The sequence below is a fragment of the Rickettsia australis str. Phillips genome, from assembly GCF_000273745.1.
Taxonomy (GTDB): domain Bacteria; phylum Pseudomonadota; class Alphaproteobacteria; order Rickettsiales; family Rickettsiaceae; genus Rickettsia; species Rickettsia australis.
This window is the reverse complement of record NZ_AKVZ01000032.1, coordinates 1-57,671: the sequence shown is the minus strand read 5'-3', so window position 1 is coordinate 57,671 and position 57,671 is coordinate 1. Positions and strand designations below refer to the sequence as shown.

Sequence of the window (57,671 nt, the reverse complement as noted above, 5' to 3'; positions counted from 1 at the left end):
ATTTCTCTAAAAAGGATATTTCTATTTCGCTAAGAGGTGAAATATAATGACCGCTGATTAATTTTAAAAATTCTAAAATAAAGGCTTGCGATTTTTCTGTATCATCTACTAAAAATGGATTGATAATTTGTTTGTCTGGTTCTAACCATTTGCCTTCTATTGATTCAATAAAAATTTTAGAATCATTATTATTAGAGATATAAATGATTGTTGGATCGTATTTAGTCGATTCTGATATTAGAAAGTTCAATAATACAGTTTTGCCGGTTTTTTCCGTACCAAAGATGCAAGTATTACCTTTATTTGTTTTATCATGAAAATTCATGAAATATGGAGTACCTTTCTCGGTTCGCAGTAAAGTTATAGCCTTACCCCAAGGATTATATTGATTACCGAGTGTAGTATTATGAAGAGCGGTAAGAGAAGCAATATATTCTACGGGTAATGGTGACATTCTACGGATAAAGGCAAAATTAGCAGGTAATTGCGACCAAAATATTTGTTCAATATTAAGATCTTCTTTTACATGAATAATACCAAGTTTAAAAAGTTCGGTTGATGCTTTAGCTACAGCTGCATCTAGTTTATTTTCATCTTCTTCTATAACGGCAATTGAAATTTGCTGATTACAAAATTGCAAATCTAAATTAGCTGCATCAAGCTTATTAATCCCTTTATGATTAAGTAAAATTGAGTCATTAGTAATTTTTAGAATATAATCTTGACCACACAATTTGGATATTACTTGTTTTTTGCTAACAAAGTAAAATATTTCAGTTATTATTAATTCAATCGGTAATTGTAAAAATTTATCCAGTGTATTAGAAGGAGTTTCTTGATATTCTTTTATAGATAGTAAAGAAGCAAATTTGTTCTTTTCCTTATAATCCGTAACTACCATTTTATCGCCGCTAATTGTATAAATACTTCTACCTAGTGCATCGGATAAATCTATTATAGGTACCAAACAATCATTATTATTAAGGTTAGCTATTCGATTATATAAAAATAAAGGATTAGAAAAAACATTATCATTTTCAAATATTATACCAAGTTTCTCAGCACCGAATTCGTTTAAATCGTTTAAAATATTATTAGTGATATTTTCTAGTTTTTGAAAAGCTGAATCTAAGTAGTTATTTTCAAAATCAGTAATTAATTTATTAGATAAAGAATTTATTAAAGAGTTAAAATTTTTGATGTCAACTTTAGCAGAATCATGTACTATAGATATATATAAAGTATTAACGAATTTATCATTCCAATGGTTTTTTCTTTGCCATAGTGCATGAATATTTGCTGGTAATAATTTTTTGTAAGGAGTGGAATCATCTAAATTTTGTTTTTCTCTTATTGTATGTAGCCAAAAAGCAAAATCATAATCGGTTATATTCTTTTTTATAGAAACTCTAACCATTTCACGTAAATTTTGTATGTTATCGCTTATTTTCTCTGAATTAATGCCGTGTATTTTTATAATTTGTAGTAATTTACCATCTTTGGTAAGTAAAGTATTTTCATTATAATGACATGCTATAGGTATAAAATTAGGAGCATTATAATTATATATATCTTTGTCAAATTTTCGTAAATCACTAAACACAAATAACCTGAATTTAAATTATCGTTTTGTATACTGTGTCACCCTGTGGCTTGACCACGGTATCCAGCAAAAAACTTACAATACTAATTTTTAGTATTATAAACTGGATCCCGTGGTCACAAGCCACGGGGTGACAACGAAAAAATCAACCCACACGCAACCGCATCTTCTACCATACAGAGCCAATTTTTCAAATTATTTAAGATATACTCGAATAAATGAATAGTAAGTAGGCAAGTATATCACAAAACTTTACCTTATTATTTACATTTAATAAACAATTATTCACTATATGTAGTGATTTTTTGTAACCCTCCCATGTAATTTATTAAAACATCAGGTATAGTTATTGAGCCATCTTCATTTTGATAATTTTCAAGTATTGCAACCATAGTTCTTCCTATAGGTAATCCTGAAGCATTTAAAGTATGGACTAAGGTAGTTTCGTTACTGCCGAATTCCTTATATCTTGCTTTCATTCTACGTGCTTGAAAATCCCCACAATTAGAACAGCTAGCAATTTCACGATATTGCTTTTGTCCCGGAAGCCACACTTCTATATCATAGGTTTTTTTTGCCGCAAATCCCATATCTCCGGTGCACAGTAACATAACACGATAAGGAAGATTCAGTTTTTGTAAAATAGTCTCTGATGCATTAGTTATATATTCATGCTCATTTTTTGATTCTTCCGGAGTAGTAATAGATACTAGCTCAACTTTACCGAACTGATGTAATCTAATCATACCTTTTGTATCTCTACCGCTACTACCTGCTTCTGATCTAAAGCACGGGGTGTAAGCAACATAACGCATCGGTAATTTTTCCCTTGGTATAATAGTATCGGCGACTATATTTACTAAAGGTACTTCGGCGGTTGGAATTAGTCTGTAACCATTTGTTGTTGCAAAAGACTCTTCAGTAAATTTAGGTAGTTGTCCTGAATTATACATAGCATTATCTCGAACTAATACTGGAGGCGATATCTCAAAGAAGTTAAACTCCTTAGTATGCACATCAATCATAAAGTTAATTAAAGCACGTTCTAACTTTGCTAAATCACCTTTTAACGTTACAAATCTAGCCCCAGAAATTTTAGCAGTTTGTTCAAAATCCATTAAATTTAATTTTGTACCTAGTTCAAAATGCTGTTTATTTAAAGTATTTGGATTTGTCTCTCCGTAAGTACGAACTAATTTATTCATACTTTCATCTATTCCGTAAGGTACTTCTTCGTCCGGAATATTAGGAAGCATATTTAATAGCTCATTTAATTCGTTATTATTATTTAGATCCTGTTCAAGTTCTTCCAATTTCTCATTTATATGTTTGACATCTCTTTGTAGCCCTTCAAACTCTTCGCCGCTTTTAGAGGCCATATTACCTAAAATTTTTGATTTTACCTTACGTGCATGCTGAAATTCTTGAATTAAACTCGTAATTTTTCTTTTCTCTTCGTCGAGCATAGCAATTTTACTAGACATAGGTTCAATAAATCTTTGGCTAAGCTTTTCATTGAATAATTCTTGATTTTCTCTAATCCATTTGATATTTAACATTTAGTGTCCTCGATTTTTCTATAAAATTACATATCATTATTGAAGTTTCATATAATAAAAGTAGCGGTATTGCAAGAGCAAACTGGCTTAAAATGTCAGGAGGCGTTAATATTCCTGCAATAATAAAGTTAATTACCACGGCAATGCGTCTTTTTTGCTTAAGTGTTTGTACCTTAACTATTTTGAGTATATTTAATATTATTATCACAATCGGCAGTTGAAAAGCAACTCCAAAAGCAATAATTAAATGAATAACTAAATTTAGATACTCGCTAATTCTTGCTTCTAAAACTATCGGTACTATCATATCACGTTTTTCAAAACTAAGAAAAAAATTCCAAGCTTTTGGCATTACAAAGTAAAAAACAAAAATACTACCACACCAAAATAAAATAGGCGACATAAAAAGAATAAAAGCGATAATTTTTTTTTCATGGTGATATAACCCTGGGTTGATAAATAAATAACACTCCAAAGCAATTATAGGTATAATAATAGTAAAAGCAGTAAAAGCTGCAAGTTTAATATAGGTAAAAAATGCTTCTGTAAGCCCTGTATAAATTATATTGCGTACCGTATCACCGCTTAGCTTAGCAAGCGGTTTTAATAAAAAACTATAAATATAGTCGCTAAAATAATAGCAAATAGCAAATATAATTATAAAAGCAGTAAATATTCTAAGCAGTCTTATTTTTAATTCTAATAAATGTTCTTGAAAACTATATAATTTCATAAAAATTCTGACTCTTCATTGCGCAGAAGTATATATATATCAATATTATAAACCTTTTTTAATAATTGTCATATCTTTTTAGAAATATTCACAAAGTCTAGTTTCTTTTTATATATTTTATAAAATATCGGTATAAATAACATGCTAAACAGAGTATTACCTAAAAAGAATACAGACCAAGTAAGATATTTTGCACAAATACCGCCAAGGCTAGCTAGAATAATACGGCTAAGAGAGCTAAAAGATGCAAGAATAGAATATTGTGTGGCAACAAATTCGCTATTACAAAGACTAGCAAAATAGATAGAGATAATAGTTCCTGCAAAGCCTGCACAAAAATTTTGTACTGTAACGGTTATGATAAATGTCCTTATATCATAGCCGATGGTCGCAAGAATCATAAACATAAGAGGTGACAATAATTGAATAACTCCACCAATTAAGACACTATGAAATATACCTATTTTTGTAGCTAAAACTCCGCCTAAAGTTCCTCCGACTATCATGATTAGTAACCCGTAAGCTTTGTAAATAACGGCAATTTCATGAGTAGTAAAACTTAAATCTATAAATAAAGGCGAACTCATAGCCATCGGTATGGAATCTGCAGCTTTATATAAAAAGACAAACAATATAATTAGCAATAAATATTGTTGTTCATTTTTTAAAGATATAATACTTTTTTTAATAACTTCAAAATATTGTTTTAATCCTATTAAATTATTAGCCGTATGACGTTTTTCTTTAGGTTTCGGTTCTTTGATACATAAGATTACTATAGGTCCAACTATAGTAATGAATAAAGCAAATTTATATACTGTATTCCAGCCGAAAATAATTGATGAATATAAAGCACCGACGCTGCCAAGTAACATACCTAAACGAAACCCTATGCTACTAAAGGTAAAAGCCATTGAAAGCTCTTCTTTAGATATAGGTCTCTCAATTCTATATGCGTCAAGTACAATATCTTGCGTAGAACTGCAGAATGAAATAATAAATAAGATAATTGCAGTAATATATAAGTTATTACAAGGGCGTATGTTTAAGAACCCCGTCATCGCTAGGATTAAAAATATCTGTGATACCAATGCCCAGCCACGCCTGTGACCGAATTTAGAACATAAAAAAGGTATAGAGTATTTATCTATAAAAGGTGACCATATGACCTTTAAGCAATACGGAAAAGCAGCTAGTGATATCGAACCTATTATATCAGTGGTGTATTTTGCTTCGGATAATTGGTATGGAACCGTGAAAAAAATTAAATTAAACGTAAGACCGGAAATTAAGCCTAAAAGTAAAATACCGATTAAATATAATTTTTTGTACACAGAGTATAACTATTTATAGTTCATTGTTAAGGAGTAAGGGGCTACTTTGGAAAATATTTTACCGACTACTGGTATTTTAGTTACAATAGTACTGATTAAGAAAAATGAAGGAATAACATTTCCTTTAACCGTAATTAATTGCTGCTTGGTATCAATATTACCTTTCATAGTAAAATCAAAGAATGGTCCATGTGCTTCCGTATCGAAAATTGTAATTATATTTCCTCTATAATTAAATTTACCGGTCATATCTTCAAATAAAATATTTTTATTATTAGTTATTGAACTAAGAAAACCGGGCAACGAAACAAAGGAAACAAGCCGTGTTAAAAAAGGAGTATCGACTACCGTAAAATGTTTTATAGAAAATTTGCCGTCTAATATCGGCACTATTTCCCCTTTTTTTACTTCATATCTTTTTGTATTTAAGTTGATGTTAATCTGACCGTTTTGCATAGTGGTATACATTCCGAGTCCCTGAAGCAATGCTCCGGCATTATCGGATTCAATTAGCCATTGTTCAAAAGTTTCTTTAGCGGTAAGCGACATCTTAACTTTTTTATTATCAATATTAGCATTTAGAAAACCGGAGAAACACCGCACTTTATCACATTTAATTGCTAAATCAAGATTACCTAGAATGATATTATTCTTTAAAATTATTTTTGATATATTAGTTTTTAAATTAATATTACGTGTAGAATCTCCCTCTTTTTCTAAAAACTGCATCATATTAGCATTTGATAAATCTAATCCGCTTCCATAAAGTTCCGTATTAAGATTATGGTTATCTATGATTATTTTTCCTTTTAAATCCGTATGATTATGTTTAACAGAGGCTAGATTAATATTATAAATATTTTCCTTAATTAAGGCATTACCGTTAATTTTTAGATTATCCTGCCCTGAAAGGTTAAATTCAATATTGCTATCCAAATTTTTATCATTTAATTTAGTATATAAATATAAATTAGCTTTTTTATGTAATTTTTTATGAATAGATACTTTATCTATATAAAATTCTAAATTATCAAGATTAGAATTAACGGTAATAAAACTCTCATTATTATGCTGTTTTTTATACTCAAAATTTAAAACGGTGCTGCCTGAAATTAATTTCAATACTCCAAATCTTTGATTATTTGCCGTAATATTACTGTTTATTTTAAGTAAACACTCATTATTTTTATCTGATATATCATGATCATAAGTAAAGCTGCTTGTATAATTATTAATTTTACCTTTACCGCTAATATTTAATTTATTATCTTTAAAACTACCTTTGGCTTCACCGTTTTGTAATAGGATATTATTGTCTAAGGTGTTAAAAGAGATATTTGTTAATGTCGACAAAACATTATAGCTATTAGGGATATTTGGGCTAATAGGCATTATTAGCTCTATTATTGAATTTGCTGTTCCTTTAATTTGTTTAAGATCAATATTTTGAGCTTTAATATTTTGATATGCATCATTTGGAACAAAGGCAATTAAGTCGTTAATTTCACCTTTAGCAGTAGCATTAAAAACAAATTGCGATTTATCCGGTCCTTCCCATTTGAAAGTCATAATACCGTCTGAAACAACACTTTTACCGCTATATGCTTCATTAATTAGAAATTTTATTTCTGGCCCTGAAATGATTATATTAGTATCAACTTTAGTCAAAGGCGGTAAATCTGTATGATATTTATATTCAAAATTCGAGATATGTAAATTTGCTTTTAAATTATCTTCTACTAAAATATTTTTTTTAAAAATTTTTTATCTAATTTAATATTTAATTCTCCGTTTTGGATGTAACCTTGTTTTATATGTTCTCGTAAATATGAGATTATAGGATTATCCGGAATAATTTTTTCGACTGTTTGATAAATTATTAAAGGCATATTTGCGGCAGCTGCACTTGCATCAATATTTTTATCGGTTATTATACCGTTTAGTGATAAAAACGCTTGGTCCCCAAATGTGAGTTTGCAATTAACGATCTTTGGATTATCTTTAGAATAGGCGGTTTTATATGAGCATAAAGCATTTCCTAGAGGTAAGTCTGCTCCTTGCTCATCCGTTAAGATATCACTTTTTATTGAAGCTAGCCGTATGTCGGTTAGGGAATCTTGTTTAATTATATTTAATGAATAATCACCGGTTGTTGAAGTATTTATAATCTCTTCATCGTTATTTGAGATTATAGAAATTTTATCAATATTAAAATTAGCCTCTATTAACGAATTAGAGAAGAAATTTTTGAAATTAAAGAAAAGATTAAAATCGTTAATTTCTCCTCTAGCATTATCTATAAGACTTAAGGAAATTTTATCTATGGATAATCGGTTTTCTTTAAATTCTAAATGATGTAGTACAGCCTTTATATCATTTTTACTTAAATAAAATTCAATTATTTTTTTCAAAGGTTCATTTAAGAGTCCTTTATTTGCACTATAAACAGTTAGAGTTATAGCCAAAGATAATGAAATTAGAATTATAAAAATACTAATAAAGGTTTTTTTAATAAAATTCATTTGAGCTTGTAAATCTATTGAAATATGATAAAAGCTTTATATACTCGATGAACTTCAAAAATTGGCTACGTCATCCTACAAGTACTGCACGTATTAAGTATACGCTCCATTCCTCGTCTTGTGGATTTCTTGCTCTTTTTGAAGTTGATCTTCGTCTATACTACTCTTCATTTATTTGAGGTATAAACTTGGAATATAACGTATAATTTAAAAATTTAATATAAAAATCACAAAAAATTATGAATATTACATTTGTCGGTAGCGGATATGTGGGATTAGTCTCAGGTATTATTATGAGCTATTTAGGCCATAATGTTATTTGTCTTGATAATGATGCGGTGAAAATATCCAAATTAAATAAGCAAATATTGCCGATTTATGAAGCTAAGCTTGATGAATATCTTAAGCAAGCTTTAGAAACTAATAGGTTAAAATTTACAAATATTTATAATAATGAACTTCAAAATGCCGAGGCAATATTTATTACGGTTGGTACGCCTTCAAAAGAGTCGGGAGAAGCAGATTTAAAATATGTCTATGATGCTATTAATAAAGTTTCTAAGCATATAAATAAAGATTGTTTAATAGTCATAAAATCTACTGTTCCGCCTGGTAGTTGCAGTAATATTATAGCTGCTTTAAAATCACAAAGCTTTTCATTTAATGTTGCTTCTAATCCTGAGTTTTTAAGAGAGGGCAGTGCGGTAGAAGATTTTTTATATCCTGATCGTATAGTTATCGGTGTACATAATAAAGAATCAGAGGAAATATTACGAAAAATTTATGCACCTTTAATAGAACAAGGAGCAAAGTTCGTGGTTACCGATTTAGTGACGAGTGAGCTTATTAAATATGCTTCAAATAGTTTTTTAGCTACCAAAATTGCTTTTATTAATGAAATGGCTGACTTATGCGAAAAAATTGGTGGTAATATTAAAGATTTATCTAAAGGTGTAGGACTTGACCAAAGAATCGGTCAAAATTTTTTAAATGCAGGTCCTGGTTTTGGTGGTTCATGTTTTCCAAAAGATATTCTAGCATTAAATAATCTTGTAGAAAATCATCATATCGATTGTAAGATTCTTAAGGCAGTAATTAAAAGTAATAAGCAGCGTCCAAGTAATATGGTAGCTAAAATAGCTACTTTGTTAGATAGAGATTTAAAAGGTAAAAATATAGCAATTTTAGGCTTAACATACAAAGCAGGAACAGATGATGTTAGGGCAAGTCCTGCCATTGAAATTGTAAAGATCTTATTAAATAAAGATGTATATGTTAAAGCATTTGATCCTATTGGGCTTGAAAATGCTAAAAAGAATTTAGAACATAAAAATTTGCTATATTTAGATTCGATAGCTGAAGCATGTAAGTCAGTAGATATTATAGTTATTGCAACTGAATGGTTAGAATTCAAAGAACTGAATTGGCACGGAATTTATGATTTAGTAAAATCACCAATAATCATTGACCTTAGAAACATACTAGATAATGAAGTAATGAAAAAAATCGGTTTTAGATATTATGTAGTCGGGAGTAAAATGTAGCCTTGGTGTATGGAACGGAAAATACACTCGGTGTCATACTGCGGCTTGACCACGGTATCAAAAAAATTAAAAAAGACTGGACCCCGTGGTCAAGCCACGGGGGTGGCACAGTGTCATGAAGACAATAAACTTTAACATTAATAAAAAATGCAACCTGAATTTATTCATTTAAGAACTCAAAGCTCTTATTCTTTTCTAGAAAGTGCATTAACGCTTGAGAAGATAGTAGAACTTGCTTCATCGAATAAAATGCCTGCTATTTGTTTGGCAGATAAGGGAAATTTATTTGGCTCGTTAGAATTTGCATTATACGCAGTAAAAAAAGGACTACAGCCGATACATGGAGTTATTCTAAATATAAAATATGATGTAGATATTTTTGCTCAAATTTTGCTTATAGCTAAAGATGAAACCGGTTATAAAAATTTACTCAAACTATCAAGCCTTACTTTCACTAAAAATGATCGTAAGATATGTGATCATATTACTTTTGAAGATTTAATCGAATATCAAGAAGGGCTAATAGCATTATGTTGTTATACTGAGGGTATTGTCGGACAATGCTTACTAGCTCGTGAGCAAGAACAAGCGATGTTGTTTGCCCGCACTCTACAGGAAATCTTAGGAGATCGTTTTTACTTTGAGATTATGAGGCACGATTTGCCGGAAGAACAGTTTATTGAGGATAGTTATATTAAGATAGCTTCGGAATTATCTATTCCGCTTGTTGCTACTAATAAAGTTTTGTTTAGCGAAAAAAGCATGCATGATGCACATGATGTGCTGTTATGTATATCAGCCGGTGTTACTAAAGACTATCCTGATCGTAAAACAGTTAGTGAAAATTGTTATTTTAGGTCACCGCATGAGATGAGAGAGCTGTTTTCTGATCTACCTAATGCCATACAAAATACTGTGAATTTAAGAGAGCGTTGTTATTTTGCAGCACATGCAAACCCGCCGATGTTGCCTAATTTTGCTACCAAAGATATTAGTGAAACGGATTTAATTAGAAAAGATGCAAAAGAAGGGTTGCTTGCAAGGCTTGCTACAAAGTTTAAATCTGAAAATATTTCATTAGAGAATCAAGAAGAATTGAAAACCGAATATTTTGCTCGTCTTAATTATGAGCTGGATATTATCTGTAATATGAATTTTGCCGGTTATTTTTTGATTGTATCCGATTTTATTAAATGGAGTAAAAAAGAGGGGATTTTAGTTGGACCTGGTAGAGGTTCGGGAGCGGGCTCGGTTGTCGCTTGGAGCTTGCTTATTACTGATCTCGATCCGATTAAATTCGGCTTATTATTTGAAAGATTTTTAAATCCCGAACGTATTTCGATGCCTGACTTCGATATTGATTTTTGTCAAGAAAGACGTGAAGAAGTGATTAATTACGTACGTTCTAAATACGGTAATAATCGAGTAGGGCAGATTATAACTTTTGGTAAAATGCAGGCAAAGGCTGTAATTAAGGATGTTGCTCGTGTGCTTAGTTTACCTTATAAATTCGCTGATTATCTAACGGAGCTTGTACCTTTTAGTGCGGTTAATCCCGTTACGCTTGAACAGGCGATGCGTGAAGTTCCAGAGCTTGCAAATGCCGCTAAAGGTAATGGGCTGTATAATTTGGAGGGTGAAGCGGAGTTAATTAAGCTAGTGCTTGATACTTCGTTAATTCTTGAGGGGTTACATAGGCATTCCTCAACTCATGCTGCAGGAATCGTAATAGCAGGTACTGATTTAGTCGATATAGTACCGGTATATAAAGATGCTAATTCCGATATGCTGGTAGTCGGTTATTCTATGAAATATTCCGAAATTGCCGGTTTAATTAAATTTGATTTTTTAGGCCTGCAAACCCTAACGGTTATTACCGATTGTAAGAAACTACTTAAAGAGCAAGGAATAGAAGTAGATTTTAACAATATGACCTTTGATGATAATAAGACTTATCAAATGTTGTGTAAAGGTAAAGGAGTAGGTGTTTTCCAATTTGAAAGTATTGGGATGAAAGATGCACTTAGACGCCTTAAACCTGATTCTATACATGATTTGATCGCTCTTGGGGCTTTATATCGTCCGGGTCCTATGGAAAATATCTCTACATATATAGCTTGTAAGCATAAATTACAACAGCCTGATTATTTACATGAGCTATTAAAGCCAATCTTAGAAGAAACTTACGGAGTGGTGATATATCAGGAGCAGGTACAAAGAATTGCTCAGATTCTTGCCGGTTATACCCTAGGAGCTGCTGATTTGCTTCGTAGAGCAATGGGTAAGAAGATAAAGAAAGAAATGGAGGAGCAGGAAGAAATCTTCGTTAAAGGAGCGATTGCTAATAATATTTCGGAATCTCAAGCTAAATCCATTTTTGCAACTGTGGCTAAATTTGCCGGTTACGGTTTTAATAAAGCACATGCTGCGGCTTATGGTGTCATTTCATACCAAACTGCTTATCTTAAAGCTAATTATTCGGCTGAGTTTTTAGTAGCATGTTTAAACCTTGAATTAAATAATCATGATAAAATTAATTTATTTTTACAAGAAGTAAAAGATAGCGGTATAAAAATTATTGCTCCTAATATTAATATTTCTGAAGGGTATTTTACAACTTGTCATTTCGGCAGTGCTCTATGTCATCCTCGTGTAGGCAAGGATCCAGAAAAAACTAGTGAAATGAAAATGGGTTCCCGCTTTTGCGGGAATGACATAGAAGGTACTGGATATGACAAAGAAGAAAGTGCAATAATCTTCGCTTTAGGTGCTATTAAGGGAGTTACGCCAAATTTCGGTAAGTTAGTAACAGATGAGCGAAATGCAAGAGGAGCCTTTAAATCAATTACTGATTTTATTGAACGATTACCGCCAAAGTCTATTAACAGTAAATTATTAGAAAATTTAATTAAATCTGGATGCTTTGATGAGCTACATGATAATCGATTGCAATTATTTTTAAGTATTTCAAAGTTGCTTGCTTATTCAACTTCATATCACGAAGAGCAGGAATCTAATCAATTTAGCTTAATTAAAGTTTCTAGTTTAAGTTCAACTATTTTAGTATCAAGTGATTATGCCGATAAAAATACTTTAGCCTTTTATGAATTTGAGTCTATGGGTTTATTTATCTCTAATCATCCTCTTACGGAATATAAAGGAATATTTAGTCGTTTAAATATTTTAAATACTGCGGATTTGCATAATAATTTACCTGAAGGTACTCACCGAGTAAATCTTGCCGGTGTGATACAAAAAAAGGATTCTCGTATGTCGGCAAGAGGCAGGTTCGTGACGCTTGTGCTTTCCGATCCTGAGAATATCTTTGAACTTAGTATTTTTAGCGAAGAAGTCTTAAAAGATTATGTACATTTACTCGAGGTTAAAAGTTTGGTAGTGGTTAATTGTGATATAGTTAAAAATGAAGGAGGAATAAAACTAACAGCAAAAAGCTTTTCATCAATCGAGGATGCAATTAATAATAAACAATTTGAGTTACAGCTTTACCCTAAAAATTATGAAGAATTAGAGCAGATAGTAACCTTGCTTGCAGCTCGCACTAATAACGGAGATCAGAGTAATGCTAAAGCGACAATCTATTTACAAAGCGAAGATGTAAAGAATTTTGTAGCAAAAATTACGTTATCTGAAAAATTTTTTCTCCAAGGGCAAGATTTTGAGATTTTAAAAGGATATAGTAAATAGTGTTGTTGCTCGGCTTTTTCTGTCATTTCTGCGAGACATTATTGTGTGATTCTTGAAAAACGCTCCGTTGTCATACCGTTGCTTGACCACGGGATCCAGAAAAAATAATTTTAGTATTTTTAACTGGATCCCGTGGTCAAGCAACGTGGACAGAGATAAAATTGATCCATGCAGTCTACGACTGCTCGCAATGACGGGGTGGTATACACGCAACAATGCCTCGCAAGAATGACGTAGAAACCTTGAGTCAATTTTTTATAGGCAATACCTGAATTAACGGTAAAATAAATATATAATTGAGTAATATTTTTTGAGATTGTTTTACCGCTAAATACTACATTATAAGCTCCATATATTTTGTTAGTCGATGTTTGTCTGCTATTAACTTTGCTTCTTTTTCTAAATTGATATTTTGCTCAAGATTTGGATCTTTAATTAATTCTTTAAAATAATTACTTATGGATTTTAATCACAATTTTCCCGTTAATCTGCTTAAATACTTATAAAATTTGTTTTTGATAGTTTGTTTTCTAGGCTCTGAGTTTTGATTGAATATATTATCGGTTTTAACTTTTTGTTTTTCTAAGTTCGGGAGCGGTATATTAATATGCTCGTTTTTTGTTTCAATTATAGGTGAGTCTATTAATTTATTCTCTCCAAAAATATCTAGCGTTGCTTGTGTAAATTCATTTACTAATTTTTGAGCCTGTATGTGTTATTTCTTCATTCAATTTCTTATGTTCTTCCGATAGCTCGAGCGGTTTAAGGTTAATATTACTTTGTTTCATTTACCGGAAAATATCTATAGATGGCCGTCTTTCTATTTTGCTTGTATTTGTGCTTTGATAAGTATATTTACATCTTTATCATTTAAGCATTTTTTTGATAGTTCTTTAATGATTTGTTCTTTGTGTGATTTATATAATCTATAATTTTCTAAAACTGTTTTTGAGGGAGCTATTTCGTGTGCTTCAAAACAAGTGTGAATATGGTTTATGACAGGCTTTAAAAGATCCTCGGTAATAGTAAATCAGTATCCTTATAGGGAAACACAGTAGGGAAAAAATCTACTAGACCAATCTTGACATACTTTAAATTAGATTCTTCAGCAACGTTATTAAATAACTTTTCCTTCGTGTTTGGTTGTATGCCCTTCATTATAAAAAAAGCATCAAAATGATTAGTAGCTGAATTGTCAATATCTTTTTGGAATTGATTTTGGTGAGTTGTATTTGAAATACTTGATTTTGTGTAATAAAATCAAGTATCTCACGAAATTCTGAATCTGGTATATTGTCTCTTAAAGCTTCTCTTATTGATCTGCTGCTACAATTCCCTAAAGTTTGTCCAGTAAAACTGTGCGTCTTGAATCAGCTGTTGGGTTAATAAATTGTTCTGATTTGAACTTATAAATTTCGTTATTATGAGCTTTTATTGCTTCTGGTGCATTTATAAATAATATATTATCTTTTATTTCTTTATATATTAAATCTGTTACTTCTTTATCTGTTTGATTTTTAAGTTCATACTTAATGGATCTGAATTTTGCTTGACTTCTTGCTTCTATTGTTTCATTTATTTTAGCTAATTGATCTTGTGGTGTTTGATTTAGCTTTGAATTATCTGATCTTACTCCAGCACCGGCATTATATATAATATGATAATTTTTTCCGTTTTCTCTTTAGAATATTTTATTACATTTGCATGTAATCCTGTATTAGTAGGAGCATTAGAATATGATAAATATGCTTCTCCGGTTTTTTGCAGTTTATCATATATTTCATCTGTAGTTTTTTCTAAAAATTTTTTTAACTGTTCTGCGGGTGGTAATTTGTTTGAGCTAGTTAAATGACGTGCTGAAAAGGATTGCTTATAAATCTCATCTAAGCTATTCATAAAATGGTCTAATTTTTTATCTGTATTTTCGTCAGGATTTAGAGCCTTATAAGCTCCAAGTAAGGCTTTATAACCGTTAGCCGTTATAAAATGAGCTAAGCCTAAAGTTATAATCTTTTGTGGATTTATATAGGTACGGGCATCGTCAAGCATTTCGCGGTACCGAGTTGCTTTCGCTGTATACTCATATTCCCGTATGTTATTTAAGGTTTAAGTGATATTTTTATAATGCTCTCTCAGCTTATTTTGATTATGCTCTGTTAGAGCAGTATTTGTAAGTTCATTATCATAATTTTCTAAGTTACTGAACTTTCTATCATTATTTATATTCTCAGCTATATTTGCAATTAATTAGTTAAACAAGGATAAAAATAATCATGTATTACGAATAAATAAATGTCAATAAATTATACTCGATGAACTTGCAAAATTGGCTGTGTCGTCTCTGTAAGACCTTGGATGTTCTGTACGTCCCCCCCCCGCTCCTCTGCTTACAAACCCCTTGTTATTTTTCAAGTGGATCTTCGTATACCAACTCTTCATTTTACTTTGGGGTATACTCACTTCAATATATCTACTTTATCTAATTGCTCCCATGTAAAATCTGCGTCTTCACGGCCGAAATGACCGTAAGCAGCCGTTTTTTGATAGCATGGAGTGTGAAGTTTAAGATGTTTAATAATTTTACCAGGACGCATATCAAAATGTTGCGTTATTAGTTTAGTAATTTGTTCGTTGCTTAATGTGCTAGTACCGAAAGTTTCAGCGTACACAGATACGGGAGCAGCAATACCGATTGCATAAGATATTTGTATCTCACATCGATCGGCAAGTCCTGCTCCTACTATATTCTTAGCAATATAGCGGGCCATATAAGCAGCAGACCTATCTATTTTGGTTGGGTCTTTGCCTGAAAAACAACCGCCCCCGTGTCTTGCCATGCCTCCATAGCTGTCCACGATAATTTTCCTACCGGTTAAACCGCAATCGGCAACAGGACCGCCTATAACAAACCTACCTGTTGGGTTAATTAAGTATTTAGTATCTTTATTGAGCCAACTGCTTGGTAAGGTAGGTTTAATGATTTCTTCTATTACTGCTTCAATAAGATCTTTTTGTTGTATTTCCGGATGATGCTGAGTTGATAAAACTACTGCATCAATGGCAACAGGTTTGTTATTTTCATATTGTAACGTGATTTGTGATTTTGCATCAGGTCTAAGCCAGGGCAAGACATTTTGTTTACGTAAATATGCTTGTCTTCTCATTAAAAGATGAGCGTAGTAAATTGGTGCAGGCATTAAGCTATCTGTTTCATTACAGGCATAACCGAAAACCATACCTTGGTCTCCTGCACCTATTGCATCGTCATTTGCATTGTCAACACCCATAGCTATATCGGGCGATTGTTTAATAATGGATGAAATTACGGCACAACAGCTACCGTCAAATCCATAATTTGGATTATTATAGCCGATTTCTTGTATCTTGCTACGTACTATTTGCTCAATATCCACATAGGTACTAGTAGTAATTTCGCCACCCACTAGAACTAGACCGGTTGTTACAAATGTTTCACAGGCAACACGACCACTAGGGTCATGCTTTAGAATTTCATCAAGTACTGTATCTGAAATTTGATCGGCAATTTTGTCCGGATGTCCTTCAGAAACTGATTCAGATGTGAAGATAAAATTTTTCATACATTACGCTCCTTTTTTAAATAATTGATGCAAACAACCTATTATATTTTATAAATTCGTTTAAAGCTTTTTTAACTATACTGTTTAAAGTATAGCCGTGTTGCACATCGCATATAAGCTGACTTCTTTATGTAGTTCAGGCTCAATTCTTACATTAACACTACCTTTAAAAGGTTTATCGGGTATTTTACCGACTATATTACAATCTTCTAGATAACTATCTATAGCTTCTTGAAATGACTTTATTAAAATTTTAGCGTTGGATACTTCATAGCTTATCAAATCTTTTATAAATTCTACTTTACCGAAAAATAGTTCTTCGTAAGCATTAAAATGTACTGATCCTAAATAACCTTTATAGTTCATCAAATCATTTTTTATCAAATTTTAGTGTACTTGATGATTTTGATGTCATTCCTAGCTAAAAGCGGTGTTGTTGCGTGGACCGGTTTTCCGTCATTGTGAGAAGAATTACGTAGTAATTCGACGAAGCAATCCAGTAAAAAATTCTGATTTACAGAATTTTTTAATTATTTTTCTGGATTGCCACGTCGCTTCGCTCCTCGCAATGACTGCTAGAGTATCGATGCAACAATGCCAACAAGTCTTGACACAGTTTTATATAATTCAATGAATTTCCATCCAGTTATTACCTGATCTAATTTCGGTTATAATCGGTACATTCATATTAGTAGAGTTTTCCATGATTTTTTTGATAATAGGCGTTACGAGTTCTACTTCATCCTCCGGCGCTTCAAATAATAATTCATCATGAATTTGCAGTACTAATCTGGTTTTAAGCTTATTTTTTTCTATTTCTTGATCTAGATTGATCATAGCAATTTTAATTATATCGGCATTAGTTCCTTGAATAGGAGCATTAATAGCTGCACGTTCTGCAAATTGTTTAAGCTTTTTATCATGAATTAGAGGTACAAAACATTTTCTGCCAAAGAAATTTATGACATAGCCGTTGCTACTTGCAAAAGCTTTTGTTTGCTCCATATATTCTTGTACTCCTTTATATTCGGCAAAATATTTCTTGATATATTCGGATGCTTCGCTGTTACTAACGTTTAATTGCTTAGCAAGCCCAAAAGCACTTATACCGTAAATAATACCAAAATTTATAGCTTTTGCTTTACGTCTATGTTCGCTAGTGAGTTCATGTTTTTGCAAGTTAAAGATTTGACAGGCCGTTTGAGTATGGATATCGTCTTTATTAATAAATGCTTGTTTTAATGTATCTATATTTGCGATATGGCTTAATATTCTAAGCTCAATTTGAGAATAATCTGCAGATATTAATTTATAGCCTTTTTCAGCAATAAAAGCTTGTCTGATTTTATTCCCCTCACTAGAGCGAATAGGTACGTTTTGCAGATTAGGTTCTTGTGAGCTAAGTCTTCCTGTAGTGGTAGAAGTTTGTAAAAATGTCGTATGTACTCGCCTCGTTATATTATCTATCTGTTTTGGCAAACTATCGGTGTAGGTATTCTTGAATTTTATAAGTTGCCGCCATCTTAATAATAAATCTGCAATATTATATCCATGTTCACTAAGTTTTTCGAGTATTTCAGCACTTGTTGAGTAAGAGCTTGCTTTAGCCGCAGTTTTACCAAAAGGTAATTGCATTTTTTCAAATAAAATCTCACCTAGTTGTTTTGGTGAGCCGATATTAAATTTAGTTCCACTAAGAGCAAAAATTTCTTCTTCAAGTATAGCTATTTCTGCTCCAAACTCAGCAGATAACTGATTGAGATAATTTGCATCTACTTTTATACCTGTTTTCTCCATTTTATCTAAGATAAAACAAATAGGCAAATCAATGTCGCTATACAGTCTAAAGGCTTTATTATCTTTAAGTTCTAATATAGTTTGCTTATAAAGTGAGATAAAATTTGCTACTATTCTTGCTGATTCATTGATTATATTGTCCTCTTTTAAAGCTTCTTCAAATAAATTTTTCTGTGATAAACCGGCAGATAACGCATATTGCATTAGTTCTAAATCCTCTATAGCCGTAATTTTATGAGATTGGTTTGCATAAAATTTAAGCAGAGGTTTAAGAGAGTAGGTAATTTTTTTTATGGATTTATCGGTTAGTAAATTAAAGATTATATATGAAAACCAGTCGTTATTATTTTTAGTATTATAAGAAAATAAATCATTAGAAGTATTAGGTATTTTAATAACATAGCTTTGGTTTTGCAGTGATAAAATAAAAGCAAGATTATCTCCTTTATGCTGCAATAAATATATCCCGAATATTCCTATTTTCTCAGCTTCTTTAGCAAAATTCGCAAGTTCACCGGTATTATTGATTTCTTTTTCTTCAGTTACTTTATTATCTATTATCTCTTTGTGATCATTAATTTTAATATCAAATAAATTTTCTGCTCTTTTATATAAAGATTTAAAACCGTATTTCTGTAAAAATTCTGTTAATTTATCACTATTTGGAGGTGACCATTCTAAATTATTCAGCTGAAAATCTAAATCAATGTTAGAATCAAGTCCGATTAACTGCCATGAAATTAACGCAGCTGCCTTAGAATTTTGTAAAGTTTCACGTTGTTTTACGCTTGAGACTTGGTCTAAAGAGTTAAATATATTCGCTACAGAACCAAATTGTGTTATAAGACTACTTGCCGTTTTTGGTCCAATGGACGGTACGCCTGGAATATTATCCGATCTATCGCCTATTAAAGCCATCACTTCACGTAATTTATCCGAAGTAGTACCGAATTTTTTAACAACATCATCCTCTGTAATATATTTTCCTTTTAGAGGATCATATATTTTGATGTTCTCACTCATTAACTGTAATAAATCTTTATCGGAAGAGATGACCACTACATCTTCGCCGAGTGCAGCTGTTTTAGCGGCAAAGGTTGCAATAATGTCATCGGCTTCATAGCCGTTTTTCTCTAGAATAGGCAAGTTTAAGTTACTAGCGACATCCCGAACTAATGGTAATTGTACGACTAAATCCTCAGGTGGAGGCGGGCGGTTAGCTTTATATTCAGGATAAATATGATGGCGGAAATTGTTCCCGCCGCTGTCAAATACTACAGCGACATGTTTAGGCTTAAAGTCGCTCAGCAATTTTAGGAGCATTGAAGTGAAGCCGTAAAGGGCACCGACAGGCTCACCTTGCGGCGAAGTTAAAGGTTGTTGTGCATAATAGGCTCTAAAAACAAATCCGTATCCGTCTATGAGCAATAAAGTATTTTTTTGAGTCATTTCGTGATTTTATTTTTAATTCTATCGTCATTGCAAGTGGATATTGCCTGCGTGGTTCGTCTTTCCGTCATTGCAAGGAAATTATGAAATAATTGACGGAAGCAATCTCAGGGGTTTATTATAACTTGTATGGGATTGCTGTGCAGCCCCTACGAGGCTGCTCGCAATGACGGTTTGGTACCCACGTAGCACAACCTCATAACCCTACTAGACTTTTAGCAAAATCATGTCGGTGGAATATTTTTAAGTCTTCTATCTTCTCGCCTATACCGATAAAGTATACAGGTAGATTAAATTTCTGTACCACTCCGACAAGCACTCCGGCTTTAGCACTACCGTCGAGTTTAGTCACGATGAGACCTGTTAAATTAGTAGCATTGTTAAAATGCTCGATTTGGTTATAAGTATTTTGTCCTGTAATAGCATCAATTATTAAAATGCTATGAGTAGGAGCATGCCCGTCTAGTTTTTTTATAACTTTTACAATCTTAGATAGTTCATCCATCAAATTTTTCTTATTATGAAGCCTACCTGCCGTGTCAATAAAAAGCATATCGATATTTTGTTTTATCGACTCTTCCATAGCATGGTAAGCAACACTCGCAGGGTCAGCCGATTCTTCACCGGTAATAAGTAGTGCATTTGCTCTATCTACCCAACTGCTGAGCTGATTCACGGCAGCTGCTCTAAAAGTATCACAGGCCGCAACCGCTACTTTTTTCCCTTGTGCTGAGTACATGGCAGCAAGCTTACCTATAGTGGTGGTTTTGCCTGCTCCATTAACACCGCAAACTAAAATTACGTTTAATTTATTTGCGTTTAGTGTAAAAGGAATTTCTGATTTTGATAGCTGCTGCGCTATTAATTCAGCTAGGGCTTCTTTTACTGTATCACTATCTATTTCTTTGTCAAATTTTACCTTTTTAAACTCTTCAATAATATTAGTTACTACCGAAACGCTCATATCACTTGCAATAAGTAGTTCTTCAAGCTTTTCTAAAGTTTCTGTATCTAATTTTTTCTTGTAAAATATTTTGTCGATACCTTCCGATATTTTATTAGAAGTTTTAGATAAACTTTGTTTTAATTTGCTAAATATCGAAATCATATTAGATTAGTTTTTGTTTTGTAATGATGTCATTCCCACGTAGGCGGGAATCCAGTAAAACCTATAAAAACTTATTTTTATAGATTTATCAAGTATTATCATAATGATTTATTATGGATTCTTGCTTTCGCAGGAATGACATAGTAAGCAATGGTGACTAAGTTACTTATCTCTTCTTCTTATTCTTGCTTTTGTTTTTATTTCCGTCAGTAGTTTTATTGAATCTCCCTAAATTTTTAACAAATTTTTGTAATCCGTTAAGTTCCGTTCCATATGTCCTAGTATATTCACGTACTGTTTCTATATCTTGTCTATGAAAATCATCTATTACTACTACTTCCTGCATAAAATTATTAGCATCAAACGTAATTTTTACTATCTTCTGCTTTTCAATTTTTGGATTGAGCCAAGCTCTTTGAGACATAACTCTTTCAACATAATACCAGGTATTTTGGGAATATTCCGGTACCATAGTAGGTGTACCTATTAACTCTACGACTTCTGTTTTATTTAGTTTTTTAGACTCTAATTTTACAAGTGCCGCATCATCTATGGATTGTCCTCTATTTTCGATAGTTTTGCAGCTGCTTAAGGAAAAAAAGGCTAATATAAAAATGTATGTTATAAAAATTTTCATAAGTTTAATTTTATCTAGATTTTATTACAAGATTATAATATACTGCTTCACTAATTTGACAAATACTTTTTAATTTATATTTAGAGAGGCTAATAATGGCAGTTCCAAAGAAGAAAACATCAAAATCAAGACGTAATATGAGACGTTCGCATTTAGCACTTGGCAAAGTTAACGTAATAGTTGACTCGCAAACCGGTGAATATAAACTTTCGCATCACGTTTCTTTAGTCGACGGTACTTATAACAATCGTCAAGTAGTAACAAAGAGAATTGAAACTGAAGAAGAAGTAGCCTAAAGATTTTATGACCTGTAAAATTATTGGTTGCGGCGGGTATCTTCCTTCAAAAATAGTTAGTAATGACGAGCTTGCAAAATTTGTAGAGACTAGCGATGAATGGATTAGAACAAGAAGCGGCATCTCACAGCGTCATATAGCAGACGATAATGAATATACTTCCCATCTTGCTTTAAAATCAGCTAAAAAAGCTATAGCAGATGCGAGGATGTCGGCAAATGATATTGATTTAATTATTACATGTACTACTACTTCCGATAATAGTTTTCCTTCTGTTGCTACTAAACTACAGGGCTATCTTGGTTTAACTAATATACCGTCTTTTGATTTACAAGCAGTATGTGCCGGCTTTGTTTATGGTTTACAAGTAGCGAATTCTCTTATTGCGTCCAGTAAATATAAAACTATTTTGCTTATAGGAGCCGAGAAAATGACCTCGCTGTTAGATTGGAATGACCGGTCTACTTGTGTTTTATTCGGTGATGGAGCAGGTAGCGTAATATTACAGCGTAGTAGTGATGATTCCGGATTAATAGATAGTAATATCTTTTCAAGCGGGGCTGATTATGAAATATTATACACAAGCGGTGGTGTAAGCATGAACGGTACTAGCGGGAAAATAATGATGCAGGGTCAAAAATTATTTCGTTATGCAATAGAAAAAATGCAACAATCTATAGAAGATTTACTGCATGCTAATCAATTCAGTGTAAGCGGTATTGATTATTTTATACCTCATCAAGCAAATATCCGTATTATAAATAAACTCACTGAACTATTAAATATAGAAGAGCATAAAGTAGTGAAAACCGTAGAAAAACATGCTAACTGCTCTGCTGCTTCTATTCCGCTTGCTTTGAGTACTCTTAAAGCATCAGGCAAAATAAAAAAAGGTGATATTCTACTATTTTCAGCTATCGGTGCAGGTTTAACTTGGGGCAGTGCATTAATTAGATGGTGAATATACTCGTTTTATTTCAAAAATTGTCATCGTTGTTTAATATTTCTTGATCCTCACTATATATTTATATATACGCTGCCGGTTATAAGCTTCAAAATCGATTCCTCTTTTCTACATTAAACTTCATTTATCTATTTATTCAAAGTATCTACTCGTATTATAAAAATGATATTTTTACCACATTTATTCATGAGTAATGGCATTTTATAACATTTTAGCCTTTAAACTAATAAAATAATGATATATAACTAACTCACATAGCTTTTGGTTAGTTAGTTTTATAACTAGCTAAAATGATTCAATATTAATAAATTATAATCTCAAGGAGTTTAATTATGAAAACAAAAATTACATTAGCTTTTCTTGCATTATTTGTGCTTGCAGGATGTAATACAACAAAAAGAACCCCACAAATGGATGGTATGATGAATCAAGGTGAAGAAACATCATTAATGAAAGATTTCGAGAAGCATGCAGGTAATGCTGTATGGTTTGCTTTTGATAGTTCTTCTTTATCTCCAAAAGCTAAAGAAGAACTAGAAAGACAAGCTTGCTGGTTATCAAAGCATCCTGAAGTAAAAGCTACTGTTGAAGGACATTGCGATGACAGAGGTACCAGAGAATATAACTTAGGTTTAGGTGAAAGAAGAGCAGAAGCAGCGAAAAAATTCTTAGCTCATAAAGGAATCGACCATAGCAGATTAAATACAATCTCTTATGGTAAAGATAGACCTGCTATGACGGGTAATACTGAAGAAGCTTTTGCTTATAATCGTAGAGCTGTAACAGTTATACATCACTAAAATTGTTTACTGATTATAGTATCCTAAAAGGTCGAGTTTACTACTCGGCTTTTTTTATTTATAAGTGGATACCAAATCGTCATTGCAAGCAGCTAGGCTGCGTGGCAATCTCATGAAATAATAGCAGTTGTGTACATACAGTTACTTTGTAATTTCCTCGCAATGACAAAAAAACTGATCCACATTGCCCTGTTTTTTAGATAATACCTCAAAAATATAAAAATTTTACTAGACTTAACTACATAATAATTATATAAATTTCAAGTAAAAAGGGGCTGTAGCTCAGTTGGTTAGAGCACACCGCTCATAACGGTGTGGTCGTAGGTTCAAGTCCTACCAGCCCTACCACACAAATTCTTATTTAAATTCGTATTAGCACTGAATTTATAATGGTTAATCTAAAAACACTGTCTTGGTATCTTACTAAATTATATTCTAAGTGTTTCCTTGTTATATTATTTCTTTTAATCGGGCTATTAATTATCTCAAATATTTTTGATCTTTTGCAAAAATTCAAAAATATTTATGTTCCTTTTAGTTTTTTTTGGAGACTTATTTTATATAAGATTCCTTATTTACTAGGTCAAGTATCTTCATTAATCAGTTTTACCGCTATGTTATTTTTTCTTAGCAATCTAACAAAAAATAATGAATTAACAGCTATGTTATCTAGCGGTATTCATATTTGGCAAGTACTTGTTATTCCATGTATTGTTACTTTAATTTTAGGTATAGTTTTTACGACGATATTGAATCCTATCGGTACTATAGGCTTACAAAAATATGAGTTATTAGAAGCAAAACTAACTAAAAAATCCTTGAGTGATGGTATAATATCTAAATCAGGTTTATTATTTTTTGAATCTTTAAATGATGAAAATCAAATTATCCAAACACAATTTATTAATGTTGCCGAGAAAAAATTAAATAATATTACAATTTTATTTGTTGATAGTAATAATTCTTTTTTAAAGAGAATTGATGCATTATACGGTATTATTGAAAATAAAATGTTACATTTAAATAGAGTTAAGGTTTTTACAAAAGAGGAAACTAAGTCTTACAATAATTTAACTATACAGACAAATTTATCAATGAATAGTTTAGTAAATAAATTTATTCGTCCGGAAATGGTTTCTATTTGGGCTTTACCTAAATTAATTAATGAATTATTAAATTCAGGTTTACCGGCTATTAATTATCAAATTTATTATTATAAGCAATTATTTAAGCCTATAATGATGATAGTAACCGTAATTTTAGCAAGTTGTTTTATTAGTCTTAAACAGCGTGATAATTCCCAAGAAAAAGTACTGATATTAGGTTTATTTTTAGGTTTTATAGCATATTCGTTATCAGAAATTTTATTAAAAATACTTACTTATAATAATTTGTCTTTAATTGCTGCTATTTTATTGCCTAGTATGCTAATATTTTTTATTAGTAACTTTATTATTTTACATTATAAGGAAATTTAATATATACTCGTTTAATTTGAAAAATTAGCTGCGTCACTTCTCATTTTTGATCTTCACGTAGTATCCTACGGTGCGGCCAAAAATTCTGAGGCTTCTTGCTCTTTTCCAAATTAAACTTCGTCTATAATTAAATTTTTATTTACTATGGGATTGTTTATTTTATTAACAGTTTCATAGAAGCGTTTTTAGAATTTAGAGAGAAAAAATAAAATGATAATGAAATTTTTGGAAGGTTTTTTTTCCGGTATGGCCATCGATCTTGGTACGGCAAATACTATTGTCTATCAAAAAAGTCGTGGAATTGTTTTAAGGGAACCTTCTGTTATTGCGTTAATAAAAAAAGACGGTGCTTTTGTGCCTTATGCTTATGGTCATGAAGCAAAAATGATGCTTGGGCGTACTCCTACGGATATTGAAGCAAAAAGACCTTTAAAAGACGGTGTTATTGCCGATTTTAAGGGTGCAGAGGAAATGATAAAGTATTTTATTAGAATGGTGCATAATCGTCGCTCTTTTTTTGGTCCGACAATTGTTATTTGTGTGCCTTCCGGTTCTACGCCGGTTGAGCGTCGTGCTATTCAAGAAGCAGCAGAAAGTGCAGGGGGTAGGGATGTTTATTTAATTGAAGAACCTATGGCGGCAGCGATTGGTGCAGGTCTACCCGTAACGGAAGCGACCGGTTCTATGATTGTTGATATTGGAGGAGGAACTACCGAAGTTGCAGTTTTATCACTAGGGGGCATAGTATATGCAAGGTCGGTAAGAGTCGGCGGTGATAAGATGGATGAATCTATTATCTCATATATAAGAAGGCACTATAACCTATTGATAGGTGAGGCTACTGCCGAAAAGATAAAGCAAGAAATAGGTACGGCTTATGTAGATGAAAACGCTGAACCAAGAAAAATGGAAATTAGAGGACGTGATTTAATTTACGGTATTCCTAAAGAAATGATATTGAACGAAAGACAAATTGCTGATAGTCTAATTGAACCGGTAAGTCAAATTGTTGAAGCGGTAAAAGTAGCATTAGAAGCAACGCCTCCTGAATTATCTTCAGATATAGTTGATAAGGGAATTGTGTTAACAGGCGGCGGCTCATTATTACGAAATCTTGATTTTGTTCTTAGTGAAGCCACTAAATTGCCTGTGATAGTTGCAGATGATGCCCTCTCTTGTGTGGCACTTGGAACAGGAAAAGTACTCGAAGATTTTACAAAGCTAAAACATGTACTATTTAAACAGGATTAACAATGGCAATACTTGCAAATAGAGTAAAAAATTCTTCAAATTCATTAGAATTAATAAGAATAATATCAAATACTCTTAAGCGTTTTTTTGTTATATTTGGGCTTGGATTGTCTGTATATTTATTTTTTACTACGCCTAAAAAAATATCTAGTATATCACTTGAAGTAACCGGTAGTATAGTATCAACCGGTTTAGCAGTTTATGAAGATATATTTGGATATATAAATTCAATAACACAAAAATTTGTTTATTTTCAAGATTTAGAACGACAAAATATAGAACTTAAACTTGAAATAGCAAGATTACAACATTTGCAAAGTGAAGTAGAATCAGTAAGAGCTGAAAATATTGCATTAAAAGATTTGTTAACGATTGCTGAGGAAGAAGAATTTGAATACATTACTACTAAATTACTTAGTGTTTCCTTTAATCCCTTTTCTAGAACTGCTTTGATTTCTGCAGGTAAAAAGCAAGGCATTGAACCTGATCAAATCGTTGTTAATTCAGGAAAATTAATAGGAAAAGTAATAGAAGTGAGTAATAATTATGCTAAAGTAATGTTAATTAGCGATATTAATTCTAGAATACCTATTAAAGCTAATTCTTCAAGAGAACAAGGTATTTTAGCAGGTAATAATAATAATAGTAAAATTTTATACTTGCCTAACAATCATTTAGTACAAAAAAATGAGGAGATAGTAACCTCCGGACACGGTAATATTTATCCTGCAGGTATTTTAGTGGGTTATGTGTCTAAAGTTACAGAACATGATGTTATGGTAAATGTAGCAGCTGATCTATCTAAAACGGAATTTGTGCAAGTATTGTTACCTAAGGAATAATGAAAAAGGGTTATTTTGGCATTATTGCCGAATATATTTATATAATAATCTATAAATTAAAATTTTATCAAATACTGCATCATAGAAAACGTTACTATGTCGGGGAAATAGATAGTTACGTAATAAAGAAATTGTTTTTATTGCAGTCAAAGCAAGAAGCTCTAAAATTGATGATAGATTTGTATCTTGCAATCAGCCAAGAAGAATTACTAGGGCTGCTTAAATGTTTTTAATTAGCAATTATAATATCAGGTGATAATACTCGTTTTTGTTGTACGGCTCCGGCTATGCAGAAGGCATTGTTGTATAGGTCAGTTTTTCCGTCATTTCTAGGAAATTACGAAATAATTGACGAAGCAATCTCAGAATATTTGATGAGATTGCCACGCAGTCTACGACTGTTCGCAATGATGGGGTGGTATCCATCTAACAAGGCTGGTAATACTCGACAAACTTTGTATATATCTATCCTTTATTTATTCAGAGGTTATTAATATGGCACTTGCTACTAAGGTAAAAGAATTTTTAGAAGAAAAATTAAAACAAGAAAAAATAAATCGTAAATATCTTTCTGAAGTCACTAATATCCCTTATACAACTGTTAGCAGAATTATGAGAGCGGAAGCTAATCGTGAATTCAATCCTGAAATAGATACTATTTTAAAAATAGCAAAATATTTTAATTGTACTATGGATGAGGTAATAAAAAGAAAAGTACCGCATAATTCATAAAGCTTGATGCAAGCGAATTTTACATGATTCACCTGTACTCACGTAGTTTATCTACTGCTTTTGCAGGCTTGCATTTAAATTCATCTTGTCTGAATCTTTCTGGAATATGCTATACCTACGGAATAAAACATAAAATATGACAATAAAAAATAAAGGACTGATTATAATTTTATCTTCCCCTTCAGGTACGGGTAAGTCAAGTTTAGCTAAAGCATTATTGAAAATAGATAATAATTTGCGTTTATCTATTTCGGCAACTACAAGAAAACCACGTTTAGGAGAAGTAGAGGGCATAAACTATTACTTTAAGACCAGTCTAGAATTTAAAGAATTAGTTAATCAGAATAAATTTCTTGAATATGCTAAAATATACGATAATTATTACGGTACGCCTAAAGAATATGTCGAAATGTTATTAAATCAAGGCTTGGACGTTTTGTTTGATATTGATTGGCAAGGAACAAAGAGCATTAAGAAAAATGCTACTAATGTTGTTGCTATATTTATATTGCCTCCTAGTATTGAAATACTGGAACAACGCTTAAGGAAGAGAGCGACCGATAATGAAGAAGCAATAAAATTACGTATGCAGTCGGCACAAAACGAAATGTCACATGCTAATGAGTACGATTATGTGATTACTAACGATGATTTCGGCCAGACGCTTAAAAAAATACATGCTATTATAGTTGCAGAACGAGAAAAAGCTTTTTGACTTTATCACTTTTTCTTTTTCTACTGAGAATTAGAAGCTTAACTTCTAATTTTCATGGTATACTTGGTGAAGTTCAAAAATTGGCTACGTCGTTCTACGAGATCTGCGGTGCTGAATTTAAGTATATGCTCCGCTCCTCGCCTTGTGAACTGATTACTCTTTTTGAAATTGACCGTCGTCTACTGATTCTTCATTTTACTTCGGAGTATACTAGTTTCAATGCTTAGAAAACAATTCCTTTCATCAATAATAAAACATTTTAAAACTCATAAAGTTTGTGCTTTGTTAGGGCCAAGACAGTGCGGAAAAACTACCCTTTCTAAATAATTCGCAGAAGCTTATAATATTTCTAAAATCAATATTTTTGACCTTGAAAATCCTTTAGATTTAGCAAGATTAAATGAACCGATGCTTGCTTTATCTGATCTAAAAGGGTTTGTGATTATCGATGAAATTCAGTATAAACCTAATCTATTTCCTATTTTAAGAGTTCTTGTTGATCAACTGATATTAAATTTTAGTACTAAGTCAGCGCATCAAGAGACTTAATTAAACAAGGTTCTGAAACGCTGGCTTGGGGTAGGCTATATTGAAATGACCCCGTTTTTGCCTTATCTGAAGTGTCAGGCACTCAAAAATTATGGGTATGCAGCGGATTTCCTTTATCATATCTTGTAGATGATGAAGAGTTAAGTACTTTATGGCGCAAAATTATATTAAAACATTTTTAGAAAGAGATATACCAAATTTAGGTTTTTACACAATACCGTCTATGCAGTTACGTATGTTTTGGTTAATGCTTTGCCATGATCACGCTAATATATTTAATGCTTCAGAACTTGGAAATTCTTTATCTATCTCATATCATACCGCAAAGCATTATTTAGATATTTTAGAAGGAACTTTTATGATCCGTGTTTTGCATCCTTGATATGAAAATCTTAAGAAAAGACAGGTTAGGTTAAAACTCCTAAAATTTTTTTAGAGATAGCGGAATATATCACACTTTATTAGGGTTACATAGTTATGAAGCATTAAATACTAATCCTAAAATCGGTGCATCATGGTAGGGATTTGTTTTAGAACAAATTATTAGATACTATAAAGCTGAGGCTGAGAAATGCTATTTTTGGTCATCTCATAACGGAACAGAAATAGATCTTTTAATTTTTAAAAATAGCAAACGTTTAGGTTTTGAAATTAAATATACAAATACACCGAGTATCACAAAATCAATGCAAATATCCTTAGAAGATTTAAAGCTTGAGCAAATTAATGTAATATTCCCAAGTGATATTAGCTTTAAATTGTCAGGATAAATACAGGCAATAGGTCTCTCCTGCTTAATTCAAAATGATACACGAGCTGCATATAGTTACAGCTCTTAGAATGTTATATTATTTCACATCCGACTTTTTTAGCACCTTTGCCTGCAAGTTTTGTTTGCTGAGCTTCATAATCATTATGCATTTGATTAAAAGTCTGATCGACTGTTAAATGTGGTGTTCCGGTAGTTACCATACTTGTCACAGGTTGAGATTTTATGTCCTTTGACAAAGTGGTTGTTCTAGCTTTAATTCTTTGTAATGCTGCTAATGTATCCATATCATTACTTTGTTTACTCATATTTTCTCCTATATTTTATTTGTTAAATTTTATCTTATCCACACGTTATTTTGTTTTTTTGTTGAACTTGATTACTTTGCTCAACTTGGTAATTTTTTGTGGTAGCTATTGGGTTATTTAAAGAATCTTTTATTCTCTTTGCTTTACGTTGAGTATTAATTTTACTACATATATTTTTACGTATATCTTGATCTTCACTGCTTAAATTTTTATTATTGACTATTGCTTCCTGTTGGTTATTGAGTAAAGAATGCTTCTGTTTAAATTCTTGATGTTTGTTAGGACCTAGAGTATTTTTTAGATTTCTCTATAGCGTCTCCAAGCTTACTTATTTTTTCTTGGTTTTCTTGATGAAATATCTTAACACTTTCTATTTCTTCTTGAACGTGCTTTTGAACTTTTCTAGCTTCTTTTACTACAGTGTTTTTAATTGCTAGATTTTCTTTCTTTACTTTTACATTCTCTTCTAATTCTTGAATTTGTTCAGGTAATAAATTTTTATCTTTTAATTTCTTAGTTAAATCATTAATCTCTTTTTCTATAATCTCTTTTTCTTCATTAGTTTTTTTAAGTATTATATTTACTTCTTCTTGTTTCTCTTGAAGTTCTGCAAATTTTTGTCTACGCTCTTCTATTTCTTCTTTAGTTAAAATATTTTTATTAATCGCCTGTTCATCAATTATCTCTTCCCCCTTTTCATTTATTTTAACCATTGTTTCTATAGGAGGAGATAATTTTTTATATTCTTCTAATTTGCTCTTAAATCTATCATGAATAGCATTAAGTTCTTGAATTTGTCTTGCAGCTTCCATTTTATATTGTATTATTGCTTCTGCCCGCTCTCTTTGTTTTTCTAACTGTTCTAGCTCTTTTTGCGTAATGTTAGAATTAAGCTGGCTTTCTGCTAGTTCTTGCTTTTTTAATGCTATAGCCTCTACTTTTTTTGCTATATCACTAACAAAAGAACTATCAGATTTAATATTGCGAGCTGTACTTACTAATCTACTTAACTCTGCAGGATTATTAGTAGCGGTAATTTGAGCAAGAATAGCTTTTATATCATTAAGTGCTTGATGATCAGTTATTTTTTCTTTTTGTGGATATTCTTTATTTGTAATTTTACTCACAATAACCTTTTATGTGTGTTTCCATCATCTATAAAACGTTAACAACAATTAATAATTAAGTCAAGAAAATTTTAACAAAAATTAATTTTGTATTTCTAACTATTGATTTAATAACTCGTCTAGTTTCTTTTTATCATTAATTAATTGATTAGTAATACGGTTATATTGTTGAGGATTATCTAAATATAGATTAACGTCTTCAATTTCTTTTTCTAAGTATTTGATGGATATTTCTAGCTTTGCGATATCGTCGGGCAATGTTTTAAGCAAACGCTGGTATTTATAAGATAGCTTTTTATTTGGAGGTTCTTTTTGAGATGCTAGTGGTAGTGGTGTTGAAGCTTTTTTAGTGATAGGATAGGTAGTAAAATACTGTTTATAATCTTCGTAACCTCCTGTTAAATCATGAATTTTACCTTGAGCAAAGACTAAAGTTCTAGTAACTAACCTATCTAAGAAGTCACGATCATGGCTCACGACTATTAAAGTGCCTGAATAATCTGCAAGTATATCTAGTAAAATTTCTAACTATCCATATCGAGGTTATTAGTCGGTTCATCTAAAATTAACAAATTTCCAGGGTTAATTAGAATTTTTGCGAGTAATAATCTATTAGCTTCGCCGCCCGATAGAATAGCGGTTTTTGCATTAAGTATTATGGTTAAACATGAATTGTTTTAAATAACCGGCAACATGCATGGTTTTACCGTTTGGCAAAAATACTTGATCACCGCCTGTAGGACATAAAGTTTGTTGTAATGTATGATTAGGCTCTATTTTTTCTCTATGTTGATCAAAATATGAAATATCTAAATTACCGCCGTATATAATTTTACCTAAATCAGGTGTAAGTTGCTTTGTTAGTAGTTTGATAAAGGTAGATTTGCCTGAGCCGTTTGCACCGATTTTTTCGCCTTTTTTTACACGAAAACTGAAATTATCAATGATGTTAGTATTTTTATAGCTGAAACTAATATTATCTGCTTCAATAATGAATTTACTTTTAGCTATATTTTCGGCAAGCTCTGCCCTAACTCTTTGTTTTGAACTAGCTAGTTTTTCAGTCTGTTCTCTTGTTATGACTCTTAAAGCTTTCAACTCCGCAAGTCTCTTTTGATTCCGCTTACGTCTAGCCGTAACACCGGCATTTAACCATTCCTTCTCTTGAGATAGTTTTTTATTTAATTTCCGCAGCACTGCTTCTTCTTGCTCTATTATAAGATTTTGCCATCCATCAAAAAATTTAAATCCTTTATCGGATTTACGTAAAATCCCTCTATCAAGCCACCAAATTTTATTAGTAACATTTGAGAGAAATATTCTATCATGACTAACGCAAATAATAGCACCGTTATAAGATTTAACAAATTCTTCTAGCCACTAATCGTTTCAATATCTAGATGATTGGTCGGTTCATCAAGTAGTAATATTTCCGGCTCTAATATGAAAGCCTTAGCAAGGTTTGCTCTTCTAAGCTGACCGCCTGAATAGGTTGATAAGTTATCTGTTCCGTTGATTTGTAATTTTTCTAGAATTATATCGATTTGGTATTTATCTATTTCTTTTGTACTATCTGTTTGTTGTAAGATAAAATCGTAAACAGTTAGATTAGTCTTTATAGAAATATCTTGTCTTAAATAGCCAGTTGTAATTGCAGCATCTTGAAATAGTTCGCCGTTATCTAGTTCATAGTCCCCTGATATTACTTTCATTAAGCTTGATTTCCTGCAGCCGTTACGTCCTATAAGACAAATCTTATCACCTTTGTATAAATAAAGTGCTAAATCAGATAAGATTACTTTATCCGCAAAGCTTAGATTACCATTTTTGATGTAATAAATTGGGGTCATGAAAGGGAATATATTGTTGATGTTGTTGCATATGCACACTTCGTCATTGCGAGCGACTGAATGCTTTGTTGCATTGTTCAAGAAACCTGCTCGATGTCATTCCCGTGTGGCGTTGTTGCGTGGACCGGTTTTCCGTCATTGCGAGAAGAATTACATAGTAATTTGACGAAGCAATCCAGTAAAAAATGCTAATTTACAGAATTTTTTTAATCTTTTTCTGGATTGCCACGTCGCTTTGCTCCTGCAATGACGGTTTTGGTATCTACGCAATAATACCTTCCCACGTAGGCAGGAATAGTACTATAAAGCCTTTTAAAAGCTTTATTTGAATAAAATCTTGATCTTAAATATTTTTTAAAGCTCGATTTATCTAGCTTTACGCTGGATTCCCGCTTTTGCTGGAATGACATAAACCGATCCATGCAACAACGCCTTTAGTTGCTTGCAATGACTGTGTAGAAATCAAACCCTCTTAATTACTAAACTAGCATTAGTACCGCCGAATCCAAACGAATTAGAAAGCACGTAGTCTATTTTAGTTTCTCTAGCTTTTAATTTTACTAAATCTATTTTAACCTCATCCATAGGGTTATCTAAATTTAAAGTTGGCGGTGCAATCTGATCTCGAATTGCAAGAGCTGAAAAGATAAACTCAACGCTTCCTGCTGCACCGAGTAAATGTCCTATTGATGATTTAGTAGAAGACATTAAAATTTGAGGATTCGCTTTTAAAAATAATTTTTGTACGGCTGCTAATTCTATCTCATCACCGAGATTAGTAGAAGTACCATGTGCATTAATGTAATCAATCATATTGGGGGTGATAGCTGCATCTAGCATTGCATCTCTCATCGCTCTATAAGCCCCTCTACCTTCAGGATGTGGGGCTGTCATATGGTATGCATCACCTGTAGAGCCGTATCCTATAACTTCACCGTAAATTTTAGCTCCTCGATTTAAGGCATGCTCATATTCTTCCAAGACTACAACGCCTGCTCCTTCACCCATAACAAAACCGCTGCGGTCTTTATCCCAAGGTCTTGAGGCTTTTTCAGGATTATCGTTATATTTAGTACATAATGCTCTAGCAGCAATGAAACCTGCAACTCCAACAGGTGTAACTGGAGCTTCTGCACCGCCTGCGACCATAACATCTGCATAGCCGTGCTTGATCATACGCATAGCATCGCCTATAGCATGTGCCCCTGTAGAGCAAGCCGTTACTGCTGCTTGATTTGGACCGCTAAAACCGTATTTTATAGAAACAAGACCGGATAAAAGATTAATTAGTGAGGCAGGAATAAAGAAGGGACTAACTTTGCCGTTGTTTTGTTGATAAAGCTTGATAGAGGTACCTTCGATCATTTTAAGCCCGCCGATTCCTGAACCTAATATCAAGCCGGTTCTATCACGAGATGCTTCATCTTCAGGTAACCAGCCGCTATCTTCAACTGCTTCGGTTGCGGCTGCTACTCCGTAATGGATAAATTTATCCATTTTACTTATTCTATTAACGTTATCTGCTTGCGTGAAATTTTCAAGTTTAAATCCATCTTTCTCAGAGTTATCTATAAGTCCGGCAATTTTACACGCAAGTTTAGAAGTATCAAATTCCGTAATAGTTTTTATACCGCTTACCCCATTTACAATATTTTTCCAAGATGAGCTAACATCAAGCCCAACAGGAGTAACAAGCCCAAGTCCGGTAATAACTACTCTTTTATTTACTCTTTGATTCGACATTTTTAATTATCTATTAGGGATTTAATTTATGTAGATTAAGATTGGCGTTCTTTGATATATTTTATAACATCGGATACAGTTTTAATTTTAGTGGCTTCATCATCAGGGATATCAATACCGTACTCAACTTCTATTGCCATCATTAACTCTACGGTATCAAGGCTATCGGCTTTCAAATCTTCTATAAATCTTGAATCCGTAGTTATTATCGATTTATCTTTATTTAGCTTTTCAGCAACCATTTCAATAACTTTCTGTTCGATCTTGTCCGTTGTACTCATAATTTTGAACTCCATAAATCATTTAATTTTATATGCCGTATAATAGCGATGATTCAGCTATTATACTTTATTTTAACTGTATGAATATTTATTTAAAATATTCATAGCATTTTATCTTTAAAAGAACTTCTAGCACAAAAAATTATTTTATGCTAGCACAAAATTTTACACCATTAACATTCCTCCGTTTACGTGGATAGTTTGGCCGGTAATATATGATGCCTGATCGCTTGCTAAAAATGCGACTGCGTTTGCCACGTCTTCCGGCATACCGTAAGTGCCTAGCGGAATTTTTTGTACTATGGCTTCTCTTTGTTGTTCGTTTAGTTTATTGGTCATATCTGATTTAATAAATCCTGGAGCTACTGCATTAACCGTAATCCCTCTGGTTGCAACTTCGTAAGAGAGCGATTTGGTCATACCTATTAAGCCTGCTTTAGAAGCACAATAATTAGCCTGCCCTGGGTTACCTGAAATTCCTACTATTGAAGATATGTTAATAATGCGTCCATATCTATTTTGCATCATTTTTTTTATTGCTTCACGATTTAAAATAAAATTTGCTTTTAAATTAATATCAACAACTTTGTTAAAATCTTCGTCTTTCATTCTAATTGCTAGTGTATCGCTAGTAATACCTGCGTTACATACTAAAATATCTAGCTTTAGTGCTTTAGATATTAAATTGCTGCACTCTTCTTTATCTGCAAGATTACATACTGCTATCGTATAATTATCTTTTAAAACATTTCCAAGGGATTTTAATTTTTCCTCATTACTACCGCTAATAATTACATGACTTCCGAGTTTGTGCAGTAACCTTGCTATAGCTCCGCCTATACCTCCTGAAGCTCCTGTAATTAAAGCAGTTTTAGCTGTTAAATCAATCATTTTCTTCCTCCGTTTGATTAAGATTTATATTAATAATTTTTGACGATTTTTCACGTATTATTTTCTCAATTTCGTTGGAAATTTGTGGATGTTCTTTTAAATATTGTTTGACGTTTTCACGTCCTTGTCCAATGCGTACGTTATTATAGGAAAACCAAGAGCCGGATTTCTCAACAATATCAAGCTTAACTCCAAGATCGATTATCTCACCTTCTTTTGAAATACCTGAACCGTACATTATATCAAAATCTGCAGTTTTAAATGGAAGAGATACTTTGTTTTTGACTACTTTTACTCTAGTTTGGCTGCCTATCACTTCTTCTTTATCTTTAATGGAGCCTATTCTTCTTATATCGATCCTAACAGAGGCATAGAATTTCAAAGCATTACCGCCTGTCGTAGTTTCAGGACTGCCGAACATCACGCCTATTTTCATTCTGATTTGGTTGATGAAAACAGTAATACAATTGGTACGATTAATTGATGCGGTAAGTTTACGGAGTGCCTGGCTCATTAATCTTGCTTGAGAAGCCATTTGGGCATCACCCATCTCGCCCTCAATCTCTGATTTTGGTACTAAAGCCGCAACACTATCTATTATTATCATATCAATACCGCCGGAGCGAATTAAAGTATCAGTAATTTCTAAGGCTTGTTCACCTGTATCAGGCTGCGAAATGATAAGCTCGTCAATATTTACGCCGAGTTTCTTCGCATAAGCAGGGTCTAATGCATGCTCGGCATCAATAAAAGCACATATACCGCCCTTTTTCTGTGCTTCGGCGATTAAATGTAGTGTTAGAGTGGTTTTACCTGAGCTTTCAGGACCAAAAATCTCGATAATTCTGCCTTTAGGAACACCACCGATTCCAAGAGCTATATCTAGCCCCAGTGAGCCGGTAGATACGGCTTCTATATCAACATTCGGACGTTGCCCGAGTTTCATTACCGAACCTTTACCGTAGCTTTTTTCGATTTGCACGAGTGCTGCGGCAATGGCTCTTTCCTTATCTGTATTTGACATAAATTTCCATATTATAAACTTACCAATTAAAATATAAGCTTGAGAAAGAAAAATCAAATTTTATTTATGTTATTTGTGCTTGTAAGATTAAATCTTGACTTCCATGCTAGGTGATGCTTAGATGTTAAATTTACTTGTAGTATCAATGGATGCTACAATTTTGCATGTTGTTATGCCTACTATAATTCTTGATTTAAAACCATATAATTTACAACAATTATGGATAATCAATGCATATACATTAGTATTATCAGGTCTTTTAATTACCGCAGGTGCATTAGGAGATAGATTTTGTTGTAAAAGATTATTACTTTGGAGGCTTTTAGTTTTTTCCATCGCTTCAATGTTAGTTTATGTATTTGATAGCTCATGGGGATTAGCATTATGCCGTGTTTTACTTGGGTTAGGAGGATGAATGATTATGCCTTCCACTTTATCGATGTTGCGTAATATTTTTACTAATACACATGAACGTATGATCGCAATATCCTTGTGGGGAATAATGTCAACCGTAGGAGCAGCTATAGGACCCGTACTAGGGGAGTATTGGTTGAGCTTTTAAGTTGGCAATTTGCATTTTTTATAAATGCACTATTGCATTAGTAATTATTGCTTTTGGCATAGTTTGGATTCCTGAATCATCTAACCATAGTAATGAACCATGGGATTGGATAGGTGTATTTCAATCGTTTTTCGGTATAGCAGCTTTAGTGCAAGGTATTAAGATATATTGGCTAAATACAACTATACAATACTCCTCTTATAAGGACTTTACAATAGTTTAAATAACATTATTGAAATAAATTTATGAGATTTTAAAATAACGAAAACCGCATTCAAAATAGATTCGGTTGCAATTTGTATTACTTCTACTGATAGACTTTGTTGTATGGCTCGCAAAACCCCTATATATCATTCCCGCAAAAGCGGGGATCCAGCATAAAACGAGATAAATCAAGCTTTTAATTTCAAAAATTTTCTGTATTTATATATTTTTTTTCTGGATTCCCGCTTTTGCGGGAATGATATAAAACGAGCCATGTAACAAAACCCTACTTATTACCAAATGAAGAAACAATTTTATTAATTAATGATTCAATATTAATTGCTGATTGAGTATATCTTATCTCTTCATTAGCTGCTAAATTTTCATCATCATTACCAGGTACAATTGAAATATACTTACCTCCAAACAACCCGCTGGTGACTACTTGGGCTTTAGAATCTTTAGGTATTTTAACATCATCATTAATATTTAGATATACACTTGCATAAAAGCTATTCGGATCTAAAGTAATTTTCTTTACACTACCTATCTTTATGCCTGAGATCATTACGTCGCTTCCGACTGCTATACCCTCTGCACTCTGAAAATTAACAGTTACCTGATAACCTTTTGAGCTAGTGATAGAACTACCTGTGTTGTAGGCAAAAATCAAAAATAGCAAAGCAATAATTAATACTATAAAGCCTATAATTGTTTCAATAATGTTCTGTTTCATTGTTTTTTATACTATACTCCTGATAAATGAAGAATTGTATACGAAGTTCTATCTAAGTATACTAATTAATTACGGTTGCCATCTACTATATTTAAGATTTGATGTTTTAGGAGGCTTTTTAACTATTTTATTATTCTTTTGCCATGGAAAAAGCTGGATATTTTTCGGTATCTCATTTACTAAATGATGTAACCAAGTGTGCCAACTTGGCGGAATTTTTGTAGGTTCATTTACATTTTTATAAATAACAAACCTCCTTGAACGCCCTAAATAATCAATACTACGGCTTTCATAATATTGATTCAAAAACTCATCTTCTCCTACTTTTTTGTGAAAAAAAGTAATAAAAAACTTATCTATCCACGACATTTTAAAATTTCTATAGCAGTTTCTCTTCCTTGCACTGCAAGTTTATCAGCAGCAATATTACCGCTATTATTTGCATGACCTTTTACCCATTTCCAAATAATAGTATGTTTACTCAATTCTGCGTATAATTTTTGCCATAAATCGGCATTTTTAACGTGTTCATTGTTGCTTTTACACCAATTATTTTTTATCCAATTATGAATCCAAGCGGTAATTCCCTGTTGTAAATATTTACTATCGGTATAAATCTCAACATTACAAGATTTTTTTAAAATTTTCAATGCTTCAAATGCTGCCGTGATTTCCATACGATTATTAGTTGTATCTAACTCATACCCAAATATTTCTTTACTAGCATCATTAAACTTTAATAAAGCTCCCCATCCTCCGGGACCTGGGTTACCTGCACATGCACCATCAGTATATATAACTACTTTTGAATCCATATATGGGCATTAACTAGGTTTAGAAGAGTTACGAAACTTATCTAATATTATAACATTTTGATTTGGAGATAATGAAGTTTTATAACTTTTATTAGTACTTATTGCATCTTCATGTTGGTGATTTTCTTGTATATTGAACGACTGATTAAAAGTTAGGCTGTAATTATTATTGGAATCAACAAAGCTAATAAGTGCATCAAAAGGTACGTAAATTATTTCTTTAACACCGTCAAAACTCACTGTTAAGGAAAAACCGGTATCATTTACTATTAAATTTTCAAACTGATATTGCAGTACTATTGTTATCTGTTTTGGATATGCCTGTTTAACTTTTGAAGATAAAATGACCGCAGGGTTATCGGTTCTGTATGATATGTATATTAACTGATCCCAATATAAATTTTCATGCTGGATTTTTGTTAGAATTTTTTTCACAAATTCTAGCATATATTCATTCACAAATTTTTTATATTCAATATTCATAAAAGAAAAATAAATAAAAATAGGTCGACAAAGCTTAATTTGTGCAGTTCACGTCATTGCAAGCAAAAACTGTAAGTTTTAATGACGATATCAACCGTTTTTAGGCAATGCCAATTTTTCAAGTTAAACGAGTATACGTATGGGGTTTTTCTGTTGCCCGGCAAACCCCCAGCCGCGTAGGATTAAGCTGCTAGAGCTAAATCTACAGAACGATTATTATCGTTTGCGTTTCTTTGTTTTGACCCATATGGCAAAAGCCATCGGCGGAATCATCCCGAGTAAAAGCAATCTTTTTATTAGGTACGTCGATCCTATTTCGCCCCCATAAAATACTGCTTATCTTTTAAAAATTGCATTTCATTTTATCAAGGATTCGCATCCTTACCTATTAAGTATAGGCTGCGGGTGCTCACCTCTCAAAATAAAATACAATTTTTAAAAGATAAGCAGTATTGATATCGACTGGTATACGAAGTTCATCGAGTATTGGTGGAGGCGTCGGGTACTGCCCCCGAGTCCGCAACCTCTATTCTAAATTACGTTTATTACTATAGCTATACTACTAGCACCAAATATTATGCCTTAATTTGATTAAAATGTAAAGGTCAAATAAGAATTCTAGATTTATATTAAAAATGGACTTATAATAAATGTTTAGAATTCTAAATTAAAAACTTAATGATGCTACCAAATCTTGGAATTATCGCAGGCAGAGGTTCATTACCTTACTTAATAGCATATAACTATACAAAGAAAGGCGGCAAGTGTTATATAGCGGCGATTAAAGACGAAGCTGATATAGATCAAATTAAAGATTTTGAATATAAGATTTTAAAAATCGGTATGGTTGGTGAAGCTATAAGATATTTTAAGGATAATGAGGTACAAAATATTATTTTTATAGGCGGAGTTAATAGACCAAATTTTAAAAATTTATCCGTAGATAAAATAGGTGGTTTATTGCTGTTCAAAATAGTTGGGCAAAAAATTCGAGGAGATGATAATTTGCTAAAAATAGTAGCGGATTTTTTTGAAAGCTACGGTTTTAAAGTAATTTCAAGTAACGAAATATATAAAAATCAACAAGGTAACTCCAATATTATAACCGATACTAACTCTACCAGTTCAGATAAAAATGATATTGAGCTTGGAGTAAAATTATTAAATCATTTAAGTTCATTTGACATCGCACAATCGGTTATAGTTGAAAATGGCTACATACTAGGTATAGAAGCTGCCGAAGGGACGGATAATTTAATAGCGAGATGTGCAGATTTACGTAAAAAATCCCATGAGGGAGTGCTAGTAAAAATACCGAAATTAGGTCAAGATAATAGACTAGATATGCCAACAATTGGTCCTGATACTATAAAGAATCTTGCTAAATATAATTACAAAGGAGTAGCGATTCAGAAAAATAACGTAATTATAGTTGAAGAAGAATTAACTATCAAACTCGCTAATGAACATAAAATTTTTATAACAAAATGTTAGCAATAGGTATTACCGGTAGCTATGCATCGGGGAAAACTTTTATTTTGGATTATTTCGCGGAAAAAGGATATAAAACTTTTTGTGCCGATAGGTGCATAAAAGCATTATATAAAGATTTGAGCGTACAAACTCAAATATTAAAATTACTACCTGAACTTGCATCTTTCAATATCGGAAAAATCAGTAATTTAATTTACAATAACGACCTAGCTAGAGAAAAACTACAAAATTTTATTTACCCATTACTGATAGATAAACTCATTTTATTTAAAAAAGAAAATGCTAATTTCAAATTTGGTTTTGCCGAAATACCGTTGCTTTATGAAGCAAAATTTGATAAATATTTTGATTTTGTCGTAACAATATACTGCTCTGAAGAAATAAGAATGCAAAGAGCGATCACAAGAACTTCATTTGATATAGAGATTTATAATAAAATCAAAAAAATTCAGCTATCACAAGAGAGCAAAATAGCAAAAGCAGATTTTGCTATAAATAGCGGCGTTGATATGTTAGACTTGGAAAAACAAATAGCACAGCTAATTCTCGTCATTGCGAGGAAATTGTAAGCTTGTTGTATGGTACTTATGTCATTCACGCGTAGGTATTGTTCCGTAGACCACCAGTCGTCATTGCGAGAAGAATTACTTAGTAATTCGACGAAGCAATCCAGTTAAAAATTCGGATTTATAGAATTTTTTAATCTTTTTCTGGATTGCCGTGTTGCTCCGCTCCTCGCAATGACGGTTTTGGTATCCACGCAACAACACCCGCTCGCAGTGACAATTTTAAGAGACTAATAAAGGATTTGGAATGTCGAGTTTAAGAGAAATAATTTTAGATACCGAAACTACGGGACTTGACCCACGACAAGGTCACCGAATTGTCGAAATCGGTGCAATTGAAATGATGAACAAGGTATTAACAGGTAGGAATTTTCATTTTTATATTAATCCTGAGCGAGACATGCCGTTTGATGCTTATAGAATTCACGGTATTTCCGGTGAATTTTTAAAGGACAAACCTTTGTTTCATACAATAGCTGATGATTTTTTAGAATTTATTGCAGATAGCAAGCTTGTTATTCATAATGCTCCGTTCGATATTAAATTTCTAAATCACGAATTATCATTATTAAAAAGAGTAGAAATCAAACTTTTAGAACTGTCCAATGCTATAGACACTCTAGTTATGGCTAGAAGTATGTTTCCAGGCTCAAAATATAATCTTGATGCATTATGTAAAAGATTTAAAGTTGATAATTCAGGTAGGCAGCTTCACGGGGCTTTGAAAGATGCGGCATTACTTGCAGAAGTATATGTGGGACTAACGGGTGGTAGACAATCCGCTTTTAAAATGGTTGATAAATCTGCTGGAATAAATAATTTAGCAACTAATCAAGTAAATAGCAAAACAGAGCACGCTACTATTGTTATTAAACCTACAAAAGAAGAGCTGCAAAAACATAAAGAGTTTCTTAGTAGTATTTTAAAAACTGCTTAGTAAAACGTCATTGCGAGGAGCAGTAGGTGACGCGGCAATCCAGAAAATAATGAAAAAAAAATTCTGTAAATCAGAATTTTTAACTGGATTGCTTCGTCAAAACTTACAGTTTTTCCTCGCAATGACAATTATCAACCTTCCTTAAACTTACCTATGAAAACAAATTTCCTTGTACTTATAATCTTTATAGTACTCGTCTCTTTGGGCTTTTGGCAGCTTAGTCGATTAAAAGAAAAGAAGTTATTTTTAGCTTCGATGCAAGCTAATCTAACCTCACCGGCAATTAATTTAGCAGAAATTCAAGACAATTTACCTTATCACAAAGTAAAAATTACCGGTCAATTTTTACCTAATAAAGACATATATTTATATGGTAGAAGGTCAATGTCGAGTGAAAAAGACGGCTATTATTTAGTTACTCCTTTTAAAACCATAGAAGATAAAGTTATTTTAGTAGCACGAGGTTGGTTCAGTAATCGCAATAAAAATATTATCACCCAAGCTACAAACGACCAGCAACATGAGATTATCGGTGTTACTATGCCGTCTGAAAAAACTCGTAGCTACTTACCGGCTAACGATATAAAAAATAATGTGTGGCTAACTTTAGATTTAAAAGAAGCCTCTCAAACCTTAGAATTAAATCTAGAGAATTTTTATATTATCACGGAAGGAAAAGATATTAGCAATCTAGATATTTTATTACCACTTGCGATAAATCATTTAGCAGCAATCAGAAATGACCATTTAGAATATGCCTTAACTTGGTTTGGTCTTGCTATTTCTTTAATCGTAATATATATGATTTATCGGCGTCGTTATATGGCCGTGGATGTCATCCCACGACTTGATCGTGGGATCCAGAAAAATAATTAAAAAGACTGGACCCCGTGGTTAAGCCACGGGGTCCAGTAATCGATATATAAATGAGCAATTTACAACAACAAGCATCCGATCCTAATTATTCTGTTTGGGTATCGGCATCTGCCGGTACAGGTAAAACCAAAATCCTAACCGATCGATTTTTACGTTTGTTAATAACAGGCGCAGAACCTACCAATATTTTATGCCTTACTTTTACTAATGCTGCAGCTATAGAGATGCACGCAAGAATTAATAGTAAGCTTAAACATCTTTCTCTTTGTGATGAAGAAAAATTAGAAAATGAACTCTTCTTAATGAGTGGTAATAAGCCGCTACCTCACGAAATAGAAAACACAAAAACTTTATACGATAAAATACTAAATAGCAACGAGCCTTTAAATATCTATACAATTCATGCGTTTTGTCAAAAAATCCTTAACACTTTTCCTTTAGAAGCAGGTATCACACCGGAATTTAAAATTCTTGAAGAAACTAAATTACAAGATATCTTCCTAAATATCAGAAATGAAATCTACTTAAGTGATGAGCATAATGACTTAATTAAAATTTTACTTAACCGCTTTCATGAAATAACTCTGCAAGATATTTTTACTGAAATAATCGAGCAGAAAATTAAATTCAAGAAGTTATTTACTCATAAAACTATTCCAAATGAAATATATAATAAAAGATTAGCGTTAGGGGAATTAAATAATATTTACGATAAGGTAAAAAACTTATTTGCAGAATATGATTTGGAAATAGAACCGAAAGAAATCTTTTTTACAAAAGATGGAAAAAAACGTAAAAGCCTTTTATCGAAAGAATTAACAAGAAAATATCCTAAATTATTGCTAGAGCTAAAAAAAATTAACTCTGAAATTTACCGTTTAGATGAGTTGCATCGCATAGAGAAGCTAGCATATCATACGAACTTACTTACTAAACTTGCTCATATTATTTTAAAAAAATACGATTCATATAAAGAAGAAAATAATTTACTCGATTACGATGATCTAATTTACTACACCGAAAAATTACTGAATAATAAAACTACGCATGGTTGGTTGTTGCACAAGCTTGAAAACGAGATAAACCACATTCTTGTTGACGAAGCACAGGACACAAGTCCCCCGCAGTGGAATATTATCACTACTTTAATAACAGCGTTTAATGCAGCAGATAAACCAAGTAATAGTACCTTTATCGTTGGTGACGATAAACAGTCCATCTTCAGTTTTCAAGGGGCTGATCTTCATAATTTCAGCTTAGTAAAGGAGCAACTAGAAGCAAACCTTACAAGTGCTAATAAAAAATTCAAAAATATCACCCTTGCATCTTCTTATAGATCATGTGCAGAGATTTTACAATTTACTCATAATGTTTTGAAAAATATAAAATCCAATTACCCTAGTTTATTCCTTGCGGATAATCCTTTAATATCCTCATTTCGTACACATCAAGGTCTAGTGACAATTTGGCCTTTAGTAATGAGTGAAAAACAAGAAGAGCTTTTTTGGGCATTGCCTGAAGATTATGCAAATTCTAAATCTGCTGCTGATTTACTTATAGAAAAAATTGTAAATTTTATACAAGAACAAATAGAAAGCAAAGCAATTTTACCGTCTACCGTAAGCAAAATATCTGCAAAAGATTTCATGATATTAGTAAGAAAGAGAGATGAATTTAGCAATAATCTTATAAAAGAACTTAGTAAAGCTAAGCTTAACGTTGAGATAAGCGATAGAATTAATATTAAAGAAAATCTAACTATAATGGATTTAATGTCCGTGGCTAAATTTGTATTACTACCAGATGATGATTTAAACCTTGCCGGCTTACTAAAATCACCGATTATCGGCATTAATGAAAAGCAATTATACGAACTTCTTGTAAATAAAAACGATAATAGTTTATGGGATAATCTATCTGCTTGTGAAGAAATATATGCTAAGTTAAATTCCCTAATTGAAATTTATAAAATATCGACTGTTGAGAATTTCTTTGATTTAGTGGTGAATAATCTAAATTTACGAGAGATTTACGATGATGATAGTGATGATATGATAAATGAGCTATTAACGTTAAGCAAAAACTATGCAAATGATATAGATAATTCACTGCAAGGATTCGTTGCTTGGTTTGAGAATAACGATATCTACATCAAACGTGATATGGAGCATTCAGATAAAATAAGAGTAATGACCGTCCACGGTTCTAAAGGACTTGAAGCTCCTATTGTTATATTATGCGATTCTACTACTTTGCCGGTAAGTAGCAATCAATTTATTTGGGACAATAAAGGGGAAATGTTCTTCTCTGCTAATATTGTAGATACGCCGGAGTTCTTACAAGAATTAAAAGAAGCTGAAAAATTACAAGATTTGCAAGAATATATCAGACTACTCTATGTTGCAATGACAAGAGCTAAAGACCAGCTAATTATATGCGGTTTTAGTAATAAATCTAACACTCCTGAAAATTGCTGGTATGAAATAGTCAAGCAAACTTTTGATTAACAGCTGCTTTATTAAGTCATTATTCGGCTTTCCAACTCTCCTAAACGTTGCTCGATTCTCTCTATATCTTCTTTTATGACAGGATTTTTTAATAAAAATGCAATTTCATCTTTTAGCATATTTATCTCTTGTTCAGTAGAATCTAATACTATATCGTAGATGCTTTTTTTACCTTGATTTAACACTTAAATGCTCCCAAACTTAAATTGCTCAAGTTTCAACCACCAAAAATTTTGACCTTGGGTTTGGGGGGTTGAGGCGTTCAAAGAACCGTCACAGAACAGTTATAATAGCTTTTAGATTTAAAATTTACACCTTAAACCTTGGACATAGCTACTATCACTCCAACCATGACAAAGTTGAGGAGCATTTTTAAATGGATAATGTAACCATCTGTGATAAAGGACTTCTACACCCAAGAATAACATTACTGCTACTCTTGCGGAAGGTTTTAATTAATTTTTTAAAAAAGTCAATTAGCTATTGTTAAAGAATGGCTGCATGGATTGGAAAATGTCCTTAGTATTATTCCCGCTTTTAGCAATTACTTCCTAGCTTACTCCGAGTTAGTATTAAATAACTGCACTAAATGTATATAAATATCTAGTATTTCAATTTCTTCCTTAGTAAATTTATACGGAGATTTTACATAAATAAGTTTTTGGCGTCTTGCTTCTTTATTTGATCAGGCGGTAAATAAATATATATAATCTATGTGCTTCTTGGTTCTGAGACTCGTTATTAGCATGCAGCACCTCATACAAAGCTGTTATATCTTTTTTTGTTTCATCTAAAAGATGCAGCAACTTCTTCTAACTTGTCTTTAAATAAACTACTGAGCTCCTGATCACCTACTAGCTCTTCCTGCGAAATCATCCTGATATCATCTAATTTCCAATAAGATTTGATATTTTCTAAAAAAGAATTAGCATAATTCTCAGTTCTAGGGCTTTTAAGATTTTTATTCAAATGATTATAAAGCAATTTTTTATCTAGATAAAATTGTATAATACTTAAATTTTTTTCTTTTAAAGTCTTTATCATATTTTGATATTTTAGAAATAACGATTACAGCAAGAAAGATAAAAATACTTATTAACAGAGGATATGAGATATTTAACTGATCAAACATTATTAATTTTATAGAGTTTAGTTTACATTACATAATAGTAGTAACATTTATTTAAATTTCAATTTAACTACTATATCCTAAATTTAAATCATTTATATTTAAATATTGTCATAAGAAAATTAATAAGATTTTTATTGAAACCACTACTTCAGATAGCATAATAATTTATGCATTATAGTAATAATCATACCCTAATAAATCAGATTTAGGAATATCACACTTATATTTATATGAATCTAAATAATCTTGTAATTCATGAACATTTCGTTCTATTTCAATAACATTATTAGATAAAATAACTAAATCTTTTTTATTAACCTCTAGCTTTTCAGATTCCTTGTGCTTTATATTCAGTATTTTCGCTTCTAATTCCTCGTTACTAAATAATTTTTGAAATGCAGCAAGCCACGGACCAAAAGCTGTACTTGCTAACTTTTTTAAAATGTTCTTTTAACTTCATAACTAATTTCCTTGTTTATATTTTCTTAGTTTAATTTATAGTACTAGTTGGAAGTAATCAAGTTATAGAGCTAAGAAAAATTAATACTTTTGTAAAAATTATATGTAGTGTAAAAATTGAAAAACCGTTTTAAAATGCTTAAAATAATTTGACTATTTTAGAAAATTTTAATTAAATCTATTAATAAACTCAATCGATAATACAAAATATGAAAACAGCTTTTATCTTCCCAGGTCAAGGGTCGCAATTGATCGGCATGGGAAAAGATTTTTATGATAATTTTAAACCCGCAAAAGAAACTTTTCAAGTCGTTAATGAAGTACTAAATCGAAAGCTCACTGATATAATTTTTAATGGACCTTCTGAAGCACTTACCTTAACCACTAACGCACAACCGGCATTAATGGTGGTATCTATGGCAATAATAAATATTATCAAGGCTGAAACCGGTAAAAATTTGGATAGTCTTTGCGATTATGCTGCCGGTCATTCGCTAGGTGAATATAGTGCTTTATGTAGTACCGAAAGTATTAGCCTTGAGACAGCAGCAAAGCTACTTCATATACGTAGTACATCTATGCAAGAAGCATGTCCCGAAGGTGAAGGAAGCATGGCAGCTTGTATCAATATTCCACTTCAAAAGCTTGAAGAAATATTAGAAGATATCAACAAAATAAATTTATGCCAAATTGCCAACGATAATATCGAAGGACAAATAGTTATTAGCGGCAAAACCACAGCTATCGATCATGCTATTAGTATAATTAAAGATTTAGGTTATAAAGTGATAAAACTGAAAGTCAGTGCTCCATTTCATTGTAGCTTAATGAAGCCGGCAGAAGAAAAAATGCGAGTAGCTCTTGATCAATCTGTAATTAATAAGCCTATAATACCGATAATCCAAAATTATACCGCAAAACCTACTCTAGATCCTACAAAAATCAAACAAAATTTAATTCTTCAGATATGTAGACGAGTTAGATGGCGTGAAACTTTAAAGCTGTTTAATCAGCTAGACGTAGCACATATAGTAGAAATAGGGGCAGGAAACGTACTAACCAATATGCTACGGAAAATTAATTATCCATATAAATTAAGTAATATTAGTAATTTAGAAGAACTACAGAATTTTTTAGATAACGTTAGCAAATAACACCTCTAATAACTTCTGATTTATACAGCTTTTAAATTAACTCAATAATATTATTATATAAAAATTAGTTTTAGTTTTTTAAGCAATTGCTAGAATTATTAACTAGTGATTGGTAGAGCTATTTAGATAAGGTAATATAGGGTTATGAAAATTTAGCTTTAACAGATACTAATGATACATTTTTAAAAGAAGAATGTTTCAGAAAAATTACTCTTATTAAAGGATGCATTAAAGAAGGTGAATACCCATGGTATGTTGTTCCTTTTGATAAAATAGATAATGCAAGTTTACTACTTACCAATATTCATATACTAGAGCTTGATTATCTAAATCACAATACGGTAAAAGCAGTAAAAATATGCTGCAAAATAATTTCAAAGATATATAATCCGAAAAGTGATATTATTGCTCACTATGAAGAATCTATAATTAAAAACTATACAATAATAGATAAAATAGCCAAAGGGCAAGTTATTACCTTTGAAGATTTAAATATTAAATATGTAGATCACACGGATGAAGAGTTAAAATATATAGGTAATATAGTAAATGATATTAGAAAACTAGATGGTGAGCTAGTAGCAGATATATCAAATATCACCAAAATTTAGATAACCTCAACTTTATAGTACCATTGACGCATTATGAATTAGATTACCAGCCTAAAAATTATAATAATTTTGTCGATATTAAAGCAATAACTTGGAATAGATTTTTAGTAAAATATCAGAAATTATTTAATAATCTTAGAGAAGAATATTCAGCAATACTATTTAGAATTTGTAGCGATAATGATGATTTTGTGAAATTGTTAATTTCAGACTCTTGTCATCTGAGTTTAAACAAACGAAACGAAATTATAAAGTACTTAGTAGATAAATATAACAATAATACCTAATTTATTTGTCCTGTAGCCGTACAACTTTTTAATATTTGTAACGATAAAGATGGTTGGGTAAAGCTTCTAACTGTAAGCTCTTACAATCTTAGCCTACAAAAACGAGTCGAAATTATAGAGTACCTAATAGGGAAATATAAAAACGATATCAAATCTATTTATTATATAACCGAGCAACTTTTTAATATTTGTGAGGATAACACAACTATTGCAACTACAAAAATAGAGGCTGAGCATTGTTATAAATATATTAAACATGTCTGTAGTTGGGATGGTTTACCTGGTGATTGGGATATTAAGTTTAAGGGACTGCTCGGTTATGATACGGCAGCTTTAATTATTGGCTATTCTGTCAAGCCGGGAAATGATTCTATTTAGTTAGAAACATTATAAAATAATTCTAGAAATTTTATAATTTAGATGATATAAAGTTAAGCCATAACCGGAGAGATGGCCGAGTGGCCGAAGGCGGCGGTTTGCTAAACCGTTATACGGGTCATACCGTATCGAGGGTTCGAATCCCTCTCTCTCCGCCAGCTCTATGCTCTTTTATTTTCTTTATAATGCTTAGTATATTTATCTAGTAACATCCTAATCATTTTTTGATAAGGGACATGTGCAGTTGCTGCTTCTGATTTAAAGAATTCTACGCTCTCTTTACTTAAAGAAATGGTTACCTTTACAGAATCATCTTTTAATAACAGTTCTCTAGGATGTGGTAAGCAATCTTTTACTATTGTTACTTTCCCTATTCCCTCATCAGTGTATTTTATTTTCTTGCTCATAAATTCTCTTACCTTTACGCCAGTATCCTGCTCCAAAAATTCTTATATGATTACCTCAAAACATAAAACTGACTGTGAAAATATTACCATCAACTTGACCTAAACAAAAATATCTTTTTTCTGTAATACTATGGTCTATATCCTCAAGAATTATCCTTTGTATATCTAGAAAAGCTTTTTGAGTTGCATCAAAGCTTACATTATGCTTCTCAATATTAATATTATTTTTTTTCTTCGTTCCATTCAAAAGCATAATGCTTTTTTAACTTTTAATTGATTAATACTTAATTCTATAATAAATGTCCATATATTTATATAGGTAATAAACCATATTTTAAAATTAATCGTTTTCAAAGTAGACATAACAAAACTTAAGTGTAGCCTGAATCAAGGCTAATCTATACTCGTTAAAGGTGCGCATAACCTACCATGCACCCTGCCAGCGTCTGGACAGTTAGCCAATTCTTGTAGTTGATCTTCCGGGAAAGCCAAGGAGTAATCAAGGTTTTCGCCTTTCAAATTTAGGTTCGCAAATACAAATTATCGCCCTATTGCCTTTATTTAATAAGGAAATTAGATTTACATGCAAAATGTCTTTTCATACCTATTTGCTTTAAAAGATCAATTGCAGCTGCTGACCATTTTAAATATCCTAAATAAACATGCCAATGAACGGCTACCTCATTTTCATCAAGATTAATGTTGAGTTCAATACCGAGTTCTTTTTTATATAGCTTTTTAAACTGTGCATCTTTCGAGAACAAAAGCTTGTCTTGCTCATCAAGCCGGCAACTAAAATTACCTTTTTTATCTGTATTACTGCTAATAATTTCAAAATATTTATTTAAATTTTCGTTTTTATTGGGAGTCAGTACTTCAATAATCTTCCATACATCTAAAATAGATTTGATTTGCTCATCGGATTGATTGTACATAAAAAGAAGTTTACACTTAAAATAGAAATATCCTAAATATGAAACTAGAAGAAGTAAACAACTTTTTAATGTTACTATTTACAGTATATAAAGATGTGTATAATTAACAAAATTATCGCCAAATTATTAATGATTTTTAATAAAACTTTATTATCTTTTACAAATTCATTTAATATATTTCCTTAACCTAAACAGGATATAATAAATGCAAAATAATAAGGAAATTATTAAATATATAGTGTTATAGCATTTGGTATTCTTAGAATCCTATAAATTGGTCACCAATCATGCAATTAGCTACCTTAAGTTATATATTGTCTTGTTTAATTGATTGGAATGCCGCATATCCAATTGAAGATGCATAAATAATAAATAATGGCCAGGAATGGCTTAAAAACAATCAAACTTATACCTTTTATAATACACAATTTCCATCTTCTCGTTATATGGAACTTGCAAAAGAGATACTTCGTATGCCTAAAAATATTTCATAAATTTGATGATGAGAATTACGTAATGAAGCGTTAGCCTCTCATAAACTCATAAATAACTTTTCTAATTTATTGAAGTATTTTAAATTAACTCCTCTTATAGATCCTACTGATTTCAATCCTAACTATTTTATGGTATAGAGTTTGGCAAAAAATTTGGGGAATATTCCTAAATATTTCGGTAGAAAGTTAAAGCATGCTTGTAATAACATAGAAGAAGCAGAGAATTATTTGGAGAGTTATGAACCGGAGGCATTCTCTAACTCTTCTGCGTTCCATGAGTTTATAAATACAATCACGCATTGTAATGATGTTAGGTTGTAGAGATATTAAATCAGATATATTTTAATAACAAACTGTAGTTACCTTCAATAGCAAGTTACTTTCGTAATTGGCATTGCTCAATAACTATAGATATTTTTGAAAGTCTCCGTCATTGTGAGGAAATTACGAAGTAATTGACGAAGCAAGGAAGTATAAAAATGCTAATTTGTAGCATTTTTTTAATTATTTTTCTGGATTGCCGCGCTCCTTGCAGTCGCTTGCAATGACGAAATCTATATTTATTGAGCAATACCTCGTAATTTGCTATTGATTCAAAAACTGTAACAGCATATTTAACTTGCATTTAAACTGCTTCAACGCACATAGCCATACCCATACCGCCTCCGATACATAAGGTGACTAAGCCTTTTTTAGCTTTAGCTCTTCTTAAAGAGTGTATCAGAGTTATAAGAACACGTCCGCCGCTTGCCCCAATCGGATGCCCGATTGCTATTGCACCGCCATTTATGTTAACCTTATCCATATCCCATTTCATTTCACGGTTTACATAAATACTTTGAGCAGCAAACGCTTCATTAACCTCGATAACTTCCAAATCATTAACGCTCCAACCTGCTTTACTTAAAGCCTTTTGGGCGGCAGGCACGGGGGCAGTACCCATAATACTTGGATCAACACCGGCTGAAGCATAAGAAACAATACGAGCTAGCGGCATCAAATTATGCTTTTTCAATGCTTCTTCAGAAACTACCATAAGGCATGCCGCACCGTCATTGATTGAAGAAGCATTACCCGCCGTAACTATGCCGCTTTTATCAAAAGCAGGACATAATTTACTCAGAATTTCAAGGCTTGTATCATGTCTTACTGTTTCATCATGTTCAAACAAACTAGTAGTTTTTTTTACCGTTACTTCGATAGGTAAAATTTCATCTTTAAAAATTCCGGCTAGCTGTGCTTTAGATGCTTTCTTGTGAGAACTTAAAGCAAATTCATCTTGCTCTTGTCTACTAATATTAAACTGTTTCGAGATATTTTCGGCAGTAATGCCCATAAATACTCCTGAAAATACATCAGTTAGTCCGTCATACTGCATTAGATCAACCATTTTAATATCGCCGAATTTAGCTCCTGCTCTGATATAGCTACCGTGCATACCGAGCGACATATTCTCTTGCCCACCTGCTATAACTAGCTCATTATCACCAGTCATAATCGAATTTGCTGCAAGTGCTACGCTTTTAAGACCTGAGCCACATACTTTATTAATCGTATAACCCGGCACTTCTTTAGGTATCCCCGCATGAATCAGAGTTTGCCTCGCCGGATTCTGCCCGCTACCGCCTGTTATTACTTGTCCAAGTATTACCTCACCTACTAAAGCTGGATCGATTTTGCTGTTTTGTATCATATCTTTTATTAAATGAGCAGCTAGCATTGGTGCTGAAGTCGTGCTAAGACTACCCATAAACGAGCCGAACGCCGTCCTTTTCGCATAAGTTATATAAACCGGTTTTGTCATAATGTGTATACTCCAAGTGAATGAATAATAGGTATACGAAGATCAACTTCAAAAAGAGCTAGGCATTCAAAGTCCTCGGAGCGGAGCGAGTAATACGTGCGCACCGCAGCTCTTATAGAAGTTCTATCTAAGTATACTCCTTAAATAATTTATCTAATTTACTATTTATCAAATAGCTAATATGCCCGCCTTTTACTTCTATCAGTTTAGAGTTTTTTAATAATTTTTGCAAAGATAAAATGGAAGATTTAGGCACTATTTGATCATCTTCCGCTGCTACTATATATACAGGGCAATCGATTAAACTCGGATCAATAATAAAATTAGACCTCTTCGGACACTCTACTTCTAGAGGTAATTTGTACGTTGATCCGGTGCTCGCATCCTCACGTATGTTTATATACGCTGCGGTGCTGCGTTCCGTGTCTCCTCCAAATTCCTCTCTATAAGCGAATTTCTGAAGAGGTCTATTATCAATTTGCCATTTAAGATTTATAAACATATTTTTATCCAATATATTTTGTATTATTTGATTATAAACCCCTTTAGATATATTATTCCCTGACATAAGCCAATGTTCTATTCTAAATGCTAATTCTTGCTCCTGATCGGAAGTTATAGAGAAGAATTTTTTTAATTTAGCATTGAAATAGTTAGGAAATAACAGAAAAAATAAAATTTGAATATGAATTTTAGGAATTATAGGTAAATTTTCTATGCCACGATCTAGTTTTAAATATCGATGCAACATTCTTATATGAAAAAAATGAGAAAAATCCCACGGGCAGGTAAGTAAAGTCAGAGTTTTTATAAATTTAGGCATAAGTACATTTGTGGCTATCGCAAGGTTACCGCCGATACAATGACCTATGCAATTAATGTCTTTAATTTTCAAACTATCTATTACTTCAATTATTTTATGCACATAGTCGTCTAGTAAATATTTAGGTTCCTCAATCTCTAGCCAATCTATTAAATAAACTTCACCGTAGTTCCTCAAATTTTCAATAAAATTTTTGCCACGAGCTAGAAAAAATATTTCCGGTGAGTTGAAGATAGAGGGGATGATTAGGAAAGTATGCTTGTCATCTCTGTATCTGTTTATGTCATTCACACGAAAGCGGGAACTCATCTTATGATTAGCTCTAGACTCCCGCTTTCGCGGGAATGACAAGGAGGGCATTGAGGATAACGCCGAGTAATACAACACCCTATAATGCTCTGTTTGCATTACTATTTTAGTGGATTCTAAATATTTATTACCTAGCTTATGTGCCTTTGTATAATTATTATAAAGGTCAAAATATTCCTGTAGTTTATTACTATCTAGCATTGCGAGTATGTTATTTTATGACTAAATTATTGACAAAAGACTAAATATATTATATAAGTCCAGCACCTTCAAAGTACAATAAACAGTATACCATCTCTCAGATGCTATCTGTAAATATATTTTCATAAAATCTGAGGTTCTGTGTACTTTATAATCATTAATTATACAGTACACAGAACCTAGAGTACTTAAGTTTTTTTTTTGTCCTTAGGGATTTATAATGCTAAGTACCTCATCACGATCGTTTAAAAGCAAATTCAGAGCGGCATTTTGGCCTGTGCATAATTACGAACTCGGAAAGTTTATTCCGATGAGTGCCTTAATGTTTTGTATTTTATTTAATCAAAATGTTTTACGAATCTTAAAAGATAGTATTTTAATTTCCGAGATTAGTGCAGAAATAGCAGGTTTTGCTAAAGTTTATTGTGTTACGCCTGCTGCTGCTTTATTCGTGATTATTTATGCTAAAATGATTAATCATCTTACTTTTGAAAAGATCTTTTATTATTTAAGTGCATTTTTCATCAGCTTTTTTGTTTTATTTGCCTTTGTTATTTATCCTAATATTCATATTTTTCATGTACATCCCGATAATCTAGCTGACTGGATGGAACGCTATCCTCATTTTAAGTGGTATATCTCATTAGTAGGTAATTGGGGTTATATAGTATATTATAGTCTTGCCGAGCTTTGGCCTAATATTTTTTACGTATTATTATTTTGGCAGTTTGCTAATGAACTTACTACCACCGAAGAAGCAAAAAGATTTTATACTCTCTTTTCGTTATTCGGCAACTCTTCTTTAATATTAGTCGGCTTTTTAATGATGAATCTATCATCGGAAGATACTATTATTAAGAAGTTTATGAGTATTTCGGATAGTAAAATCACTTTAGTTCAGGTATCCACGACAATTGTTGCTATCGTTGCTATTGTTTATTGTTTATTAGTGAGATTTATTAGCAAGAACGTTTTTACTAACCCATTATTTTATGCCAAAGCAAAAAGCGGTAGATCAACTTCAGAACGGATGGGACTGATTAAAAGTTTTAAATATATTGTGAAATCAAAATATTTATGGCTACTTTTAATTTGTTCGGCAGCTTTCGGATTTGCTATTAACTTAGTCGAAGCCGTATGGAAAGCAAAAATTAAGGAATTATATCCGACTGTAAATACCTATGCTGAATTTAACAGTTTGTATATACTTTGGACAGGCGTTGCAATAATGGTTATGACCATCATCGGTAATAACGTTATGCGTATGCATAACTGGTTTGCAGCAGCAGTTATTTCACCAGTTATAATAATGGTGACCGGCATTTTATTCTTTGTACTTATAGTATTTGATCAACAAATTTTATCATTATTTGATGGAGCAATTTTAATGTCACCTCTTGCTCTTGCCGTTTCGATCGGCGGTATTCAAAATATTTTAGCTAAAGGTACTAAATATTCTATATGGGATACTTCAAGAGAAATGTTATATATCCCTCTTGATGAGGAGCTTAAAACCAAAGGCAAAGCAGCGGTTGACGTAATAAGTGCAAAAGTCGGCAAATCCTCTAGCGGTCTTGTACAATCTATTATTTTTACCTTAGTGCCGACTGCTACTTTTACCTCAATCTCACCAATTCTAATGGTGGTATTTACTTTCGTATGCCTTGCTTGGATTTATGCAGTAAGGAAAATATATTTTGAATATCAAAAAATAGCATAATGATACTTATGTTGCCTACGTGATTCGATTTTCTTGTCATTGTAAGCGATTGTATGTGTTGTTGCGTGGATCGGTTTTTTCTTCTGTCATCCCGCGACTTGACCGCGGGATCTAGGAAAAATAGACAAATAATATATGCTAAAAGTTGTTTTTCTGGATACCGTGGTCAAACTACGGTATGACACCGAGCGTATTTTTTCGATCCATGCAATAAGGCTGCGACTGTAAGGAGCGTGGCAATCTCAAGAATCATATATTACTTGCTTTATGAGATTATCACGTCGATGTTATGCATCTCCTCGCAATGACGTCTCAATATCTACAATAAAGCCCTTTTTAACTAGGCACCCTGCAGCATAAAACTATCGATTTTACTATGAATCAATCTCTCCTAAAGCTTTAGTCTCTATATTATCTAAGAAAATCTCAAAATCCTTTAAGATATTTTCAACATCTTGTAAGATAGAAGCAAATTCTTCTTTACTTTGAGAAGAAGGTGGTTTAAATGAAGTTAGGGTAACTTTTTCACTCTTTATAAAATTATGAAGCTAATCCTTAAGTGTAATG

Annotated in this window: 49 protein-coding genes, 2 tRNA genes, 1 other RNA gene and 7 pseudogenes (1 of these 59 running past the window's edge); 27 read left to right on the top strand and 32 right to left on the bottom strand. The window is 32.0% G+C overall.

Annotated features, from left to right (window positions below; genetic code table 11):
* The 5 genes and pseudogenes from A452_RS0105895 to A452_RS08605 form a co-directional block, all read right to left on the bottom strand.
* A protein-coding gene (locus A452_RS0105895; protein WP_014412283.1) for a VirB4 family type IV secretion/conjugal transfer ATPase crosses the window boundary here: on the bottom strand, positions 1-1,603 show its 5' portion. 830 nt of this gene lie to the left of the window's left edge; 1,603 of the gene's 2,433 nt are visible here — the first part of the coding sequence; the start codon lies at positions 1,601-1,603; its stop codon lies beyond the left edge, outside the window.
* Positions 1,604-1,884: 281 nt separating this feature from the next.
* Positions 1,885-3,162, bottom strand: a complete 1,278-nt coding sequence (serS, locus tag A452_RS0105890; protein ID WP_014412284.1) for a serine--tRNA ligase — start codon at positions 3,160-3,162, stop codon at positions 1,885-1,887.
* Positions 3,140-3,895 (bottom strand): twin-arginine translocase subunit TatC, encoded by a 756-nt coding sequence (gene tatC, locus A452_RS0105885; protein ID WP_014412285.1) that lies wholly within the window; start codon positions 3,893-3,895, stop codon positions 3,140-3,142. Before tatC ends, serS begins: the two co-directional genes overlap by 23 nt.
* A gap of 68 nt (positions 3,896-3,963) precedes the next feature.
* Entirely contained in the window at positions 3,964-5,229 is a 1,266-nt protein-coding gene (locus A452_RS0105880) for an MFS transporter (protein WP_025999593.1), read from the bottom strand.
* A gap of 9 nt (positions 5,230-5,238) precedes the next feature.
* Positions 5,239-7,751 (bottom strand): annotated as a pseudogene (locus tag A452_RS08605) (transporter AmpG 3).
* A 239-nt stretch (positions 7,752-7,990) separates the two neighbouring features.
* Here A452_RS08605 and A452_RS0105870 point away from each other — a divergent pair.
* Together A452_RS0105870 and dnaE are read left to right on the top strand one after the other, a co-directional pair.
* Positions 7,991-9,295 carry a UDP-glucose dehydrogenase family protein gene (locus tag A452_RS0105870; RefSeq protein ID WP_014412289.1) on the top strand — a complete coding sequence of 435 codons (1,305 nt, stop codon included), beginning with the start codon at positions 7,991-7,993 and terminating at the stop codon, positions 9,293-9,295.
* A 147-nt stretch (positions 9,296-9,442) separates the two neighbouring features.
* The gene (gene dnaE, locus A452_RS0105865) at positions 9,443-13,000 is read left to right on the top strand and encodes a DNA polymerase III subunit alpha (protein ID WP_014412290.1); all 3,558 of its coding nucleotides are present in this window, start codon (positions 9,443-9,445) and stop codon (positions 12,998-13,000) included.
* Positions 13,001-14,629: 1,629 nt separating this feature from the next.
* Here the strand turns inward: dnaE and A452_RS11215 are convergent.
* The 7 genes and pseudogenes from A452_RS11215 to A452_RS0105825 form a co-directional block, all read right to left on the bottom strand.
* Positions 14,630-14,896: pseudogene (locus A452_RS11215) on the bottom strand (hypothetical protein).
* Between the two features lie 66 nt (positions 14,897-14,962).
* Positions 14,963-15,235 (bottom strand): annotated as a pseudogene (locus A452_RS12865) (hypothetical protein); the annotation flags it as partial.
* Between the two features lie 221 nt (positions 15,236-15,456).
* Positions 15,457-16,599 carry a methionine adenosyltransferase gene (gene metK, locus A452_RS0105845; protein ID WP_014412293.1) on the bottom strand — a complete coding sequence of 381 codons (1,143 nt, stop codon included), beginning with the start codon at positions 16,597-16,599 and terminating at the stop codon, positions 15,457-15,459.
* A gap of 84 nt (positions 16,600-16,683) precedes the next feature.
* Complete coding sequence (locus A452_RS0105840; protein WP_017208650.1) at positions 16,684-16,983, bottom strand: type II toxin-antitoxin system HicB family antitoxin; 300 nt, start codon at positions 16,981-16,983, stop codon at positions 16,684-16,686.
* Positions 16,984-17,226: 243 nt separating this feature from the next.
* Positions 17,227-19,845, bottom strand: coding sequence for a DNA polymerase I (polA, locus tag A452_RS0105835; RefSeq protein WP_014412295.1), 2,619 nt, complete (start codon positions 19,843-19,845; stop codon positions 17,227-17,229).
* A gap of 196 nt (positions 19,846-20,041) precedes the next feature.
* Positions 20,042-20,953, bottom strand: a complete 912-nt coding sequence (ftsY, locus tag A452_RS0105830; protein ID WP_014412296.1) for a signal recognition particle-docking protein FtsY — start codon at positions 20,951-20,953, stop codon at positions 20,042-20,044.
* 166 nt (positions 20,954-21,119) lie between these two features.
* Complete coding sequence (locus A452_RS0105825; protein ID WP_014412297.1) at positions 21,120-21,590, bottom strand: outer membrane protein assembly factor BamE; 471 nt, start codon at positions 21,588-21,590, stop codon at positions 21,120-21,122.
* A gap of 95 nt (positions 21,591-21,685) precedes the next feature.
* On the opposite strand from A452_RS0105825, the gene rpmF reads away from it, so the two are divergent.
* The 11 genes and pseudogenes from rpmF (at position 21,686) to A452_RS08600 (ending at position 29,987) form a co-directional block, all read left to right on the top strand.
* Positions 21,686-21,886: a 50S ribosomal protein L32 gene (rpmF, locus tag A452_RS0105820; protein ID WP_014412298.1), complete on the top strand. Its 201-nt coding sequence runs from the start codon at positions 21,686-21,688 to the stop codon at positions 21,884-21,886.
* A 7-nt stretch (positions 21,887-21,893) separates the two neighbouring features.
* The gene (locus tag A452_RS0105815) at positions 21,894-22,847 is read left to right on the top strand and encodes a beta-ketoacyl-ACP synthase III (RefSeq protein WP_014412299.1); all 954 of its coding nucleotides are present in this window, start codon (positions 21,894-21,896) and stop codon (positions 22,845-22,847) included.
* A 335-nt stretch (positions 22,848-23,182) separates the two neighbouring features.
* A complete protein-coding gene (gene pal / locus A452_RS0105810) occupies positions 23,183-23,650 on the top strand; it encodes a peptidoglycan-associated lipoprotein Pal (protein WP_014412300.1) in 468 nt (155 codons plus the stop codon).
* A gap of 271 nt (positions 23,651-23,921) precedes the next feature.
* Positions 23,922-23,998, top strand: a tRNA-Met gene (locus A452_RS0105805).
* A gap of 41 nt (positions 23,999-24,039) precedes the next feature.
* A complete protein-coding gene (locus A452_RS0105800) occupies positions 24,040-25,128 on the top strand; it encodes an LptF/LptG family permease (RefSeq protein ID WP_014412301.1) in 1,089 nt (362 codons plus the stop codon).
* A 210-nt stretch (positions 25,129-25,338) separates the two neighbouring features.
* The gene (locus A452_RS0105795) at positions 25,339-26,379 is read left to right on the top strand and encodes a rod shape-determining protein (protein WP_014412302.1); all 1,041 of its coding nucleotides are present in this window, start codon (positions 25,339-25,341) and stop codon (positions 26,377-26,379) included.
* A 2-nt stretch (positions 26,380-26,381) separates the two neighbouring features.
* Positions 26,382-27,221: a rod shape-determining protein MreC gene (mreC, locus tag A452_RS0105790; protein WP_014412303.1), complete on the top strand. Its 840-nt coding sequence runs from the start codon at positions 26,382-26,384 to the stop codon at positions 27,219-27,221.
* Positions 27,221-27,454 carry a hypothetical protein gene (locus tag A452_RS0105785; RefSeq protein WP_014412304.1) on the top strand — a complete coding sequence of 78 codons (234 nt, stop codon included), beginning with the start codon at positions 27,221-27,223 and terminating at the stop codon, positions 27,452-27,454. Before mreC ends, A452_RS0105785 begins: the two co-directional genes overlap by 1 nt.
* A gap of 262 nt (positions 27,455-27,716) precedes the next feature.
* Positions 27,717-27,953: a helix-turn-helix transcriptional regulator gene (locus A452_RS0105780; protein WP_012150060.1), complete on the top strand. Its 237-nt coding sequence runs from the start codon at positions 27,717-27,719 to the stop codon at positions 27,951-27,953.
* 136 nt (positions 27,954-28,089) lie between these two features.
* The gene (gene gmk / locus A452_RS0105775; RefSeq protein ID WP_014412305.1) at positions 28,090-28,668 is read left to right on the top strand and encodes a guanylate kinase; all 579 of its coding nucleotides are present in this window, start codon (positions 28,090-28,092) and stop codon (positions 28,666-28,668) included.
* 219 nt (positions 28,669-28,887) lie between these two features.
* Positions 28,888-29,987: pseudogene (locus A452_RS08600) on the top strand (ATP-binding protein).
* 73 nt (positions 29,988-30,060) lie between these two features.
* On the opposite strand, the gene A452_RS0105760 reads toward A452_RS08600, so the two are convergent.
* The 7 genes and pseudogenes from A452_RS0105760 to recA all read right to left on the bottom strand — a co-directional run bounded on the left by A452_RS0105760 (position 30,061) and on the right by recA (position 37,210).
* Positions 30,061-30,294, bottom strand: a complete 234-nt coding sequence (locus A452_RS0105760; RefSeq protein ID WP_014412306.1) for a hypothetical protein — start codon at positions 30,292-30,294, stop codon at positions 30,061-30,063.
* Positions 30,295-30,572: 278 nt separating this feature from the next.
* Entirely contained in the window at positions 30,573-31,421 is an 849-nt protein-coding gene (locus tag A452_RS08595; protein ID WP_238533857.1) for a coiled-coil domain-containing protein, read from the bottom strand.
* Positions 31,422-31,520: 99 nt separating this feature from the next.
* Positions 31,521-33,271 (bottom strand): annotated as a pseudogene (locus A452_RS08590) (ABC-F family ATP-binding cassette domain-containing protein).
* Positions 33,272-33,733: 462 nt separating this feature from the next.
* Complete coding sequence (gene fabF, locus A452_RS0105730; protein WP_014412310.1) at positions 33,734-35,014, bottom strand: beta-ketoacyl-ACP synthase II; 1,281 nt, start codon at positions 35,012-35,014, stop codon at positions 33,734-33,736.
* Positions 35,015-35,049: 35 nt separating this feature from the next.
* On the bottom strand, positions 35,050-35,310 hold the full coding sequence (gene acpP / locus A452_RS0105725) for an acyl carrier protein (protein WP_008579292.1): 261 nt from the start codon (positions 35,308-35,310) through the stop codon (positions 35,050-35,052).
* A gap of 150 nt (positions 35,311-35,460) precedes the next feature.
* Positions 35,461-36,186, bottom strand: a complete 726-nt coding sequence (gene fabG, locus A452_RS0105720) for a 3-oxoacyl-ACP reductase FabG (protein WP_014412311.1) — start codon at positions 36,184-36,186, stop codon at positions 35,461-35,463.
* Positions 36,179-37,210, bottom strand: coding sequence for a recombinase RecA (gene recA, locus A452_RS0105715; protein WP_014412312.1), 1,032 nt, complete (start codon positions 37,208-37,210; stop codon positions 36,179-36,181). Before recA ends, fabG begins: the two co-directional genes overlap by 8 nt.
* A gap of 121 nt (positions 37,211-37,331) precedes the next feature.
* Here recA and A452_RS10890 point away from each other — a divergent pair, with 121 nt between their 5' ends.
* From A452_RS10890 to A452_RS08580, 3 genes are read left to right on the top strand one after another with little or no spacing between them, the layout of a single operon-like run.
* Positions 37,332-37,625, top strand: a complete 294-nt coding sequence (locus tag A452_RS10890; protein ID WP_014412313.1) for an MFS transporter — start codon at positions 37,332-37,334, stop codon at positions 37,623-37,625.
* Positions 37,626-37,772 (top strand): hypothetical protein, encoded by a 147-nt coding sequence (locus A452_RS12235; protein WP_017208647.1) that lies wholly within the window; start codon positions 37,626-37,628, stop codon positions 37,770-37,772.
* 1 nt (position 37,773) lies between these two features.
* Positions 37,774-37,995 carry a hypothetical protein gene (locus A452_RS08580; RefSeq protein WP_014412314.1) on the top strand — a complete coding sequence of 74 codons (222 nt, stop codon included), beginning with the start codon at positions 37,774-37,776 and terminating at the stop codon, positions 37,993-37,995.
* Between the two features lie 267 nt (positions 37,996-38,262).
* Here A452_RS08580 and mlaD read toward each other — a convergent pair whose 3' ends face one another.
* From mlaD to ssrA, 5 genes are all read right to left on the bottom strand, one after another.
* Positions 38,263-38,712: an outer membrane lipid asymmetry maintenance protein MlaD gene (gene mlaD / locus A452_RS0105695; RefSeq protein ID WP_014412315.1), complete on the bottom strand. Its 450-nt coding sequence runs from the start codon at positions 38,710-38,712 to the stop codon at positions 38,263-38,265.
* Between the two features lie 69 nt (positions 38,713-38,781).
* A complete protein-coding gene (locus tag A452_RS0105690) occupies positions 38,782-39,081 on the bottom strand; it encodes an NADH-ubiquinone oxidoreductase subunit NDUFA12 family protein (protein WP_014412316.1) in 300 nt (99 codons plus the stop codon).
* Entirely contained in the window at positions 39,069-39,527 is a 459-nt protein-coding gene (gene rnhA, locus A452_RS0105685) for a ribonuclease HI (protein ID WP_014412317.1), read from the bottom strand. The genes A452_RS0105690 and rnhA overlap by 13 nt, the downstream gene beginning before the upstream one ends.
* Positions 39,528-39,536: 9 nt before the next feature.
* Positions 39,537-40,010 carry an SspB family protein gene (locus A452_RS0105680; RefSeq protein ID WP_014412318.1) on the bottom strand — a complete coding sequence of 158 codons (474 nt, stop codon included), beginning with the start codon at positions 40,008-40,010 and terminating at the stop codon, positions 39,537-39,539.
* A gap of 138 nt (positions 40,011-40,148) precedes the next feature.
* Positions 40,149-40,617, bottom strand: a transfer-messenger RNA (tmRNA) gene (gene ssrA, locus A452_RS10000).
* Positions 40,618-40,691: 74 nt separating this feature from the next.
* On the opposite strand from ssrA, the gene A452_RS0105675 reads away from it, so the two are divergent.
* The 5 genes from A452_RS0105675 to A452_RS0105655 all read left to right on the top strand — a co-directional run bounded on the left by A452_RS0105675 (position 40,692) and on the right by A452_RS0105655 (position 46,390).
* Complete coding sequence (locus A452_RS0105675) at positions 40,692-41,504, top strand: LpxI family protein (RefSeq protein ID WP_014412319.1); 813 nt, start codon at positions 40,692-40,694, stop codon at positions 41,502-41,504.
* Positions 41,498-42,073, top strand: coding sequence for a dephospho-CoA kinase (coaE, locus tag A452_RS0105670; RefSeq protein WP_014412320.1), 576 nt, complete (start codon positions 41,498-41,500; stop codon positions 42,071-42,073). The genes A452_RS0105675 and coaE overlap by 7 nt, the downstream gene beginning before the upstream one ends.
* 244 nt (positions 42,074-42,317) lie before the next feature.
* On the top strand, positions 42,318-43,007 hold the full coding sequence (gene dnaQ, locus A452_RS0105665) for a DNA polymerase III subunit epsilon (protein ID WP_014412321.1): 690 nt from the start codon (positions 42,318-42,320) through the stop codon (positions 43,005-43,007).
* Positions 43,008-43,160: 153 nt separating this feature from the next.
* Complete coding sequence (locus tag A452_RS0105660) at positions 43,161-43,883, top strand: SURF1 family protein (protein WP_014412322.1); 723 nt, start codon at positions 43,161-43,163, stop codon at positions 43,881-43,883.
* Between the two features lie 50 nt (positions 43,884-43,933).
* A complete protein-coding gene (locus A452_RS0105655) occupies positions 43,934-46,390 on the top strand; it encodes a UvrD-helicase domain-containing protein (RefSeq protein WP_014412323.1) in 2,457 nt (818 codons plus the stop codon).
* Between the two features lie 11 nt (positions 46,391-46,401).
* On the opposite strand, the gene A452_RS11205 is transcribed toward A452_RS0105655, so the two are convergent.
* The 3 genes and pseudogenes from A452_RS11205 to A452_RS12860 form a co-directional block, all read right to left on the bottom strand.
* A complete protein-coding gene (locus A452_RS11205; RefSeq protein ID WP_014412324.1) occupies positions 46,402-46,575 on the bottom strand; it encodes a DUF5320 domain-containing protein in 174 nt (57 codons plus the stop codon).
* A gap of 601 nt (positions 46,576-47,176) precedes the next feature.
* Positions 47,177-47,374 (bottom strand): hypothetical protein, encoded by a 198-nt coding sequence (locus A452_RS12230; RefSeq protein WP_231290011.1) that lies wholly within the window; start codon positions 47,372-47,374, stop codon positions 47,177-47,179.
* A 313-nt stretch (positions 47,375-47,687) separates the two neighbouring features.
* Positions 47,688-47,982, bottom strand: a pseudogene (locus A452_RS12860) (hypothetical protein).
* Between the two features lie 208 nt (positions 47,983-48,190).
* Between A452_RS12860 and fabD the strand changes: the two are divergent.
* The 4 genes and pseudogenes from fabD (at position 48,191) to A452_RS0105630 (ending at position 50,569) form a co-directional block, all read left to right on the top strand.
* Complete coding sequence (gene fabD, locus A452_RS0105640) at positions 48,191-49,135, top strand: ACP S-malonyltransferase (RefSeq protein WP_014412327.1); 945 nt, start codon at positions 48,191-48,193, stop codon at positions 49,133-49,135.
* Between the two features lie 358 nt (positions 49,136-49,493).
* Positions 49,494-49,746: pseudogene (locus tag A452_RS12855) on the top strand (hypothetical protein).
* 23 nt (positions 49,747-49,769) lie between these two features.
* Entirely contained in the window at positions 49,770-50,033 is a 264-nt protein-coding gene (locus A452_RS0105635) for a hypothetical protein (protein WP_014412328.1), read from the top strand.
* Between the two features lie 444 nt (positions 50,034-50,477).
* Positions 50,478-50,569: transfer RNA gene (locus A452_RS0105630), tRNA-Ser, on the top strand.
* 3 nt (positions 50,570-50,572) lie between these two features.
* Here the strand turns inward: A452_RS0105630 and A452_RS0105625 are convergent.
* The 3 genes from A452_RS0105625 to A452_RS0105615 all read right to left on the bottom strand — a co-directional run bounded on the left by A452_RS0105625 (position 50,573) and on the right by A452_RS0105615 (position 51,753).
* Positions 50,573-50,818, bottom strand: a complete 246-nt coding sequence (locus tag A452_RS0105625) for a hypothetical protein (protein ID WP_025999589.1) — start codon at positions 50,816-50,818, stop codon at positions 50,573-50,575.
* A gap of 55 nt (positions 50,819-50,873) precedes the next feature.
* A complete protein-coding gene (locus A452_RS0105620) occupies positions 50,874-51,071 on the bottom strand; it encodes a BrnT family toxin (RefSeq protein WP_014412330.1) in 198 nt (65 codons plus the stop codon).
* A gap of 304 nt (positions 51,072-51,375) precedes the next feature.
* Entirely contained in the window at positions 51,376-51,753 is a 378-nt protein-coding gene (locus tag A452_RS0105615) for a hypothetical protein (protein ID WP_014412331.1), read from the bottom strand.
* 635 nt (positions 51,754-52,388) lie between these two features.
* Between A452_RS0105615 and A452_RS10885 the strand changes: the two genes are divergently transcribed.
* On the top strand, positions 52,389-52,568 hold the full coding sequence (locus tag A452_RS10885; RefSeq protein ID WP_081497750.1) for a hypothetical protein: 180 nt from the start codon (positions 52,389-52,391) through the stop codon (positions 52,566-52,568).
* A 304-nt stretch (positions 52,569-52,872) separates the two neighbouring features.
* Here the strand turns inward: A452_RS10885 and A452_RS0105610 are convergent, their stop codons facing one another.
* Positions 52,873-54,051 (bottom strand): acetyl-CoA C-acetyltransferase, encoded by a 1,179-nt coding sequence (locus tag A452_RS0105610; RefSeq protein WP_014412332.1) that lies wholly within the window; start codon positions 54,049-54,051, stop codon positions 52,873-52,875.
* Between the two features lie 127 nt (positions 54,052-54,178).
* Positions 54,179-55,384, bottom strand: a complete 1,206-nt coding sequence (locus A452_RS08570; RefSeq protein WP_025999588.1) for a palindromic element RPE1 domain-containing protein — start codon at positions 55,382-55,384, stop codon at positions 54,179-54,181.
* A 220-nt stretch (positions 55,385-55,604) separates the two neighbouring features.
* Between A452_RS08570 and tlc5 the strand changes: the two genes are divergently transcribed.
* The gene (gene tlc5 / locus A452_RS0105600) at positions 55,605-57,104 is read left to right on the top strand and encodes a GTP/GDP exchange transporter Tlc5 (RefSeq protein ID WP_014412334.1); all 1,500 of its coding nucleotides are present in this window, start codon (positions 55,605-55,607) and stop codon (positions 57,102-57,104) included.
* Positions 57,105-57,671: the final 567 nt, after the last annotated feature.

Excerpts from the sequence above, each read along its gene's own strand:
- serS (WP_014412284.1), bottom strand. The coding sequence starts at position 3,162 with ATGTTAAATATCAAATGGATTAGAGAAAATCAAGAATTATTCAATGAA.
- tatC (WP_014412285.1), bottom strand. The coding sequence starts at position 3,895 with ATGAAATTATATAGTTTTCAAGAACATTTATTAGAATTAAAAATAAGA.
- A452_RS0105870 (WP_014412289.1), top strand. The coding sequence starts at position 7,991 with ATGAATATTACATTTGTCGGTAGCGGATATGTGGGATTAGTCTCAGGT.
- dnaE (WP_014412290.1), top strand. The coding sequence starts at position 9,443 with ATGCAACCTGAATTTATTCATTTAAGAACTCAAAGCTCTTATTCTTTT.
- metK (WP_014412293.1), bottom strand. The coding sequence starts at position 16,599 with ATGAAAAATTTTATCTTCACATCTGAATCAGTTTCTGAAGGACATCCG.
- polA (WP_014412295.1), bottom strand. The coding sequence starts at position 19,845 with ATGACTCAAAAAAATACTTTATTGCTCATAGACGGATACGGATTTGTT.
- ftsY (WP_014412296.1), bottom strand. The coding sequence starts at position 20,953 with ATGATTTCGATATTTAGCAAATTAAAACAAAGTTTATCTAAAACTTCT.
- A452_RS0105825 (WP_014412297.1), bottom strand. The coding sequence starts at position 21,590 with ATGAAAATTTTTATAACATACATTTTTATATTAGCCTTTTTTTCCTTA.
- rpmF (WP_014412298.1), top strand. The coding sequence starts at position 21,686 with ATGGCAGTTCCAAAGAAGAAAACATCAAAATCAAGACGTAATATGAGA.
- A452_RS0105815 (WP_014412299.1), top strand. The coding sequence starts at position 21,894 with ATGACCTGTAAAATTATTGGTTGCGGCGGGTATCTTCCTTCAAAAATA.
- pal (WP_014412300.1), top strand. The coding sequence starts at position 23,183 with ATGAAAACAAAAATTACATTAGCTTTTCTTGCATTATTTGTGCTTGCA.
- A452_RS0105800 (WP_014412301.1), top strand. The coding sequence starts at position 24,040 with ATGGTTAATCTAAAAACACTGTCTTGGTATCTTACTAAATTATATTCT.
- A452_RS0105795 (WP_014412302.1), top strand. The coding sequence starts at position 25,339 with ATGATAATGAAATTTTTGGAAGGTTTTTTTTCCGGTATGGCCATCGAT.
- mreC (WP_014412303.1), top strand. The coding sequence starts at position 26,382 with ATGGCAATACTTGCAAATAGAGTAAAAAATTCTTCAAATTCATTAGAA.
- A452_RS0105785 (WP_014412304.1), top strand. The coding sequence starts at position 27,221 with ATGAAAAAGGGTTATTTTGGCATTATTGCCGAATATATTTATATAATA.
- A452_RS0105780 (WP_012150060.1), top strand. The coding sequence starts at position 27,717 with ATGGCACTTGCTACTAAGGTAAAAGAATTTTTAGAAGAAAAATTAAAA.
- gmk (WP_014412305.1), top strand. The coding sequence starts at position 28,090 with ATGACAATAAAAAATAAAGGACTGATTATAATTTTATCTTCCCCTTCA.
- A452_RS0105760 (WP_014412306.1), bottom strand. The coding sequence starts at position 30,294 with ATGAGTAAACAAAGTAATGATATGGATACATTAGCAGCATTACAAAGA.
- fabF (WP_014412310.1), bottom strand. The coding sequence starts at position 35,014 with ATGTCGAATCAAAGAGTAAATAAAAGAGTAGTTATTACCGGACTTGGG.
- acpP (WP_008579292.1), bottom strand. The coding sequence starts at position 35,310 with ATGGAGTTCAAAATTATGAGTACAACGGACAAGATCGAACAGAAAGTT.
- fabG (WP_014412311.1), bottom strand. The coding sequence starts at position 36,186 with ATGATTGATTTAACAGCTAAAACTGCTTTAATTACAGGAGCTTCAGGA.
- recA (WP_014412312.1), bottom strand. The coding sequence starts at position 37,210 with ATGTCAAATACAGATAAGGAAAGAGCCATTGCCGCAGCACTCGTGCAA.
- A452_RS10890 (WP_014412313.1), top strand. The coding sequence starts at position 37,332 with ATGTTAAATTTACTTGTAGTATCAATGGATGCTACAATTTTGCATGTT.
- A452_RS12235 (WP_017208647.1), top strand. The coding sequence starts at position 37,626 with ATGATTATGCCTTCCACTTTATCGATGTTGCGTAATATTTTTACTAAT.
- mlaD (WP_014412315.1), bottom strand. The coding sequence starts at position 38,712 with ATGAAACAGAACATTATTGAAACAATTATAGGCTTTATAGTATTAATT.
- A452_RS0105690 (WP_014412316.1), bottom strand. The coding sequence starts at position 39,081 with ATGTCGTGGATAGATAAGTTTTTTATTACTTTTTTTCACAAAAAAGTA.
- rnhA (WP_014412317.1), bottom strand. The coding sequence starts at position 39,527 with ATGGATTCAAAAGTAGTTATATATACTGATGGTGCATGTGCAGGTAAC.
- A452_RS0105680 (WP_014412318.1), bottom strand. The coding sequence starts at position 40,010 with ATGAATATTGAATATAAAAAATTTGTGAATGAATATATGCTAGAATTT.
- A452_RS0105675 (WP_014412319.1), top strand. The coding sequence starts at position 40,692 with ATGCTACCAAATCTTGGAATTATCGCAGGCAGAGGTTCATTACCTTAC.
- coaE (WP_014412320.1), top strand. The coding sequence starts at position 41,498 with ATGTTAGCAATAGGTATTACCGGTAGCTATGCATCGGGGAAAACTTTT.
- dnaQ (WP_014412321.1), top strand. The coding sequence starts at position 42,318 with ATGTCGAGTTTAAGAGAAATAATTTTAGATACCGAAACTACGGGACTT.
- A452_RS0105660 (WP_014412322.1), top strand. The coding sequence starts at position 43,161 with ATGAAAACAAATTTCCTTGTACTTATAATCTTTATAGTACTCGTCTCT.
- A452_RS0105655 (WP_014412323.1), top strand. The coding sequence starts at position 43,934 with ATGAGCAATTTACAACAACAAGCATCCGATCCTAATTATTCTGTTTGG.
- fabD (WP_014412327.1), top strand. The coding sequence starts at position 48,191 with ATGAAAACAGCTTTTATCTTCCCAGGTCAAGGGTCGCAATTGATCGGC.
- A452_RS0105625 (WP_025999589.1), bottom strand. The coding sequence starts at position 50,818 with ATGAGCAAGAAAATAAAATACACTGATGAGGGAATAGGGAAAGTAACA.
- A452_RS0105620 (WP_014412330.1), bottom strand. The coding sequence starts at position 51,071 with ATGCTTTTGAATGGAACGAAGAAAAAAAATAATATTAATATTGAGAAG.
- A452_RS0105615 (WP_014412331.1), bottom strand. The coding sequence starts at position 51,753 with ATGTACAATCAATCCGATGAGCAAATCAAATCTATTTTAGATGTATGG.
- A452_RS0105610 (WP_014412332.1), bottom strand. The coding sequence starts at position 54,051 with ATGACAAAACCGGTTTATATAACTTATGCGAAAAGGACGGCGTTCGGC.
- A452_RS08570 (WP_025999588.1), bottom strand. The coding sequence starts at position 55,384 with ATGCTAGATAGTAATAAACTACAGGAATATTTTGACCTTTATAATAAT.
- tlc5 (WP_014412334.1), top strand. The coding sequence starts at position 55,605 with ATGCTAAGTACCTCATCACGATCGTTTAAAAGCAAATTCAGAGCGGCA.